This window comes from Duganella qianjiadongensis, from assembly GCF_009857915.1.
GTDB classification, from domain to species: Bacteria; Pseudomonadota; Gammaproteobacteria; order Burkholderiales; family Burkholderiaceae_D; genus Rugamonas; species Rugamonas qianjiadongensis.
Map to the genome: position 1 here is coordinate 345693 of NZ_WWCM01000002.1, position 57671 is coordinate 403363.

Annotated in this window: 39 protein-coding genes (2 of these 39 cut by a window edge); 24 read left to right on the forward strand and 15 right to left on the reverse strand. The window is 62.7% G+C overall.

The features are described from left to right. The 3 genes from GTP27_RS04520 to GTP27_RS04530 form a co-directional block, all read left to right on the forward strand. On the forward strand, positions 1 to 2151 hold the 3' portion of the coding sequence (locus tag GTP27_RS04520) for a methyl-accepting chemotaxis protein (protein WP_161037976.1). The gene continues 180 nt to the left of window position 1, outside the view; 2151 of the gene's 2331 nt are visible here — the last part of the coding sequence; its start codon lies beyond the left edge, outside the window; the stop codon is at positions 2149 to 2151. A 118-nt stretch (positions 2152 to 2269) separates the two neighbouring features. Next, positions 2270 to 5032 (forward strand): alpha-1,6-glucosidase domain-containing protein, encoded by a 2763-nt coding sequence (locus GTP27_RS04525; protein ID WP_161037977.1) that lies wholly within the window; start codon positions 2270 to 2272, stop codon positions 5030 to 5032. 49 nt (positions 5033 to 5081) lie between these two features. Continuing rightward, positions 5082 to 5438, forward strand: a complete 357-nt coding sequence (locus tag GTP27_RS04530; RefSeq protein WP_161037978.1) for a PKD domain-containing protein — start codon at positions 5082 to 5084, stop codon at positions 5436 to 5438. Positions 5439 to 5462: 24 nt separating this feature from the next. Here the strand turns inward: GTP27_RS04530 and GTP27_RS04535 are convergent, their stop codons facing one another. The 3 genes from GTP27_RS04535 to GTP27_RS04545 form a co-directional block, all read right to left on the reverse strand. After that, positions 5463 to 7157, reverse strand: a complete 1695-nt coding sequence (locus GTP27_RS04535) for an alpha-amylase family glycosyl hydrolase (RefSeq protein ID WP_161037979.1) — start codon at positions 7155 to 7157, stop codon at positions 5463 to 5465. A 19-nt stretch (positions 7158 to 7176) separates the two neighbouring features. After that, positions 7177 to 8808 (reverse strand): alpha-D-glucose phosphate-specific phosphoglucomutase, encoded by a 1632-nt coding sequence (locus GTP27_RS04540; protein WP_161037980.1) that lies wholly within the window; start codon positions 8806 to 8808, stop codon positions 7177 to 7179. A 110-nt stretch (positions 8809 to 8918) separates the two neighbouring features. Continuing rightward, positions 8919 to 10247, reverse strand: a complete 1329-nt coding sequence (locus GTP27_RS04545; protein WP_161037981.1) for an MFS transporter — start codon at positions 10245 to 10247, stop codon at positions 8919 to 8921. 175 nt (positions 10248 to 10422) lie between these two features. On the opposite strand from GTP27_RS04545, the gene GTP27_RS04550 reads away from it, so the two are divergent. The 3 genes from GTP27_RS04550 (at position 10423) to GTP27_RS04560 (ending at position 16469) form a co-directional block, all read left to right on the forward strand. After that, positions 10423 to 12873, forward strand: coding sequence for a glycoside hydrolase family 31 protein (locus GTP27_RS04550; protein WP_161037982.1), 2451 nt, complete (start codon positions 10423 to 10425; stop codon positions 12871 to 12873). A gap of 109 nt (positions 12874 to 12982) precedes the next feature. Beyond that, positions 12983 to 14818 (forward strand): M2 family metallopeptidase, encoded by a 1836-nt coding sequence (locus GTP27_RS04555; protein ID WP_161037983.1) that lies wholly within the window; start codon positions 12983 to 12985, stop codon positions 14816 to 14818. Between the two features lie 139 nt (positions 14819 to 14957). Then, on the forward strand, positions 14958 to 16469 hold the full coding sequence (locus tag GTP27_RS04560; RefSeq protein WP_161037984.1) for a tryptophan halogenase family protein: 1512 nt from the start codon (positions 14958 to 14960) through the stop codon (positions 16467 to 16469). A 58-nt stretch (positions 16470 to 16527) separates the two neighbouring features. Here the strand turns inward: GTP27_RS04560 and GTP27_RS04565 are convergent, their stop codons facing one another. Both GTP27_RS04565 and GTP27_RS04570 read right to left on the reverse strand, forming a co-directional pair. Further along, positions 16528 to 18039, reverse strand: a complete 1512-nt coding sequence (locus GTP27_RS04565) for a tryptophan halogenase family protein (protein ID WP_161037985.1) — start codon at positions 18037 to 18039, stop codon at positions 16528 to 16530. Positions 18040 to 18132: 93 nt separating this feature from the next. Beyond that, positions 18133 to 20982, reverse strand: a complete 2850-nt coding sequence (locus GTP27_RS04570) for a TonB-dependent receptor (RefSeq protein WP_161037986.1) — start codon at positions 20980 to 20982, stop codon at positions 18133 to 18135. Between the two features lie 531 nt (positions 20983 to 21513). Here GTP27_RS04570 and GTP27_RS04575 point away from each other — a divergent pair. Together GTP27_RS04575 and GTP27_RS04580 are read left to right on the forward strand one after the other, a co-directional pair. After that, on the forward strand, positions 21514 to 23394 hold the full coding sequence (locus tag GTP27_RS04575) for a glycoside hydrolase family 13 protein (protein ID WP_161037987.1): 1881 nt from the start codon (positions 21514 to 21516) through the stop codon (positions 23392 to 23394). Then, on the forward strand, positions 23391 to 26777 hold the full coding sequence (locus GTP27_RS04580; RefSeq protein WP_229633381.1) for an alpha/beta hydrolase-fold protein: 3387 nt from the start codon (positions 23391 to 23393) through the stop codon (positions 26775 to 26777). Before GTP27_RS04575 ends, GTP27_RS04580 begins: the two co-directional genes overlap by 4 nt. Positions 26778 to 26801: 24 nt before the next feature. On the opposite strand, the gene GTP27_RS04585 is transcribed toward GTP27_RS04580, so the two are convergent. The 4 genes from GTP27_RS04585 to GTP27_RS04600 form a co-directional block, all read right to left on the reverse strand. After that, positions 26802 to 28424, reverse strand: a complete 1623-nt coding sequence (locus tag GTP27_RS04585) for a methyl-accepting chemotaxis protein (RefSeq protein ID WP_161037988.1) — start codon at positions 28422 to 28424, stop codon at positions 26802 to 26804. Between the two features lie 130 nt (positions 28425 to 28554). Beyond that, positions 28555 to 29073, reverse strand: a complete 519-nt coding sequence (locus tag GTP27_RS04590) for a GNAT family N-acetyltransferase (RefSeq protein WP_161037989.1) — start codon at positions 29071 to 29073, stop codon at positions 28555 to 28557. A gap of 144 nt (positions 29074 to 29217) precedes the next feature. Next, complete coding sequence (locus GTP27_RS04595) at positions 29218 to 30504, reverse strand: amidohydrolase family protein (protein WP_161037990.1); 1287 nt, start codon at positions 30502 to 30504, stop codon at positions 29218 to 29220. A gap of 12 nt (positions 30505 to 30516) precedes the next feature. Further along, positions 30517 to 30765, reverse strand: a complete 249-nt coding sequence (locus GTP27_RS04600; protein ID WP_161037991.1) for a DUF2164 domain-containing protein — start codon at positions 30763 to 30765, stop codon at positions 30517 to 30519. A 175-nt stretch (positions 30766 to 30940) separates the two neighbouring features. Between GTP27_RS04600 and GTP27_RS04605 the strand changes: the two genes are divergently transcribed. From GTP27_RS04605 to GTP27_RS04620, 4 genes are all read left to right on the forward strand, one after another. Further along, positions 30941 to 31546, forward strand: a complete 606-nt coding sequence (locus GTP27_RS04605; RefSeq protein ID WP_161037992.1) for a phasin family protein — start codon at positions 30941 to 30943, stop codon at positions 31544 to 31546. A gap of 66 nt (positions 31547 to 31612) precedes the next feature. Next, a complete protein-coding gene (locus tag GTP27_RS04610; RefSeq protein WP_161037993.1) occupies positions 31613 to 33367 on the forward strand; it encodes an ATP-binding cassette domain-containing protein in 1755 nt (584 codons plus the stop codon). After that, a complete protein-coding gene (locus GTP27_RS04615; protein ID WP_161037994.1) occupies positions 33357 to 35159 on the forward strand; it encodes an ABC transporter ATP-binding protein in 1803 nt (600 codons plus the stop codon). The genes GTP27_RS04610 and GTP27_RS04615 overlap by 11 nt, the downstream gene beginning before the upstream one ends. Positions 35160 to 35355: 196 nt before the next feature. Then, entirely contained in the window at positions 35356 to 37485 is a 2130-nt protein-coding gene (locus GTP27_RS04620) for a tetratricopeptide repeat-containing diguanylate cyclase (protein WP_202416541.1), read from the forward strand. Positions 37486 to 37541: 56 nt separating this feature from the next. Here the strand turns inward: GTP27_RS04620 and GTP27_RS04625 are convergent, their stop codons facing one another. Beyond that, positions 37542 to 37994, reverse strand: coding sequence for a hypothetical protein (locus GTP27_RS04625; RefSeq protein ID WP_161037995.1), 453 nt, complete (start codon positions 37992 to 37994; stop codon positions 37542 to 37544). 157 nt (positions 37995 to 38151) lie between these two features. On the opposite strand from GTP27_RS04625, the gene GTP27_RS04630 reads away from it, so the two are divergent. After that, positions 38152 to 39273: a M29 family metallopeptidase gene (locus GTP27_RS04630; protein WP_161037996.1), complete on the forward strand. Its 1122-nt coding sequence runs from the start codon at positions 38152 to 38154 to the stop codon at positions 39271 to 39273. Here the strand turns inward: GTP27_RS04630 and GTP27_RS04635 are convergent. Continuing rightward, positions 39270 to 40220 carry a LysR family transcriptional regulator gene (locus GTP27_RS04635; protein WP_229633382.1) on the reverse strand — a complete coding sequence of 317 codons (951 nt, stop codon included), beginning with the start codon at positions 40218 to 40220 and terminating at the stop codon, positions 39270 to 39272. The genes GTP27_RS04630 and GTP27_RS04635 overlap by 4 nt on opposite strands. A 115-nt stretch (positions 40221 to 40335) precedes the next feature. Here GTP27_RS04635 and GTP27_RS04640 point away from each other — a divergent pair, with 115 nt between their 5' ends. Beyond that, entirely contained in the window at positions 40336 to 41175 is an 840-nt protein-coding gene (locus GTP27_RS04640; RefSeq protein ID WP_161037997.1) for a phytanoyl-CoA dioxygenase family protein, read from the forward strand. Then, positions 41175 to 41990 (forward strand): sugar phosphate isomerase/epimerase family protein, encoded by an 816-nt coding sequence (locus GTP27_RS04645; protein ID WP_161037998.1) that lies wholly within the window; start codon positions 41175 to 41177, stop codon positions 41988 to 41990. Before GTP27_RS04640 ends, GTP27_RS04645 begins: the two co-directional genes overlap by 1 nt. 41 nt (positions 41991 to 42031) lie before the next feature. On the opposite strand, the gene GTP27_RS04650 is transcribed toward GTP27_RS04645, so the two are convergent. Together GTP27_RS04650 and GTP27_RS04655 are read right to left on the reverse strand one after the other, a co-directional pair. Next, positions 42032 to 43948 carry a CHASE domain-containing protein gene (locus GTP27_RS04650; protein ID WP_161037999.1) on the reverse strand — a complete coding sequence of 639 codons (1917 nt, stop codon included), beginning with the start codon at positions 43946 to 43948 and terminating at the stop codon, positions 42032 to 42034. Positions 43949 to 43960: 12 nt separating this feature from the next. Beyond that, entirely contained in the window at positions 43961 to 45076 is a 1116-nt protein-coding gene (locus GTP27_RS04655; RefSeq protein WP_161038000.1) for an HD domain-containing phosphohydrolase, read from the reverse strand. A gap of 161 nt (positions 45077 to 45237) precedes the next feature. Here GTP27_RS04655 and GTP27_RS04660 point away from each other — a divergent pair, with 161 nt between their 5' ends. The 9 genes from GTP27_RS04660 (at position 45238) to GTP27_RS04700 (ending at position 56198) form a co-directional block, all read left to right on the forward strand. Continuing rightward, positions 45238 to 45690 carry a MarR family winged helix-turn-helix transcriptional regulator gene (locus GTP27_RS04660; RefSeq protein ID WP_161038001.1) on the forward strand — a complete coding sequence of 151 codons (453 nt, stop codon included), beginning with the start codon at positions 45238 to 45240 and terminating at the stop codon, positions 45688 to 45690. Between the two features lie 8 nt (positions 45691 to 45698). Further along, positions 45699 to 46436, forward strand: a complete 738-nt coding sequence (locus tag GTP27_RS04665) for a 2OG-Fe dioxygenase family protein (protein ID WP_161038002.1) — start codon at positions 45699 to 45701, stop codon at positions 46434 to 46436. A gap of 370 nt (positions 46437 to 46806) precedes the next feature. Then, positions 46807 to 47478, forward strand: a complete 672-nt coding sequence (locus GTP27_RS04670) for a CerR family C-terminal domain-containing protein (RefSeq protein ID WP_161038003.1) — start codon at positions 46807 to 46809, stop codon at positions 47476 to 47478. A 2-nt stretch (positions 47479 to 47480) separates the two neighbouring features. Then, the gene (locus tag GTP27_RS04675) at positions 47481 to 48923 is read left to right on the forward strand and encodes an efflux transporter outer membrane subunit (protein WP_161038004.1); all 1443 of its coding nucleotides are present in this window, start codon (positions 47481 to 47483) and stop codon (positions 48921 to 48923) included. Positions 48924 to 48935: 12 nt separating this feature from the next. Next, positions 48936 to 50096, forward strand: a complete 1161-nt coding sequence (locus GTP27_RS04680; RefSeq protein ID WP_161038005.1) for an efflux RND transporter periplasmic adaptor subunit — start codon at positions 48936 to 48938, stop codon at positions 50094 to 50096. 9 nt (positions 50097 to 50105) lie between these two features. Continuing rightward, positions 50106 to 53252 (forward strand): efflux RND transporter permease subunit, encoded by a 3147-nt coding sequence (locus tag GTP27_RS04685; RefSeq protein WP_161038006.1) that lies wholly within the window; start codon positions 50106 to 50108, stop codon positions 53250 to 53252. A gap of 40 nt (positions 53253 to 53292) precedes the next feature. After that, positions 53293 to 53748, forward strand: coding sequence for an AraC family transcriptional regulator (locus GTP27_RS04690; RefSeq protein ID WP_161038007.1), 456 nt, complete (start codon positions 53293 to 53295; stop codon positions 53746 to 53748). Positions 53749 to 53838: 90 nt separating this feature from the next. Beyond that, positions 53839 to 54942 (forward strand): glycosyltransferase family 9 protein, encoded by a 1104-nt coding sequence (locus tag GTP27_RS04695; RefSeq protein WP_161038008.1) that lies wholly within the window; start codon positions 53839 to 53841, stop codon positions 54940 to 54942. A gap of 134 nt (positions 54943 to 55076) precedes the next feature. Next, positions 55077 to 56198, forward strand: a complete 1122-nt coding sequence (locus GTP27_RS04700) for a branched-chain amino acid ABC transporter substrate-binding protein (RefSeq protein WP_161038009.1) — start codon at positions 55077 to 55079, stop codon at positions 56196 to 56198. 33 nt (positions 56199 to 56231) lie between these two features. Here GTP27_RS04700 and GTP27_RS04705 read toward each other — a convergent pair whose 3' ends face one another. Both GTP27_RS04705 and GTP27_RS04710 read right to left on the reverse strand, forming a co-directional pair. Continuing rightward, on the reverse strand, positions 56232 to 57338 hold the full coding sequence (locus GTP27_RS04705) for a response regulator (protein WP_161038010.1): 1107 nt from the start codon (positions 57336 to 57338) through the stop codon (positions 56232 to 56234). After that, positions 57335 to 57671 carry the end of a hybrid sensor histidine kinase/response regulator gene (locus GTP27_RS04710; RefSeq protein ID WP_202416543.1) on the reverse strand. The gene runs 3302 nt beyond the window's last position, so only the last 337 of its 3639 coding nucleotides appear in the window; its start codon lies beyond the right edge, outside the window; the stop codon is at positions 57335 to 57337. The genes GTP27_RS04705 and GTP27_RS04710 overlap by 4 nt, the downstream gene beginning before the upstream one ends.

The window sequence follows — 57671 nt, forward strand, 5'->3', positions numbered from 1 at the left end:
AAGGAGAGGACCGGTGTGCGCGTGATGGCGCCACTGCTGCAGGCCCGCGAGGCCGCCATCAGCTGGCGCCTGCTGGCCCGTAACGCCGCCGACGGCGAAGCCGCAGCGGAATTAGCCACAGTGCGCAGCGCTTTCGACAGTGCTTTCCAGAAGCTCGACGGCGTCGAAGCCGAATCGGCCGATGCACTGGGCACCAGGGCTGACATGCTCAACGTGCGCGATGCCTACCGCGCGGCCCAGGGCAATTTCAGCAACGGCGAGGAAGCCGCGCAGAAGTTGCGCGCGCTCGATCTGGCGCTGGTACGGCTGGCCGACGGCACGCTCGATAACTCCGACCTGTCGCTCGATCCGGCACTGGAAAGCTACCACCTGATGAGTGCCGCCCTGCTGCATGCGCCACAAGTCATCGACCGCCTGTCGGAATTGCGCACGCTGGGCCGCAGCAGCCTGAAAGCCGGCAGCATCACGCCCCAGCAGAGCGCGCAGATGCAGCGCCTGCTGGCCATCATCGAACATGAACAGCGTCAGGCCAAACAGGACCGCGCCATCGTGGCGGCCGCAAAACCGCAATATGCCAGTGCCCAGCGCAGCGACAGTGAAGCGGCGCTGAATGCACTGGCCAGCGCCGTGCGCAGCATCTTCCCTTACGGCCAGAATGAAATTTCAGGTGACCGCATTGCCTTCGGTACGCAGGTCAGCAGCGCCATCCGCCTGCAGTTCGAGGATATTGCCGCCAACCTCACCGTGCTCGATACCATGCTGGCCGAGCGCGAAGCCGGCCTGCGCACGTCGCTGTACGCCACCCTGACGCTGTGCCTGATCGCGATTCTGCTGTCGGCCTATCTGTTTGTCGGCTTCTACAACGCGATGCAGAGCGGCTTCAAGAAACTGCGGCGCGAACTGATCGCCATTTCCATGGGCGATCTGCGCTCCGACATCAAACCGACCGGCAGCGATGAACTGGCCGGCATGCTGCGCGAACTGACCAATATGCAGAAGGCGCTGCGCGACACCGTCACCGAAGTGCAGCAGGCCAGCGATATGGTGGTGTCGTCCAGCATCGACATTGCCGAAGGCACGCGCAATCTGTCCAGCCGGACGGAAGCCGCGGCGTCCGCACTGGAAGAATCGTCGGCAGCACTGGAACAGACTATTTCTACCGTACAGATGACGGCCGATTCGGTGCGTCAGGCATCGGCCATTTCGATAGAAAACGCCAGCGCCGCCACGCGTGGCGGTGTGGTGATGCAGAACGTGGTGCAGACCATGGAAGGCATCGAAGCATCGTCGAAAAAAATCAGCGAAATCATCAGCGTGATCGACGGCATCGCCTTCCAGACCAATATTCTGGCCTTGAACGCTGCAGTGGAAGCTGCCCGCGCCGGCGAACAGGGGCGCGGCTTCGCCGTGGTGGCCACCGAAGTGCGGGCACTGGCAGGCCGCAGTGCCGCAGCTGCCCACGAAATCAAGGCGCTGATTACCCAGAGCTCGCAGGAAGTGCGGGCCGGTACCGACGTTGTGCGTCAGGCTGGCCAGACCATTACGGAAATCGTCGCCAATGCGGCACAGATCAAAACCCTGCTCGATGAAGTCGCCAACGGTGCGCGCGAGCAGAGCATGGGCATAGGCCAGATCGGCGAAGCCGTAGCGGAGCTGGACCGCAATACCCAGGCCAACGCCCAGCTGGTGGAAGAAACCGCCGCCTCGGCCGGAGCCCAGCGCGATGTGGCCATCCATCTGGCGGCGCAGGTGGATGAATTCCGCCTGCCCGGCAAGGCTGCCGGCAAGCTGGTGGAAGGCGTCGATGTGGACAGCATCATCGACGCGCACCGCCAGTGGAAAGTCAAACTGCGCGACGCCATCGAAAAAGGCGACCAGATCGACGTCAAGACGCTGGAGCGCGACGACTGCTGCGCGCTGGGCAAATGGATTTATGGCGATGGCCAGCGTTTGAGCGGCCGCCCCAGCTTTGTCGCCCTGATCGACAAGCATGCCCGCTTCCACCGCATTGCCGGTCAGGTGGGCGAACTGATTAACAAGGGCGAATACCTGCGCGCCGAACAGGCGCTCAGCCATGGCACGCCGTTCTCCCAAGCCACCACCGAAGTGGTGGAGGTGCTGTCTGGCGCAAAACGCGTAGGATTCGAGTAAAAAACAGCCATCAAGTATCAAAACTACAGAATTTGGATTACCATAACCGGCAAATCCACCCGTATTGCAGCATTTTTGTAACTGCACTACTAAAAATTCTAACGTTTCGGAGACTAGTATGGCTGCTCATCCCCGTGCCGCGTGGCGTTTCGCGGCTGGCCTCACTCTGGGCGGCGTTATGGCGCTGCCCGGCGTCGCTGCCACCGCCGCCCCTACACTGGCCGCCTGCGACGCGCCGTTCGCCACCACCCTGCAAGCAGCAGCGGCCAGCGATGCGCGCGCCTACTGGCTGGACCGCCAGACCATACAGTGGCCCAACACCGGCGCCAGCGATGGCGTATTCAAACTGTATTACGCCGCCACGCCGGCCATCAGCGCCAGTAGGGGCAGTGCCGTGCGCGGCGCCGAAGCTGCCCTGACGCTGACGCCGTCGACCAATGCGCTGCCCGATGCGCTGGCCCAGCGCTTCCGCTTTGTCGGCAAAGGAGCGCAACTACAGCTGTCGGCTGCCGATAGCGCCCGCCTGCCGCAACTGCTGACAGGCCAGCTGGTGCTGGTACTGGAAGGCACGGACGGCAAGGTGCGCGATGCCACCGGCCTGCAGCTCGCCGGCGCGCTCGACGACCTGTATGCCGCTGCCAGCGATGTCACCGATCTCGGCGTCACCGTCGCAGCGGCCAGCGTAGGCTTCAAACTATGGGCGCCCACGGCCCAGCAGGTCGCCGTCTGTACCTATGCCAGCGGCACGGCAGCCGCCAGCAGCATACAGCCCATGCAGCGCGATAGCGTCAGCGGCGTCTGGTCGCTGCAGTCTACGGCTGCACAGGATGGCCAGTACTATCGCTACGTGGTCGATGTCATCGCCCCGTCGGCGGGGCTGGTGCGCAATCTGGTGACCGATCCCTACTCGGTCAGCCTGACCACGGATTCGCGCCGCAGCTATATCGCCGATCTGAATGCGGCCCGCCTCAAGCCAGCTGGCTGGGAGCGCGAGCACCGGCCCAAGCGCGTCTACTTCCAGCCCGACATGACAGTGTACGAACTGCATGTACGCGATTTTTCCATCAACGATGCCAGCGTCAGCGCCGCCAATCGCGGCAAGTATGCAGCCTTTACGGAAACCGCCAGCAACGGCATGCAGCATCTGGCAGCCCTGAGCAAAGCCGGCATGACCGACATCCACCTGCTGCCCGTGTTCGATATCGGCAGCGTGCCGGAACAGGGTTGCGTCACGCCGCAGATCCCGGCCGGACTGGCGCCCGACAACACGGAAGCGCAGGCCATCATCGCCCGCACCCAGGCCAGCGACTGCTATAACTGGGGCTATGATCCCTACCATTACAACGCACCCGAAGGCAGCTTTGCCAGCGATCCGGCCGATGGCGCTACCCGCATCATCGAGTTCCGCCAGATGGTACAGGCGCTGCACAAGACCGGCCTGCGGGTAGGTATGGACGTGGTGTACAACCATACCTTCATCGCCGGCCAGAACGAAAAATCGGTGCTCGACCGCATCGTACCCGGCTACTACCACCGCCTCAACGGCAACGGCGAAGTGGAACGCTCCACCTGCTGCGACAACACCGCCACCGAGAATCGCATGATGGGCAAGCTGATGATCGATTCGGTTGCCCAGTGGGCGCAGCAGTACCACATCGACTCCTTCCGCTTCGACCTGATGGGCCACCAGCCGCGCGCCGCCATGGAACAGCTGCAGGCCCGCGCCGATAGCGCGGCCGGGCGCCACATCAACCTGATCGGCGAAGGCTGGAATTTCGGCGAAGTAGCCGATGGCGCCCGCTTCGTGCAGGCGTCCCAGCTTTCGCTCAATGGCAGCGGCATCGGCACCTTCAGCGACCGCGCACGCGATGCCGTGCGCGGCGGCGGTGCCGGTGATAGCGGCATGCAGATGATCAGCCAGCAGGGCTATATCAATGGCCTGGTCTACGACAACAATGCGCAGGCGGGCAAGCGCAGCGTGACCGATCTGCTGCAGGCCGCCGACATGGTGCGCGTCGGTCTGGCCGGCTCCATCCGCAGCTACACCATGCGCCGCTACGACGACAGCGTCCAGCCGCTGCAGAACATCGTCTATGGCGGCAGCCAGCCTGCCGGCTACGTAAGCGAGCCGGGCGAGGTGGTGAACTATGTGGAGAACCACGACAACCAGACACTGTACGACATCAACGCCTTCAAGCAGCCTGCCTACACCAGCAGCGCCGAGCGGGCGCGCGTGCAGATGCTGGGCGCAGCCATCAACGCATTCAGTCAGGGTGTGGCCTACTTCCATGCGGGCTTCGATATCCTGCGTTCCAAATCACTGGACCGCAACAGCTTCGAATCGGGCGACTGGTTCAACCGGCTGGACTGGACCTATCAGGATAACTACTACGGCATAGGCGCGCCGCGCGCCGAGGACAACGGCAAGGACTATGATCTGATCCTGCCGCTGCTGCGCAATAGCGCCATCAAGCCCACGCCGCAGGATATCGCCTTTGCGCGCGATGCCTTCCGCGATCTGCTCGCCATCCGCGCCAGCAGCACGCTGTTCCGCCTGCGCAGCGCAGCGGAAATCCGCCAGCGCCTGCGTTTCTACAATACCGGCAGCGGGCAGGTGCCGACGGTACTGGTGGGCCACCTCGAAGGCGCCGGTTATCCGGGCGCCCAGTTCAAGTCCATCACCTACCTGATCAACGTCGATACGCAGGTGCAGAAACTGGTCATCAATGAGGAACAAGGCCGGCGCTACCAGCTGCATCCGGTACACACCAGCATGACCGCAGCGGACAAACGCGTGGCCTCGGAAGCCAAGTTTGATGCTGCCAGCGCTTCCTTTGTAATTCCGCCACGAAGTGCCGTGGTATTCGTAGAAACGTACTAAAAAATCATGCTATCTTTCCGGCTCCCTATGGATCCGGAAAGAGATCGTGATGAGACTCCGCAACGCAGCAGCCCTGCTCCTGTCAGTGTTACTTTGTGCCTGTGGTGGCGGCGACTATGTGCCGCAGGCTAACCACGCGCCGGTGGCCAGTGCCGGCCCAGCGCAGGTGGTCACGGTAGGCACATCGGTAAAACTGAATGGCACGGCGACCGATGCCGATCAGGATCTGCTGTCCTACCTCTGGACGCTGTCCAAGCCCGCCAACAGTAGCGCCTACCTGCTCAACTCCAAAGTCGCCACGCCCACCTTCAATCCCGATGTGCCGGGGGTGTACGTGGCTACCCTGATCGTCAACGACGGCAAGGTCGATAGCCTGCCCTCTACCGTCATGATTACGGCGCAGTAAGCAGGCCTGCACCGTCAGGCGTACTCAGTCCTGCCCGATCAGCACCACGGCATTGCGCGTGCCGAAATTCACCGCGCCGTGACGCACCACCGCCGATTTTCCGCTGTAGTAGTCGCGCACTTTCACACCATCGGCAAACACGCCGTGCAGCGCAATGCTGGTGCTGCGATCAGTCGGCAGATCGAGCGCCACCACCACCTTATCCTGCAGCGCGCCTTTGCTGTAGGTGCGTTTGAAGACGTATGGCTGTGCCTGCAGCTGCTGGTGCACGCCCGCCCCTACCGCAATATGCGCCTGACGGAACAGGCCCAGTTTAGCCCAGTGCGCGCGTACATCCGCCACGCGGTAGCCATCACGCCGGGCGTTCTGTTTCAGCTCGTCCCAGTTCATGAAGGAGCGCAGCTTGGCGTCGCCCACTGCCTCGGCTACATCGAGTTTGCGCGCCGTCTCGTCGCCGTAATAGATCTGCGCGGCGCCGGGCGCCAGCAACAGCTTGTTGGCCGTCACAAAAGGACGCTTGCGGGCCGCATCGAAGGGCCGGTCGAAATCGTGCGAAGCCAGATAGTTGAGCACCGAGTAGCCTTCCAGTGCACCGCCGTGCAGCATGGCGGAATAGCTGCTGAACATGGTCTCGTAGTCGTGTTCGGCATCGAACACGGTGCCGAAATTGATCAGGCTATCGAAACCATTCTGGTAGTAGTTGGCCATCTGTCCGCCGCCCAGATCGTGCAACTGGCCGTCGGCCAGCTTGTAGTTGTAGACTTCGGCCGTCATGTAGAAATGGTCATCGGACAGCTTCTTCGCGGGGTTGGCGCGTTTCCATTGCTCGAACGCCGCATCGGCCACCTTGCGCAATTCTTTCCATACCGGCGCTTCGACATGCTTTACCGTGTCGGCACGGAAGCCATCCACCCCGTATTTGCGCACCCAGTCGCTATGCCATTTCATCAGGTAGTAGCGCGGCGCACGCGGATAGCCGGTGCGGGCAAAGAACTCGTCCAGTTCGCGCTGCTCGCGCTCCAGTCGTCCTTCGCGCTGCCACTTGGCCACCAGTGCTGGCGGCAGTGCTACCGGCGTATCGCTATCGGTACGCACATCGGGCAGATTCTTCACCAGCGTGCAGCTGATGGTGCTGGCCGCATCCTTGTAGGTACAGCCTGGTCCGGTACGCACCCACTCGTCCGGCCAGACCGGATCAAGCTCCGTCACCGGGCCCGTATGGTTCATCACCACATCGAGCAGCACGCGGATACCGCGCTGATGCGCCGCTTCGACCAGCTCGCGGAAATCCTGCTCCGTACCCAGATTGGCGTCGATGGCCGTGAAATCCGCTGCCCAGTAGCCGTGGAAGCCGTAGGATTTACCCGTGCCTTCATCGGTACCGGCATGGATCTGCTCCACCGGCGGCGTCAGCCAGATGGCGTTCACGCCCAGACTGGTGAAATAGCCCTCGCGGATTTTCGCCGTAATACCGGCCAGATCACCGCCCATAAACCCGCGCAGCGGCCCGGCATCGGCGCTACGGCCATAGGCCAGATCGTTGGCCTTACTGGCATTGTTGAAGCGGTCCGTCAGCAGGAAATAGACTGTCGCGTTCTCCCACGAAAATGGCCGGGCGGCCTGCACAGCCTGAGCCTGTGCCGCTTTCGGCGCCGCTGTGGCAGCAGCGTTGCCGCCCAGTGCCAGAGCCAGTGAGATTGCGAGAGTAGTCAGTTTCATGCTGTCGTCCTGTAGTGGTTTAGGTGATAACGCTAGGGCGCGCGCGGCCGGTCCAGCCGCTGATGCCTGCCACCTGTTCGGCGATCAGTATCAATGCGGCTAAGGCCTGCTGCGTGAGCAGATGGTGGTAGGTCGGGTCGGCTTCGTAGCGCTCCAGATAGACGCGCAGCGTGGCTCCTTCCGTGCCCGTGCCGGACAGGCGGAACACGATGCGCGAGCCATCCGTCATGACGATGCGTATGCCCTGCTCCTTCGACACGGAAGCATCGACCGGATCGGTGTAGGCAAAATCGTCGGCATAATCGACCACGTAATTGCCCAGATCTCTGCCCGCCAGTGCGGGCAGCTTGATGCGCAGCGAAGCCATCAGCTCGTTGGCAGCGCGGGCGTCAATGGCCTCGTAATCGTGGCGAGAATAATAGTTGCGGCCAAAGCGGGCCCAGTGTTCGTCCACCAGCTGGCGCACGGTCTTACCTGTCACTGCCAGCAGGTTGAGCCAGAACAGTACGGCCCACAGCCCGTCCTTTTCGCGGATATGGCTGGAACCCGTGCCGTAGCTTTCTTCGCCGCACAGGGTGGCCTTGCCCGCATCGAGCAGGTTGCCGAAGAATTTCCAGCCGGTCGGGGTTTCGAAACAGGGAATGCCCAGCGCTGCGGCCACCCGGTCAGCCGCGCGCGAAGTGGGCATGGAGCGGGCAATGCCGGCCAGTCCCTGCCGGTAGCCCGGCGCCAGCGTGGCATTAGCTGCCAGCACGGCCAGACTGTCGGACGGGGTCAGTTCGAAACGGCGGCCCACGATCATATTGCGGTCGCCATCGCCATCCGAGGCGGCACCGAAATCCGGTGCGTCGTCTGCCGCCATGATGGCGATCAGCTGCGCCGCATTGACGGGATTCGGATCGGGATGGTGGCCGCCAAAATCTTCCAGCGGCACGGCATTGATCACCGTGCCCTCCGGTGCGCCAAGCTGGCCTTCCAGTATGGCTCGGGCATACGGGCCGGAGACAGCATGCATGCCGTCGAAGCACATGCGGAAGCCGCTGGCGAACAGGGCCCGCATGGCGTCGAAATCGAATAACTGCTGCATCAGCTCTGCGTAGTCGGCGACGGGATCGATCACCTGCACCACCATCTGCTCCAGCTGATGGGTAGCAGGTGTACTCAGATCGATCTCTTCCCCGTCGCTGATGCGGTAGCTGCTGATGGTCGTGGTGCGCTGGTAGACCGCCTCGGTCACGCTCTCGGGGGCCGGACCGCCGTTGGCAATGTTGTACTTGATGCCGAAATCGCCATCGGCGCCGCCCGGGTTATGACTGGCTGACAGCACGATGCCGCCCATGGCCGCATATTTGCGGATCACGCAGCTCACTGCGGGGGTAGACAGTATGCCGCCCTGCCCCACCAGTACGCGGGCGTAACCGTGGGCCGCCGCCATGCGCAATATGGTCTGCACGGCCACGCGATTGTAGTAGCGGCCATCGCCGCCCAGCACCAGGGTCTGGCCGGTGCAGTCGCCCAGCGTGTCGAACACGCTCTGGACAAAATTTTCGAGGTAGCCGGGCTGCTGGAAAATAGTGACTTTTTTTCGCAGGCCGGAAGTGCCGGGCCGCTGGCCCGGGAATGGCAGGGTAGTTCTGGTCTGAAGGCTCATGTTCGCTCCGTGCAGTGGGAATGCAGACGACGGACACTCACTGCGCACATGGTGGCCGCCGCTCAGGCCAGACCGCACACGCAGATCGTGATCATACGAACAATATTACCTTACTGGCCGACCGGTTCTGCGTTGTCGCGCACTATCAGGGTCAGCACACCGGCAACGATCATGCACACGCCGCCCAGCATCACCGTCTGCACGGTATGGCCGGCAAAGAAGTGCTTGGTGACGAAACCGAGCAGCAGGCCACTGACGATCTGCGGAATCACGATGAAGAAATTGAACACACCCATGTAGTAGCCCATGCGTTTGGCAGGCAGCGCGCCAGCCAGAATTGCATACGGCATGGTCAGAATACTGGCCCAGGCGATGCCCACGCCTATCATCGGCACATACAGCAGGCTGACGTCGTGGATGGCGTAGAGACTGAACAGGCTCGCGCCGCCGATCACCAGGCAGCTCATGTGGACAAACTTACGGCTGGTGTAGCGCGCAAAGACAGGCAGGATGAATGCCGCCAGAGCCGATACGCCGCTATACACGGCAAACATCACGCCGACGCGGTTACCGGCTTCCTGATAGGCCGCCGACTGCGCATCTACGGTGCCGAACACGTTCTCGCCTATGGCCGAGGTGGTGTAGATCCACATCGCGAACAGCGCTATCCAGGTAAAGAACTGCACGGCAGCCAGCTGCATCATGGTGGCCGGCATACGGGTAAAGCCGCCCATGATTTCACGCACGGCGATCGCCATGCCTTTGGTACGGCGCTGTTCGGCGCGGAACGCTTCCAGATCGTCCGGCGGGGTTTCCTTGGCTGTCAGCACGGTCCACAGCACGGCCAGCATGTAGATGGCGCCGCCGCTGTAGAAGGAGTAGCGCACCGTATCGGGGATGGCACCATTCACCGGCACATTGCTCACGTGCAGATAGTCGGCAAAGATGGTGGGCAGCAGCGAGGCAATCACGGCACCCCAGCCGATGAAGAAAGTCTGCATGGCGAAACCGGCGGTCTGCTGCGAAGGCCCCAGCTTGTCGCCGACGAAGGCGCGGAACGGTTCCATCGAAACATTGATGGCACCATCCATCAGCCACAGCACGGCCACGGCCATCCACAGCGCGCTGGAATTGGGCATCAGGAACAGGGCGATCGACGCCAGCAGAGCGCCCACGAAGAAGAACGGACGGCGGCGGCCCCAGGTCGGGTGCCAGGTATTGTCGCTCAGGTAGCCGATAATCGGCTGCACCAGCAGGCCTGTGACCGGTGCGGCCAGCCAGAATAGCGAGAGGTCGTCGGGATTGGCGCCCAGCGTGGAAAAAATGCGGCTGGTGTTGGCATTTTGCAGCGCAAAGCCGAACTGTATGCCGAAAAAGCCGAAGCTCATATTCCATAACTGCCAGAACGACAGTATGGGCTTACTGGTGGAAGTGTGCATGCGGCGTGTCCCCGACTATTTTGAGATTTGTAGCAAAATAACACGCCGTACTATGTGTGTCAAATGATAGAACCCAAGGTAGAATACAGGAAAAAAGCCGCACGGGCAGCCTATATTCCTGCTTAAATGTAGCCAAACAACATCAATACGGACCATTTCGAGACGACCCGACTACATGAAAAAACCGACTTTGACCCGCCTTGCCGCCCTGCTGCCCCTGACGCTACTGGGCAGCCACAGCGCGCTGGCACAGAATGCCGAGCGCAAATTCGAAAGTGCCAGCCAGCGCGATGGCCTGCTGGAAGTACGCACCAGCGATGGCCGCTACCTGATCAAGCCCTACACGGGCAGTATCGTCGAAACCACCTTCGTGCCGAACGGAGAAGCCGTCTATCCCGTTTCGCACGCAGTGGTACTGGCCCCTGCGGGCGTAAAAACCGCACTGGCCAGCAAAGCCGACCGCCTCGAATACACGGCCGGCGGCATGCAGGTAACGATTACCAAAGCCCCGTTCCAGATCAGCTACGCCTACAAGGGCCGCAAGCTGGTAGCGGAAAAACACGGCTACCTGAAGAAGCAGGATGATCTGGTCAACGGCAGCAAGGATATACACAAGGGCGAGCCGCGCACGCTGGAAGCCATCGAATTCGCGCTCGACAAGGACGAGGCCCTGTATGGCGCAGGCGAGCGCGCCGTCGGCATGAACCGCCGCGGCCAGCGCTTTACTCTGTATAACAAGGCCCACTACGGCTATGGCGAGCAGTCCAGCCAGATGGGCTACGGCATGCCGCTGGCGCTGTCGTCGAAAATGTATGCGCTGCACTTCGACAATCCGCAAACCGGCTATCTGGACTTCGACAGCCGCAAGGACAATAGCCTGAGCTACGAGACCATTGCGGGCCGCAAGACCTATCAGGTAATCGCCGGCGATAGCTGGGAAGACCTGATCGCCAGCTACACCAGCCTGACAGGCAAGCAACCCTTGCCGCCGCGCTGGGCGCTGGGTAACTTCGCCATGCGCTTCGGCTACCGCGACGAGACCATCGCGCGCGCCACCGTCAGCAAATTCATCGCCGACGACATCCCGCTCGACGCCATCGTGTTCGACCTGTTCTGGTTCGGCAAAGAAGTCAAAGGCACCATGGGCAATCTGGCCTGGGACAAGGACAGCTTCCCCAACCCGGCGGGCATGATCAGCGACTTCCGCAACAAGGGCGTGCAGACCGTAGTCATTACCGAACCGTTCATCCTCGATAGCTCGGCCAAGTGGCAGGAAGCCGTGGACAAAAAAATCCTCGGCACCGATGGCAGCGGCGCGCCGCTGGCCTATGACTTCTACTTCGGCCACACGGGCCTGATCGATATCTTCGGCCAGCCCGGCAAGGACTGGTTCTGGAACATCTATAAAGAGCTGCACCAGCAGGGCGTCACGGGCGTGTGGGGCGATCTGGGCGAACCGGAAGTGCATCCGGCCGCCATGCAGCATGCCACCGGCAGCGCCGATGCCGTCCACAACATCTACGGCCACCAGTGGGCCGGGCTGGTGGCGGAAGGCTATCAGCGCGACTATCCGGCCGAACGCCCCTTCATCCTGATGCGGGCCGGCTACTCGGGCACCCAGCGCTACGGCATCATTCCGTGGTCGGGCGATGTGGACCGCAGCTGGGGCGGCCTGCACTCGCAGCCGGAAATCGCCCTGCAGATGGGCATGCAGGGCGCCGCCTACATGCACTCCGATCTGGGCGGCTTCGCCAATCCGGTGCTCGATAACGAACTGTATGCACGCTGGCTGCAATATGGCGTGTTCCAGCCCATCTTCCGTCCGCATGCGCAGGACGACGTCGCGCCGGAGCCGGTGTACCGCGACGACGCCACCAAAGCGCTGGCGCGCGCAGCGATCCGCCTGCGCTACCAGCTGCTGCCGTATAACTACACACTGGCCTTCGACAATCACCAGCAAGGCCTGCCGCTGATGCGCCCCATGCTGTATGAAGAACCGCGCAACGCCAAAGTGTATGCCATGTCGTCCACCTACCTGTGGGGCAAGGACCTGCTGGTAACGCCGGTGCTGAACAAGGGCGCCAGCACGGCCGAAGTCTACTTCCCCGCGCGCAGCGTCTGGTTCGATTTCTACACCGGCGCCAAGCATGCGGGCGGCATGAGCGACAGCGTCAGGCTGGAAGCGGACCACATACCCGTGTATGTGCGTGGCGGCGCTTTCATCCCCATGGCCAAAGTGGTGCAGAGCACGCGCGACTACAATACCCGCCACATCGAACTGCACTACTACCACGATGCCAGCGTCAGCGCCGGCAGCGGCAAGCTGTATGACGACGACGGCCTGACGGCCAACGCCTACGAACAGGGCCAGTACGAACTACTAAGCTTCGCCAGCAAACTGCAGGGGCGCGAACTGAATATCAGCATCAGCTCCGAAACGGGCAAGCAGTACCAGCGTCCCGACCGCAGCATCGCCCTGCAGGTGCACAACGTCGCGCGCGCACCATCCGTGGTGCGGGTGGACGGCAAAGCCGTAATGTTCGTCTGGGACGAGACCGGCAAAGTACTGAGCGTGGCCATGCCGGCTAGCAGCGCCGCCAGCCGCAGCATCAGCATCACCCTTTAATCAGGAGCACACCGGGCGGGCCGTTTTGTCCGCCCGGTTTCCTTCTAGGTGTATCATTGCCGCCCATCGGATGGGTCCATCCGGTGCCATGACAAGATCACCAAGGGAGATGCCTGTGACACCAAAAATTATCAGCACGCTGCTGGCGCTGGGCGCCATGTCAGCCGCCAGCACCACCGTGCTGGCCGCCCCCACCCAGAAGCCCAGCGCCGCCGAAGCGGAACGCTTCCTCAACGCGACCGAAGCCAAACTCAATAAGCTCAATAACGAGCAGGCCCTGGGCGCATGGGTCGGTTCCAACTTCATTACCGACGACACCGAGGCCATCGCTTCCTACTTCGCCGAGCACTACCTGACCGCCTCGGGCGAAGCAGCGATCGCTGCGCGCCGCTTCAATGGTCTGAAACTGCCTGCCGAATCGGCCCGCAAGCTGATGCTGCTGCAGCAGTCGCTGGTGTTCGCCGATCCGAAAGAGCGCGAACAGTATGCCGGCCTGCAGGCCGCCCTGAATGGCGCTTATGGCAAAGCCAAATACTGCCCGAAAAACACCGATGGCAGCGCTGCTGCCTGTATGGCGCTGGGCGAAATGGAAAAAGTGCTGGCCACCAGCCACGACGAAGCCAAGCTGAAAGAAATGTGGGCCGGCTGGCACGCCCAGTCTCCCGCCTACAAGGGCAAATACCTCGACTACATCGCTCTGTCCAACAAGGGCGCCAAACAGATGGGCTTTGCCGATACGGGCGCCATGTGGCGCTCGCAGTACGACATGCCACCGGAAGCCTTTGCCAGCGAGATGGAACGCCTGTGGCAACAGGTTAAGCCGCTGTATGACTCGCTGCACACCTACACCCGCTACAAGCTGCGCGAAACTTACGGTGCCGATGTGGTGCCGCTGGAAGGCCCGATTCCGGCCCACCTGTTCGGCAATATGTGGAGCCAGACCTGGAGCAATCTGTATCCCATCCTGAAACCGGCCACCGGCGCCAGCAGCTTCGACCTGACGAAAGTGCTGGAAGAGCGCAAGACCGACGCCAGGCAGATGACCAAGTACGCGGAAGGCTTCTACACCTCGCTGGGCATGCAGAAACTGCCTGCCTCGTTCTGGGAGCGTTCGCTGTTCACCAAACCGCGCGACCGCGACGTGGTGTGCCACGCCTCGGCCTGGCCGCTGAACGAAAAGGATGATGTACGCATCAAGATGTGCATTACCCCGACAGCGGAAGACTTCACCGTGATCCACCACGAACTGGGCCACGTCTACTACTTCCTCGGCTACACAGGCCAGCCTTACCTGTTCCGCGCCGGTGCCAATGACGGCTTCCACGAGGCGATCGGCGACACCATCGCCCTCTCCATCACCCCCGGCTACCTGCAGAAAATCGGCCTGATGGATCAGGCACCGGACGCCGATGCAGATATAGGTCAATTACTGGAACGCGCGCTGAGCAAAGTCGCCATTCTGCCATTCGCCTATTCGGTCGACAAATGGCGCTGGGATGTCTATGCCGGCAAGACCAAACCGGCCGATTTCGACAAGAGCTGGTGGCAGCTGCGCGAGCAGTATATGGGCATGAAACGTCCGGTGGCAGCCGATGCCGGCGGCGCCGGTTTCGACGCTGGCGCCAAGTACCATGTGGCGGCCGACGTGCCATACGCCCGCTACTTCCTGGCCGATATGCTGCAGTTCCAGTTCCACCGCGCGCTGTGCCGCGAGGCAGGCTACACGGGGCCTCTGCATCGTTGCTCGATCTATGGCAACGCCAAGGCCGGCGCCAAACTGCAACAGATGCTGGCCATGGGCACCAGCAAACCGTGGCCGGAAGAGCTGAAAGCCATTTCGGGTGAAGAGCGTATCGACGGTGCCGCACTGCTCGATTATTTCGCACCTTTGAAAACCTGGCTGGACGCGCAAAACGCTGCCTACGCAGCCGCTGCAAAGAAGTAAAAAAGGCAAGTGACAGCGCTGCTGCGCGGCGCTGTTTTTAAGCGACAGTCCGAGACTCCGCGCAGCCCAGCGTGTATGATGAAGCACCCCGAGCTACGGGTGCTTCATCAGCTAACACACTGGAATTAACGGAGTAAAAATGAGTCTGGGACTGGTCAAAAAAGTCGTCATCGTCGGTGGCGGCACATCGGGCTGGATGACCGCCGCCGCGATGTCCACATTAATCTCCAACGGTTGCCAAATCCGCCTGATCGAATCCGATGAAATCTCCACCATCGGCGTGGGCGAAGCCACCATTCCTGTCATCCGCGGGTTCAATGACCTGATCGGCATCGACGAAAACGAATTCCTGCGCAACACGCAAGGCACTTTCAAACTCGGCATCGAGTTCGTCAACTGGGGCAAGCAGGGCGACTCCTATCTGCACGGTTTCGGCGTTATCGGCCGCGACCAGATGCTGGCCCGCTTCTACCACTACTGGCTGAAGATGTACCAGGAAGGCAAAGCGCCGAATATCGAAGACTATTCGATCAATACCGCCGCAGCGCGTCAGTTCAAGTTCATGCGCGCCGACCGCGAAAGCGGCGATTCGCCGCTGGCCGACGTTTCCCACGCCTTCCACTTCGACGCTTCGCTGTATGCCAAATACCTGCGCCGCGTGAGCGAAAGCCGTGGCGCCATCCGCACCGAAGGGCGCATCGTCAAGGTCGAACAGCGCGCCAGCGACGGCTATGTGGAAGCGGTGGTACTGCACAGCGGCGAGCGTGTCGAAGGCGATCTGTTTATCGACTGTTCGGGCTTCCGCGGCCTGCTGATCGAAGAAACCCTGAAAACCGGCTTCGAGGACTGGTCGCACTACCTGCCTTGCGACCGCGCCATCGCTGTGCCATGTGCCTCGGTCAGCCCGCTGCTGCCCTACACCCGCTCCACCGCCCACAAGGCGGGCTGGCAGTGGCGCATTCCGCTGCAGCACCGCATCGGCAATGGCCACGTGTACTGCAGCCAGTTCATGGAAGAAGCCGAGGCCGAAGACATCCTGATGAATAATCTCGATGGCAAGGCGCTGGCCCACCCGCGTCACCTGCGCTTCAAGGCGGGCAAGCGCAAGCTGGCGTGGAACCGCAACGTGGTGTCCATCGGTCTGGCCGGCGGCTTCATGGAGCCGCTGGAATCAACCAGCATCCATCTGGTGCAGACCGGCATTACCCGCCTGCTGATGATGTTCCCCCACATGGGCTTCGAGCAGGCCGATATCGACGCCTTCAACCGCGCCAATGATGACGAGTACATCGGCATCCGCGACTTCCTGATCCTGCACTACAAGCTCAATCAGCGCGTCGGTGATCCGTTCTGGGACTATTGCCGCAATATGCCGATTCCCGATTCATTGCAGCGCCGGATCGATCTGTATCAGAGCAATGGCCGCCTGCTGCTATCGCGCGACGAACTGTTTACGGAAACCAGCTGGATACAGGTGATGCATGGTCAGGGCCTGCGCAGCAAGGGCTACCACCCGCTGGTGGACCAGCGCACGCCGGAAGAAATCGAAGGCTTCCTCAACAACGTCAAGGATGTGGTGCAGCGCTGTGTCGAGCACATGCCGACGCACGAGGAATACATTGCAGCGCAGTGCGCCGCAGAGAAGATGTAAAGCTGTAAGCGAGGCCGAGGCAGCGAACGCTTTCGCCTGCCTCGGCCCCATTCTCTCGTTACTTCGCCGGTGCAGCGCAATGCTGCGCGATATAGTCGGCGTGGGTCGGCATATGCTGCACGCACTGGGCGATCACCTCGCGTATACTCTCCAGATACTTCTCCGCCTCCTCTAGCGGCAGCAGATCGGCCAGCGGATCATAGCCTCGCGGTGTCAGATTCTGGCCATGCATCACCTGCAGCCAGCCCGTCTCGGCAAACAGCTCGTTATCGAAGCGCACCACGCGGCCACGCGCCTGGAACAGATCTATCTTGTGCTGCAGCGAATCCGGCACCGCCATGGCGGCGCACTGCTTCCAGAACTCGGAATCATCACGCTGGTTGGCCTTGTAGTGCAGGATCACGAAGTCGCGGATACGCTCGTATTCGAAGCGGCTCTGGCGGTTGTATTCGGCCACTTCCAGCGGATTGAAGCCGCTGTCGGGGAAGAACTGCAGCAGGCGCGCTATCGATGACTGGATCAGGTGTATGCTGGTCGATTCCAGCGGCTCGAGGAATCCGCTCGAAAGACCGATGGCCACCACATTGCGGTTCCAGCCCTGCTTGCGCATGCCGGTTGTAAACTTGATCTGGCGCGGGTCAGCCAGCACATCGCCATCCAGATTTTTCAGCAGGATGTCCTGCGCCTGCGCGTCGTCCATAAAGGCGCTGCAATACACGTGGCCGTTGCCGGTGCGGTGCTGCAGCGGAATGCGCCATTGCCAGCCAGCCGTGTGGGCGGTGGAACGGGTGTAAGGCGTCAGCACGGAGGCGGATTTGCAGGGCACCGCCAGCGCACGGTCGCAAGGCAGCCAGTGCGACCAGTCCTCGTAACCGGTTTTCAGCGCCTCCTCGATCAGCAGGCCGCGGAAGCCCGAGCAGTCGATGAACAGATCGCCTTCGATCCGCTCGCCCGATTCCAGCACCACCGCTTCGACAAAGCCGTTATCGGACCGCAGCGCCACGCTGGCAATCTTGCCTTCGGTGCGGCGCACGCCGCGCTGCTCGCACACGCCGCGCAGATAGCGCGCATACAGGCTGGCGTCGAAGTGATAGGCATAGGCGATATCGGCCAGCGGCGAATTGGGAAGATCGGGCCGCGCCGGCATGAATTTATTGTGGCGGGCTGCCATGCGGGTAATCGAATATTCATCCAGCTCGCGCGCCTTGCCCAGTGCGCGCAGACGCTGCCAGTACTGGTCAAAGCGTACGGTCCACAGGTCCTGCCCCAGTATGCCGAAGCCATGGATGTAGCGGTCACCGAGCTTGCCCCAGTTGACGAATTCGATGCCCAGCTTGTAGCTGCCCTGCGTCGCTTTCATGAACTCCGCTTCGTCGATACCGGCCACCTGATTGAAGCGCTGGATCATCGGAATAGTGGCTTCGCCCACGCCGACGATGCCGATTTCGTCCGACTCCACCAGCCGGATGTTGTACTGCCCGCGCAGGATGGTGGCCAGCGCCGTGGCGCTCATCCAGCCTGCCGTACCGCCACCGACGATCACGATATTTTTAATCGCAGTCTGCTGCATCCAACTCACTCCTCGAAAAACCTGCTCCAGAAACGAAACAACCCCGGCGAACCGGGGTTGATGTTAGCACTAACTACCGACTAACTACGGGAGTTAGAACTTGTAGGTCAGACCGAACTGGTAGGTACGGCCGAACACAGTTTTGTACGAGATGGCGTTGGAATCAACACCGTTGTACTCCTGGTAAGGCGTATTGTTCCAGTTGTTAGCCTGTACGTAGACCGACAGACCTTTCAGGAACGACTGCTGGAATTCATACGAAGCCTGCAGGTCGATGATGGTCTCGCCTTTTACGAAGGTCAGCTGTGCGTTGTCCTGATAGTCGCTGATCTGGCCCAGAAAGTCGGAACGGCGGCGGGCAGCCCATGCAACCTGGAAGCCGTTTTTCTCGTAGTACAGACGCAGGTTGGTCACGCGCTTCGACAGGCCAGGCAAAGGAATCTTCACGCTACCTACGCCCTGGGTGGCGAAACCGACCGCAGGCAGTTCGATGCCGCTTTCGGTATTCGAGAAGTTAGCCGATGCACCGAAGCCGTCCAGATAGGTCGTAGCCAGCGAGAACGGTACGTTGACTGCGAACTCGTAACCGTGCAGATTGCCGCCGTCGCCGTTGGTCGGGATGGTCAACAGGCCGAGCGTCGAACCAGCGTATGGGCCGGTGGTTGGCAGCGGGGTCGCAGCCGTAACCTGACCTTTGAAGTCGAACGCACGTGGTGCACGCAGGATGTAGGTATCGAGCTTTTTGTAGAAGGCAGCAGCGCTGAAGTAGCCCTTGTTGCCGAAGTACTTCTCGTACGATACGTCCACTGCTTTAGCACGGAACGGTTCCAGCTTGGCGTTACCGCCGCTACCGGTCAGGATAGGCACGTTGTTGTTCTTGCTCACGCCGAAGGCCGAGCTGGCGCGCATATCGTCGAGGTTAGCACGGGCCAGCACTTTAGCCAGACCGAAACGTACCTGCTGTTCACGACCCAGATCGAACGACACGTTAGCGCTCGGCAGGAAGTCGTTATACGAAGTGCCGTCAGCGATAACCGCCGATGGGCAGGTTTCGGCAGTGATGCCGGTGCAGGTTGCCAGATCCACTTTGTTACCGGTGGTGGACTGGCTGGTGTGCACGAACTGCGCACCGAAGTTACCGCGGTAGTTCAGGCCAGCCAGCGTACCGTCCAGATCACCCATGGCGTAAGCGGTGGTGACTTTCTCCGATACCGACCAGTCTTTCGCCAGCACGCTGGCATCTACCCACTTGGCCAGGGTGTAGATCGAACCCAGCGTACCGGTAGGGTCGAACGAAACGATAGGAATGCCGGTGGTACCTGCAGTGGCGACATCGCTGCCCGGTACGGTGGCGGTAGCGTAGCCGCCGTTACCTTTGACAACCAGACGACCTTCTTCGCCGTAACGTACTTTGCTACGCTTGGTGTAGTTCATACCGAACTGCACGGCGGCCACTGGGCCCCATTCCACTTGCTGACGGCCCGACAGACGGATCGCGTCGATCTTGTCGTCCACGTTAGGCAGTGCTACATAACCGGCCTGCGGCGAGTTAGGGCCACCGCCCCAGCCGTCGGTATCGGTCAGGAATACTTGCGAGCGGTTCGAGTAGTCGAAGCTCGAGGTCAGTTTCATGGCCGACAGGTTGGAACCGTCGAAGCCGGTCCACGACAGGGAACCGATCTGCGAAGCGGGTACGTTACCAGCCTGACCGGAAGTGGTTTCGTAACGCGAGGCGTTTTTGGTAGCTTTCGAGTGCGACAGGTCGCTGGTCATGGTCCAGTCGGCCATCTTCCACTGGGTGTTCCAGCCGATAGCGGTCAGCTTGTCATCAGCCGATTCTTTGTGGTTACGTACGTCGCCCTTGAAGTTGCTGAAGGTACCGGCAGTGGCCACGCCATTCTGGATGGTGGCGTTGCTCAGCGTACCAACCGGGTCATAACCACCCCACGAACCGCCGATCGAACCTTCCAGACCGGTTTTCTTCAGGCTGTTGCTACCAGCCGAATAGAACAGATCGACCGAAGTCTTGAAGTCTTTGTTAGGACGGTATTGCAGCATGGCGGAAACGCCATCGCGGTTGTCTTTGGAGGTTTCGGTGTCAGCTTTGAAACCGGCTGGCACGATCACTTTCTGGCCGTTGTACATCACGGTGTCGGTGCCGCCGCCTTCGAATTTCTGCTGGCCGCCGCCGTTTTCTTTGTAGCTGGTGACACCCAGTGCCACACCGATGGTACGGTTGGCGAACTGGTCAACGTAGCTGAAGGTGTAGCGCTTGCCGTCGCCCTCTGGCGAACCGGAACGCACGCCGGTGCGCTCGTTACGGGCGCCGGCAGCCAGCACGCGGCCCGGGAAGTCCAGCGGCTGCACAGTGCGCAGGTCGATGGTCGATGCCAGACCCTGACCGATCACGGTCGCGTCCGGGGTCTTGTAGATCATGGCGCTGCCGATCAGTTCAGCCGGGAACAGATCGAATTCAGGGCTACGGGCATTGCCGGTCGAAGCCATTTCGCGGCCATTGACCAGCGTACCGTTGAAGCTAGGCGCCAGACCGCGCACGCTGATGTCGGCAGCTTTGCCCGAACCGCGGTTACGCTGGGCGGTCACGCCTGGCAGGCGGGCGATCGATTCGGCCACGCTGGAATCAGGCAGCTTGCCGATGTCTTCCGCGGAGATGGCTTCAACGATGGAGGTGGAATTCTTCTTGATCGAGATCGCTGCTTCGATACCGCGACGGATACCGGATACGACCACGGTCTGTACGTCCGCCGATTTGGCGTCGGCTGGAGCGGCCGTTACGTCTGCGGCCTGGGCAGCTTCGCCTTGCGCAGCTTCTTGCGCGTAGACGTTGCTCGCCATCATAGACAGGAATACAGCGCAGCCAGCTGCCACCGGATTCAGTTGGAACGCAGCGCTTTGACGGCGCTTATTCGCGAAAATACTCATTTAATGTCCCCTCAACACACGACACAAAAGTTAATTCCCGCAAACATCAGCCGCACCGCAAGCCGGGGCGTCTCAAACTACACGGGATCCAAGGAAAAACAACGTTCTTAAGACGTTCTGGAAAGAATTTTGTACTAAAACTAGATTCTGTGTCAAACAAAAGCACGGGCAACTACGCTTGACAACACGCTTACAAGCGGGTTTCCCCAGCGAACAAGGGTGACTCGTTGTATTTCGGCTACAGGAACAGTACAAAGATCATGTAGTGGAACTACAGATTTCCAACCAAGACCACTTTTTTCTGCAAGAATTTTTCAAGTCCCGTCCGCGGAATTTGCACTAAACATCTGGCGCCGGGATGGCATGAAGACAAAAAACGTGCAAACTTTGTATTTTGACTAAAATTGCTTTTCTATTCGCCCACGATCAGCGCACTTTTTTGACGTAATCTATTGGCTAAACAAGCAAAATGGTTAAAAAGCAATAAAAATAACGCCTGTAGTACGACTACTCACCTGTAACGGAGACACCATGAACAAGCGCCTGCTGCTGGCCGCCCTCGCAAGCCTGACGCTGGGCAGCGCCAGCGCCGCCCCCGCCGACTACCGCATCGATCATCTGGAACCGCCCAGCTGGTGGACCGGCATGCATGAGCGCACCCTGCAGCTACTGGTGCACGGCCCGCAGATCGGCGAGCTGACGCCCACCCTGCATTACCCCGGCGTGACGATTACCTCGGTGGAGCGGGTGGCCAACCCCAACTACCTGTTCATCAACCTGCGCATCGGCGCCGGGGCCCGGGCCGGCCAGCTCGATCTGAACTTTGTGGCGCGCAGTGCGCAGGCTAGCCGTGCGGCGACCGTGCTGCACTACCGCTATCCGCTACAGGCGCGCGCTGCGGGCTCGGCCCAGCGGCAGGGCTTTAACCGCGCCGATGCCATCTATCAGCTCATGCCCGACCGCTTTGCCAATGGCGATCCGGCCAACGACAACACGCCCGACATGCGCGAACAGGCCCAGCGTACTGCCCCCGGCGGACGCCACGGCGGCGACCTGCGCGGCATCAGCCAGCATCTCGACTACATCGCCGCCATGGGTTACACCCAGCTCTGGCCCACGCCGCTGCTAGAATCGAATATGCCGGCCTATTCCTACCACGGCTATGCAGCAACCCATCACTACCGCATCGACCCGCGCTACGGCAGCAACGAGGACTACCGCGCCATGGTGGCACTGGCCCGCAGCAAAGGGCTGGGCGTGATACAGGATGTAGTGCTCAACCACATCGGCAGCGGGCACTGGTGGATGCAGGATATGCCGGAGCCGGACTGGCTGAGCTATCAGGGCCGCTTCGTTCCCACCGAGCATCACCGCGTGGCCGTGCAGGACCCTTATGCCTCGCAGCAGGACAAGCGCAACTTCACCGAAGGCTGGTTTGTCGAAAGCATGCCGGATCTGAACCAGGCCAATCCTCATGTGGCGCGCTACCTGATCCAGAACACACTCTGGTGGATAGAGTACGCCGGCCTGTCCGGCCTGCGGGTCGATACCTACAGCTATTCCAACACGGATTTCCTGAGCCGCTGGTCGGGCGCCGTGATGGCCGAATACCCGCGCCTGAATCTGGTGGGCGAAGAATGGAGCACGCACATACCCGTGGTGGCGCACTGGCAGCGCGGCAAACGCAACGCCAATGGCTATGTCTCGCACATGCCGAGCATGATGGACTTCCCGCTGGCCGACGTGCTGCGCCGTGCGCTCGCCGCCCCGGACGGCAGCGACTACAGCCTGACCAGCCTGTACGAAGCGCTGTCGCAAGACCATCTGTATGCCGATGCCGGTAATCTGGTGCTATTCGAAGGCAACCACGATATGTCGCGCCTGTTCAGCGAACTCGGTGAAGACGATGCGCTTTACCGCATGGCGCTGGCCTTCGTCGCAACGGCGCCGCGCATACCGCAGTTCTATGCTGGCACGGAAATCCAGCTGCCCAGCTCCACCGGAAACCGCGACGATGCGTCCTACCGGCGTGATTTTCCCGGCGGCTGGGAGGGCGATGCGATCAACGCCTACAGCGGTGCCGGCCTGACGCCGCAGCAACGGGCCGCACAGGACTACCTGAAAAAACTGCTCAACTGGCGCAAGCATGCCACCGTCATCCACCACGGCCGTACCATGCACTTCGGTCCCGAGCAGAATACCTATGTCTATTTCCGCTACGACGAGCAGCATAAAGTGATGGTGGTACTCAACAAAAACCGCAAAGACACCGTGCTGAACACCGCACGCTTTCAGGAAATGCTGCAAGGTGCGCACAGCGGTACCGACGTCATCAGCGGTCAGCGCATAGCATTAGGCGAACAGATAACCCTGCCGGCCCGTTCGGCACTCATACTGGAGATAGCACCTTGAAGACCACCCCGCACGTACTCTCCGCCAGCGTACTGGCCGCCATGGGCCTGCTGGCGCTTGCCCCAGTACCGGCAATATCCGCCCAGGCAAGCGCCGTCAGCGCAGACGCCAGCCCGCTCAGCGTCAGCTATCCGGTAGCGGCGGGTGCCCCCTACACGGTACAGTACAGCGTCACCCAGCTAGAACATGGCCTGCGCCGCTACACCCAGCGCAGCAGCATGCCGGTGCGCGTGGGCGAACAGGAAATCAGCTACAGCGAAGTCATGGGCCAGCCGGTAGTGCGCAGCGGCAACAGCGGCTTTGATGCGCTGTTCACGCTGGCCGGTCTGGAAATGGGACAGAATTCCGTCAGCCAGATCCGCGACGGCAGCTATAACGGCGGCCAGCCTATCAGCTGCAACTGCTTCGAAACGGGCGAGTACTGGCACTATGTCTGGACCCGCGACCTGTCGTATGCGGCTGCGCTGGGACTGGGCATGCTGGATCCGCGCCGCGTGCGCAACTCGCTCGAATTCAAACTGTCCGGCTACCGCAGCGGCGTCACCCCCGGCAGCCACGTGGCCGGCAGCAGCGATGGTCTGCAGATTATTCAGGATACCGGCAGCGGCGGCAGCTGGCCGGTCAGCACAGACCGCGTCAGCTGGGCCTTCGGTGCGGACGAAGCCCTCAAGACGCTGGCGCCGGACGAGCGCCGCGCCTTTGCTGCCACCGCTTTGCGCGCCCTCTCCAACACGCTGGAGAACGACCGTCTGGCCGCCTACGACAGCAGCGACGGCCTGTACACGGGCGAACAGTCCTTCCTCGACTGGCGCGAACAGAGCTATGCAGCATGGATCACCAGCGATCTGTCCAGCATGGCCAGCAGCAAAGCCCTGTCCACCAATGCCGCCCACTACAAGGCGCTGACGCTGGCGGCACAGCTGGCGCGCGAACAGCAGCAGCCGGAACTGGCGCAGCGCTATGCCGGCTGGGCCGAAGATCTGAAGCGTGCCATCAACCAGCATCTGTGGCAGGCCGATCGCGGCATGTACAGCAGCCTGAGCGCCGGCCATTTCGATGGCGCTCCGCTCTACAAATACGACTGGCTGGGCCAGTCGCTGGCCATCATCACCGGCATTGCCGATGCCCGCCAGGCAGCCAGCATACTGGCGCACTATCCGCACGGCCCCATGGGCGCGCCCGTGATCTATCCGCAGCAGCCGGATACGGCGATCTATCACAACCGCGCCATCTGGCCTTTCGTCACCGCCTTCGGTCTGAAAGCTGCCGCCATGGCAGGCAATACGGCGGTGGCCGATGCCGCCTACCAGACCCTGATGCGGGGCGCCGCCACCAATCTGTCGAATATGGAAAACATGGAGTGGCTGAGCGGCCTGCCCATGCTCAAGGACCAGCGCGGCAGCCGCGATCTGAGCGGGCCGGTGATCAATTCGCGCCGCCAGCTATGGTCGGTGGGCGCCTATCTGGGCATGGTGGTTGGCAGCGTGTTCGGCGTGCAGACCACCGAGCAGGGCATCGCCCTGCAGCCCTTCATCACGGCGCGCCTGCGCCGCGAGAACTTTGCCGGCAGCGACAGCATCACGCTGCAACACCTGAACCTGCGCGGCAAGCAGCTGCAGGTCACCTTGCGCCTGCCGGCGGCCAGCCAGAGCGAAGGCTATTACAGCATTGCCAGCATCCGCCTGAACGGCCAGCCGGCCAGCGCCAGCATAGACTGGGCGGCGCTGGGCACCGATAACCAGATCGTCATCACGCTGGGCGCCCTGCAGCCGGGCCAGCAGCAGATACAGCGCGTCAGTGCGGCGCCACTGGCGCAGGACAGCAGCGTCACGGCACCTGCCGAACCGCAGCAGCCGGCGCTAGCGAAGGGCAGTTTCGGTTTCCCTACGCTGACCTTCAGCGCACCGCCCGCGGGCCTGCGCTACAACGTCTACCGCAATGGCCGGCTGGCCGTGCAGGGCCTCACCAGCAGCAGCTGGGCCGACCGCCGCGCCCCGCTGCTCGGTAAAGGCAGCGCCGACAATCTGTGCTACAGCATGGAAGCCGTACATCAGGCCAGCGGCCACCGCAGCCACCACACGGCGCCGGTGTGCCTGAACCCGGGGCTGGAAATCGCTGCCGACGATGCGCGTGTCCAGTCCAGCATCGTCGCGCAGCAGGGCCGCATCGCCGGCTGGGGCGCCAGCAGCGATACCCTGAGCGTCAGCCAGTTGCGCGTCGAACGGGCCGGCCGCTACGCCGTGCAGCTCAAATACCGCAACGCTGCACACGAAATCAATCTGGGCATCAGCGGCGGCGTCAAATGGATGACGCTGAGCGACGAGGCCGGCCACATCGTCGCGCAAGGCGTGGTGCAGCTGCCGCATAACGCCACCGTGGGCTGGTCAACGCCGCTGGTGGCGCAGCTGCAGGCCGGCAGCTACCGTATGCAGCTGGCCGATTTCTACAACATGAGCTACCTGCAAAGTAACAGCAGCTACGGTGATGCCGGCGGCCTCAAAGGCCCGTCCAACCGTTTCGATCTGTATGGCCTGCGTCTGCTGCCACTGGCCGCCGCAGTTGCGGACCAGCGGGCCAGCAGGGCGCCCGCCGCCGCAACGGCGCCGGGCGCATTACCGCCGTTGCCGCCACAGGGCAGCGTGCAGATCACTGCGCCGCTGGCCTCGCCCCAGCTGGGCAACCAGCGCCAGCTGCGCATCTATCTGCCACCCGGCTACGAGCGCGATACGGCACAGCGCTACCCCGTGCTGTACATGCACGATGGCCAGAACCTGTTCGATCCGGCCAGCGCCGCCTATGGCGCAGCGTGGGAAATGGCCAGCGTAGCCGACCGCCTGATCGCCAGCGGCGCGATTACTCCCGTAATCATCGTCGGCATCGACAATACGCCGGACCGCATCGCCGAATACACGCCCTGCTGCGATCCGCAGTATGGCGGCGGCAAGCTCGACGCCTATCTGGCTTTCGTCACCGATACCGTCAAGCCATGGGTGGACGCTCACCTGCGCAGCCGCCCCGAACGCGAGCACACGGCCATCATGGGTTCGTCGCTGGGCGGGATTGCCTCGGTGTATATGGCGCAGCGGCGCCCCGACGTGTTTGCAATGGCTGCCAGCCTTTCCGGCTCGTTCTGGTGGAATCAGCAGGCGCTGATCCGCCAGCTGCCTGCCCGCGTGCCGGTGCGATTCTATCTGGATGCCGGCACCTCCGGCGACGGACTGGAACAGACCGAAAAAATGCGCGACGCCTTGCTGGCACAGGGCTATCGCGCCAATACGGAGCTCGAGTTCTATGCCGCCGATGCAGCCATTCACAACGAGCGCTCGTGGGCGGCGCGGGTGGAGCGGCCTATGCGCTGGCTGTTCGCCGCACCGCAGCAGTAAGCCTGCCGCGCCGGCCTGATGGACTCAGGCCGGTGCCGCCAGCAATTGCCGCTGAGGCGCAGCCGCCAGTCTGGCGCCGCCCTGCAGCTTGAAGACACTGACCGCATCCGTCAGCCTTGCCGCCTGCTGCTCCAGCGCCTCCGCTGCTGCCGCCGATTCTTCCACCAGCGCCGAGTTCTGCTGGGTCACGCTATCCATCTGGCTGATGGCGATGCTGATCTGCTCTATGCCATCGCGCTGCTCGGCACTGGCCACGCTGATTTCACTGATGATGGCGGTAACCCGCTGTACGCTGGCCACCACTTCATCCATGGTCGCCCCAGCCTCGCCCACCAGCCGGCTGCCTGCTTCCACCCGCTCGACCGAATCGCCTATCAGTTCCTTGATCTCCTTGGCCGCCGCTGCCGAACGCTGGGCCAGATTGCGCACCTCGGATGCCACCACCGCGAAGCCACGCCCCTGCTCACCAGCCCGCGCCGCTTCGACTGCCGCGTTCAGCGCCAGTATATTGGTCTGGAAGGCGATACCGTCGATCACCGAAATGATGTCGACTATCTTGCGCGATGATTCGTTGATCGAGCCCATGGTGCGCACCATCTGCTCCACCGCATTCCCGCCTTTGGCGGCGACGCTTGATGCGGCATCGGCCAGCCGGCAGGCTTCCGTGGCATTGGCATTATTCTGCTGCACGGTAGTGGTCAGTTGCACCATGGCCGCAGCGGTTTCTTCCAGCGAACTGGCCTGCTCTTCGGTGCGCCCCGACAGATCGAGATTGCCCTGGGCGATTTCCGACGAGGCCAGATGGATGCTGTCCGTACCGTCGCGCACCTTGCCGACGATGTCGCTCAGATTGTTCTGCATCTGCTTGAGTGCGCCCAGCAACTCGCCTATCTCATCGCTGCTGTTCACCTGCACTTCGGTGCGCAGATCACCGGCGGCCACCGTCTGCGCCATATCGACGGCTTCGCTGAGCGGACGGGTGATGCTGCGGATCAGCGCCACCACGGTTACCCAGCCCACCACCAGCGTCACGGCCAGCGTGATGCCCATGGCCAGCACGGCCTTGTCGTGCGCGGCCTTGTTGGCCACGGCCATTTCTTCCGTGAGGCGCTGTGATTCCTTGCCGATGTAGGCGACGATATCGTCGATCTTCTTGGTCGGCTCGCGGTCCATGCCTTTCACCAGCCCGTCCACGATATGCACGCTGTCCGGATTGGCGCCGTCGTACTGCTTGAGTGCGTTCAGATATTTGCTCACCAGCTCATTCTGGGTGCGGAGGGCCTCTTCCACCAGCGGCGTACCGAGTTCCAGCTTTTTCAGCAGCTCATCGAGCTGCTTGAGCTTGGCACGGGTCTGCTCCCCGCCTTTGACAAAAGCTTCGCTGTATTTCTGCAGGGCGGCAGGGTCATTGCCACGGATCAGAATGTTCTTCCATTCCTGCACCTGTATCTTGAATTCCACCTGCGCGGCACGGGCCGCGTCGATGGCCTGACTCAGCGCAACGGAGCGTGCCATGGCCTGTGCACTGATCTCGTTGGTGTCGTGGAGGGCACGCCAGCCCCCCGTCGCCACGATCGATAAAGCGATAAAAAAGAATACCCCGAGTAAGCGCAGCCTGATACCTATCTTCAGATTCGACAAATTCATGACTTCCCCCTTGGCAACAATCCGGAACCATCATGCCCGCCTTGCATGGAAATACCAACACAATCAGCGGGAAATTTAACAAACTGAGTTTTCTTGCAACACTTTTAATTTGATAGTTATCTATCCCGGTCTATGCAGACGCGAAGGCGATCCGGTATTTATTGGTGGCGACCGTATTCGGCGGGAATAATTCGCTGCCGATGTAGCGCAGGCCCAGCTTTTCCAGCAGACGGATGGAATTAACATTGCTGGGTTTCGTAATGCCCATCAGCGCAGGCAGTTGCAGCTGTTCGCGGGCATAGGCCAGCACTGCAGCCGCCGCTTCATAGGTATAACCCTGACCGAAATAGGCGGGCCGGATGGCATAGCCGATATCCACTTCCGGCAGCGTATCGCGCTTGATCAGGCCGCACAAACCGAGCGGCTGACCATCGCTCCGGCGCTCCATCACATACAGCGAATGGCCGTGCTGGGCCTGCATGGCCATGGGCCCTTCCAGGATGGCGCTGCGCGCACCTTCCACGCTGCGCACCCCCTTGTCGCCGATATTTTCCAGCCAGGTCGGATCGTTGACCAGTTCGAAATAGAACGCGGCGTCGTCCGGATTCATGGTGCGCAGGTGCAAACGTTCAGTGCTCAGTATCTTCATACCAGAAACTAACCTCAGAAAAAACAGGACTATGCGCAGCAGTGCAGACTAGCAGGGCACTTTGCCAGAGCGCAACAGAAAGGACATCCTGATTGTCGGGGATTTCATACGGCAAGTCCAGCGAGCCTTGCCGTACTGTGGCTTCTAGCGCTGCAAGCGGAAATCTACCTGTCCGGGGCGGCCAGCAAGATGCAAGCGACTCACGGCCCGCGGTGCCTCGGCCACCACTTTACCGCGCCGCATCACCATGCGGCGCGCGGCGCGCAGACGGATGGCGGCTACCGGATCGGGCGCATCGAGCAGCACCAGATCGGCATGGTGTCCGACTGCCACGCCATAGCCCTGCAGGCCGAGGATGCGGGCCGGATTGCTGGTCACCGCCTGATAGCAGGCACGCATGGCGTCCTGTCCCGTCATCTGCGCCACATGCAGGCCCATGTGCGCCACTTCCAGCATATCGCCCGAGCCCAGGCTGTACCACGGATCCTGCACGCAGTCGTGGCCGAACGCCACCTCCACGCCAGCGGCCAGCAGTTCCGGCACGCGCGTCATGCCGCGCCGTTTCGGGTAGCTGTCGTGCCGCCCCTGCAGGGTGATGTTGATGAGCGGATTGGCGATCGCCGCCACACCGGCTTCGCGTATCAGCGGCAGCAGCTTGCTGACGTAATAGTTGTCCATCGAATGCATGGAGGTCAGATGCGAGCCGGCCACCCTGCCCTGCAAGCCGAGGCGCTGGGTTTCGTAGGCCAGCGTTTCGATGTGGCGCGACAGCGGATCATCCGATTCGTCGCAGTGCATATCCACCATCAGGCCCCGCTCGGCGGCCAGTTCGCACAGCAGTTTGACCGAAGCGGCGCCATCGGCCATGGTGCGTTCGAAGTGCGGAATGCCGCCCACCACCTCCACCCCCATAGCGAGCGCGCGGCGCAGATTGGCCAGCGCCGTCGGACTGCGCAGCACGCCGTCCTGGGGGAAGGCCACCAGTTGCAGATCGAGATAGGGCGCCACCTGTCTGCGCACTTCCAGTAGCGCTTCCACCGCCAGCAGGCGGTCGTCGCATATATCGACGTGGGAACGGATGGCCAGCAGGCCGCGCGCCACGGCCCAGTCGCAATACTGCAGGGCGCGCTCGATCAGCGCCTGCTGGGTCAGTTGCGGCTTGAGCTCGGCCCACAGCGCGATGCCTTCCAGCAGCATGCCGGACGCATTTACCCGGGGCAGGCCGTAGCTGAGCGTGGCGTCCATATGGAAGTGGGCATCGACAAACGGCGCGCTCAGCAGATCGCCCTGCGCATCGATTTCCTGTGCCCCGCGCAGCGCCAGGGCGGGGCCTAGCGCCGTAATGCGTCCGCCCGCAATGGCCACATCCACCCCGCGCTGGCCATCGGCCAGACTGGCATTGCGGATTACTGTATCGACCGTCACATCCATGTGCGCTCCCGCCTATTTCTTCCAGTAAGAGAATTCCGTCTCGTAGCACTCGGTCTGCAGTTCGGCTATCCGCTCCTGCATGGCGGCCTGCGCATCGACGATGGCCTGATTGTAGACAGAGGGACCGATTTCGCGCAAACAGAAGTCCAGCAGCAGACGCGCTTTCAGATCGCCCACTTCTTCATCCAGATGCTCGGCGCAATAGCGCTGGATAGAGCCGATCAGGCGCTGCTCCACATCCTTGTCCAGCTTGATCGCCATGTTGGCGTCCTTTCATCTAAACATAAAAATTATTGCGCCGCAGTAATTCATCGACGATGTCATACGAAAATGCTTTTCAAGCCTAATATTCAAGGCTAGAATCAAATTATTGCATCGCACCAAATGTATCGGCCAGACGCAACCATGCCGACATTCTAATCGTCCAGGAGAAACCATGTCTTCGATCACCGAACAGTTTTCCGCAGCCACCCGCAGCCAGCTTGAAAACCAGATCGTCCTGCTCAATACACTGGCCAGCAGCGCGGTCGCCAGTGCCGAAAAATTGTTTGCGCTCAACCTCAACACCACCCGCGCCAGCGTCGTACAAGGCTCGGCTGCGGCCAAAAAGCTGCTGGAAGCACGCGGCCCGCAGGAACTGTTCCAGCTCAATCAGGCCGACACGGCGAATTTCGACCAGCTGTTCGACTATGGCCGCGCACTGTACGGTATCGCTGCCAGCGCCCAGACCGAACTGCTGCAAAGCGCCAAAGACACCCTGCAGAAACTGACGCCATTCAGTGCCGCAGTTGCACCGCAAGTAGCGCCGGCAACAATCGCCGCAGCAAAACTGGCTGCCGTCGCCAAGCCGGCTGTGGCTAAAGCCCCCGCCAAAGCCGCCGAACCGGCACCGGTCGTCGAAGTGGCTGCCGTGGCGGTGGAAATCGTCAGCCCCGCACCAGCACAGGCCCAGCTGATCGAAGCGGAAGTGGTGGAAGTGAAGGAGCTGCCCGCTGCCAAAGCCGCCCCGAAAGCCAAGCCAGCCAGCAAAGCCAAAAAATAACGCCTGCCGGGAGGTGATGCAGGCATTGGTGTATCCTAGCGGGCTGTAAGGTTTCCGCTGGGTTTTATGGCAACACTCTCTCGACTGATAGGCGGCTTCGTGCGCCAGCACAGCCGCGCCTACGCGCTCTCGGCCATCATGCTGGCCGGAGTGGCCACGCTAACCATCTGGGTGCCGCGCAAAGTGGGCGCCATGATAGATGGACTGGCTAGCCACACGCTGGGCGGCAGCGACCTGCTGCGCGAAATCTCCTACCTGCTGCTGATAGGCGCAGGCATCTATTTCCTGCGGGTGGGCTGGCGCCAGATACTATATGGCGCGGCCTACCAGCTCGGCGTCTCGCTGCGCACCCGCCTGTACACCCGCCTGACGCTGCAGGGCCCGGCCTTCTACCAGCAGCAGCGCACGGGCGACCTGATGGCACTGGCCACCAACGATATCGACGCCATCGAAATGGCCGCCGGCGAAGCCATGCTGGCCGGCTTCGACGGCGCGCTCACGCTGGCCATGGTACTGGGCGTGATGCTGCTGGGCGTAGACTGGCGGCTGGCCTGCATCGCCCTGCTGCCCTTCCCGCTGATGGCATGGTCGTTCTGGTTCATTTCGGGCCATATCCACACGGCTGCCACGGAAACCCTCAAGCATTTCAGCGCCCTCAACGACCATGTGCAGGAAACCCTGTCCGGCGTGCGCCCCCTGCGCGCGCTGGGGCTGGAACAGCGCAGCGCCCGGCATTTCGCCACGCTGGCCCGGCACGCCTCCGACGCCAGCCTGCGCGCACAGGTGTGGGAAGCGGCCTACGAACCGGCCGTGGGCCTGACACTGACGGCAGCGGGCGGCCTGACGCTGGGGCTGGGCGGCTATCTGGTCTGGCAGCAGCAGCTGACCATCGGTGCGCTGACCAGCTTTTCCATGTATCTGGGCCAGCTGATCTGGCCCATGTTTGCTGCCGGCTGGGTGCTGGCGCTGATCGAACGGGGACGCGCCGCGTGGCAGCGCCTGCAACCCCTGCTCGATGCGCCGCTGGTGATCGACGACCACGGCACGCTGGCGCAGGTGGCGAGCGGCCCGCTGGCGCTGCAGAACGTGACCTACCATTATCCGCAGCAGAGCGCTGCCGCGCTGGAAAATATCACGCTGACGCTGGCCGCCGGCCAGACGCTGGGGCTGGTGGGCCCTACCGGCAGCGGTAAAAGCACGCTGCTGCGCGTGCTGCTGCGCCAGCTCACGCCGCAGTCGGGCAGCGTGAGCTGGGCCGGCCAGCCGCTGGCCAGCTACCAGTTGCAGGCGCTGCGCGCGGCAATCAGCTGGGTGCCGCAGGAATCCTTCCTGTTCTCGGCCTCGATTGCGGAAAACATTGCACTGGCCCGGCCTGAGGCGAGCCGCGCCGAAATCGAACAGGCGGCCCGGCTGGCCGATATCCACCACGATATCCTGCGCTTCCCGCAGGGCTATGCCACGCCGGTAGGCGAGAAAGGCATCACCTTGTCGGGCGGCCAGCGCCAGCGCGTTGCCATCGCCCGTGCCCTGCTGGCCGATAACGATCTGCTGCTGCTCGACGATGCCCTGTCGGCCGTCGATACCGGCACGGAAACCCGCATCCTCCAGCATCTGGAACAGCTGCGCCAGCAGCGCAAAGGCCGCAGCGCCATCATCGCCAGCCACCGCCTGAGCGCCGTGGTCAACGCCGACCTGATCGTTGTGCTGCGCGCTGGCCGCATCTGCGAAACCGGCAGCCACGCACAGCTGCTGGCCGCCGACGGCTGGTATGCCAGCCAGTGGCGCTATCAACAACTGGAAGCGAGCCTCGATGCAGCCTGAATCGTCTAGCAAAACTGCCGCCACACAGGCTTTCCGTCCGGCGCTGGCGCTGCTGCAGCGCGCCGCCCATCCCGATCTGCACCATCTGTGGCGCGCCATCGTCTGGCTGGTGCTGGCCGCCCTGCTGGAAGTGCTGGGCCCCATCATGGGCAAGGCGCTGATCGACCAGCATCTGCTGCCGCACCATCTGGACTGGCCGCGCATGGCAGCCCTGCTGGCCGGCGTGGTGCTGACCGGCTGGATCGCCAGCGGCCTGCGCTACCTGCAGCTGGTGCGCCTGTCCGGTCTGGCCATGCGCTCGGTGATGCGGCTGCGCGAAATGGTGTACAGCCATGTGCTGCAGCTGCCCATGGCCTACTTCGATCGCGCCATTACGGGCCAGCTGGTGTCGCGCGTAACGAACGATACCGAGGCCGTGAAGACCCTGTACATACAGGTGCTGTTCGTGATGCTGGACAGTTCCATCGTGCTGATCGGCACCGTGGCGGCGATGGCCTGGCTGGACTGGCACCTGATGCTGATCGTGCTGGCCCTGCTGCCCATGGTGCTGCTGATCGTCTGGCTATACCAGCGCTGGAGCGCGCCCGCCGTGACGCGCGCGCGCGCCCTGCGCAGCGACATCAACGCGCAGATGGCCGAGTCGATAGCGGGCATGAGCGTGCTCCAGGCCAGCAATGCCGAACGCCGTTTCGGCCAGCGCTTCGCCCGCACCAATACCGATCACTACCACGCCCGTCTGGCCGAACTGCGCGCCAATGCGTGGCTGCTGCGCCCGGCGCTGGACCTGTTCAACATCATCCTGCTGGCAGCCGTGATTTTCCTGTTCGGCCAGCGCGCCATGACAGCGGCCGAAGTAGGCGTGCTGTATGCCTTCATCAGCTATCTGGCCCGCGTCATCGAGCCGCTGATCCAGATCACCATGCAGTTCAGCCAGCTGCAGCAGTCCGTCGTGGCCAGTGCCCGCGTCGCCACCCTGCTGGACGAAGCGCGCGCCGACGAACACTGCGACGGTAGCCGTGCATCTGCCGCCGCCGCTGCCGTGCCGACCGGGACGGGCGGCAGCGCCGCCGTCAGCATCGAACAGGTGGATTTTGCCTACCATCCCGGCACGCCTGTGCTGCACGACCTGTCGCTGCAGATAGCCAGCGGCAGCTACATCGGCATCGTCGGCCATACCGGCAGCGGCAAATCCACCCTGCTGGCACTGCTGCTGCGCTACTACACGGCGCAGCAGGGCAGCATCCGCCTGTACGGCACGCCGCTGGCCAGCATCGCCAATGACCGCTTCCGCGCCGAAGTGGGGCTGGTGCCGCAAGATCCCTTCCTGCTGGCTGCCTCGGCGCGCGAAAACATCGACATGGGACGCGGCCTGTCCGACGCCAATATCGTCGCAGCAGCACGCGCAGCCCACGCCCATGATTTCATCTGCGCGCTCGATCAGGGCTATGACAGCCCGCTGGGCGAAGGCGGCTCGCGCCTGTCGGTAGGCCAGAAACAGCTACTGGCAATTGCCCGCGCGCTGGCCGGCAAGCCGCGCATCCTGCTGCTGGACGAAGCGACTTCGCACATCGACTCGCAGACCGAGCAGATCGTGCAGAGCGCACTCGATGCCCTGCGCGGCAGCGTCACCGTGATCGCCATCGCACACCGCCTGTCCACCATCCGCGACGCCGACCGTATCATCGTGCTCAGTCACGGCCGCATCGCGGAACAGGGAGCGCATGAGCAACTGATGCAGATACGCGACGGTATCTACCAGCGCTTATACCTGCTGCAGCAATTGGCTGCTTGAAACTCGAGCGGGCAAGCATTAATATTTTTTAAAATTGAACAGCAAACAGGTGCAGCAATCCAACAGTAGGCCATGCCGCAGCGGCCAAAACTGTGGCGTTTTAGCCAAAATAGCGGATGCGCGGGATTTCCGATCAGCAACAAGAATATAATCAGCTACACACTCGAACCGCGCCATCATCCGAGGAGACCGATCGTTGGCAGCACGGCACCTACACCCACGGCAGCAGTCTAGCGCTTTTGCGCTGGCCGCTGCATTGCTGTTGCCGCCGCTACTGGCTTCGGCCCAGGCCGAGGCGAGCAGCGTGTATCAGCACATTCTCGATATCCGCGAGCAGAGCCGCTTCGTCCCCGAAAAAGCCCTGACCCAGCTGCAGGCCCTGCAGACCAGAGCAGAACACGAAACACCTGCCACCCGCGCCGAACTGCTTAACCAGCTCAGCATCGCCCACCTGCGCACGGGCCAGCTCGATGCCGCCATCGCCGATGCCGAGCAGCTGATCAGCTTTGGCCGCAGCCAGCGCGACGATGCCATGCTGGCCAAGGGTTTGCTGGCCAAGAGCTATGCGCTGTTCGAAAAAGCCGAAGCCGGCGCCGCCTACCAGCTGGCCTTCGAGGCAGAAAAGCTGGCCGCCAAATCCAGCGATCTGCTGCTGCGCTCCCAGACCCAGATCACGGCGGGCCAGGCTTATGCCGAACAGGGCGACTTCCCCAACGCACTGGCCAAGATGCAGCTGGGGCTGGATACCGCGCGGCAGGCCACCAGCGATCCCGTGATGCTGTTCGGCGCGCTCAATGCCATCGTCCAGCTGTACACCCAGATGAAGGAGTACGACAAAGCCGAAAGTGCCCTGCAGGAGCTGCTGGCGCTGGCCGAGCAGCTGCATTTGCCGGGGCGCATGGCCATGGCCAAGACCACCGAATACGGTCTGGCCATCGACATGGAGCAGTACAAGCGGGCCATACAGGCGCAGCAGACGGCGCTGGACCTGATGCGCAAGCTGGGATCGGAACGCATGATCGGTCTGGCGCTGGGCAATCTGGCCGACGCCTACCTGAAACTGCACGACTACCCGCGCGCAGCCCAGTATGCCAGCGAATCGCTGCGTTCGACCCAGAAGACGGGCGACCGCGGCATGGAATCCACCGCACGCGGCAATCTCGCCCAGGCCTATCTGGGCATGGGCCGCATCGTCGAAGGCAAGCGCCAGTACGAACAGGCGCTGGCCCGCTACGAACAGGAAAATAACAAGCCGCAGCTGCAGGCCGCGCTGCGCGAATACGGCGAAGCGCTGGAGCGGGTGGGCGACACGGCCGGTGCCATTTCGGCCTATCACCGCGAGCGCACCATCTCCGACCAACTGTTCGAACGGCGCCGCCAGCAGGCCATGCTGGAACTGCAGGAAAAATACGAAACCGAAAAAAAGCAGCGCCAGATCGAACTGCTCAGCCGCGACAACCAGCTCAAAGGCACCGAGCTCGATAACAAGCGTTTGCAGCAGCGCGTGTGGTGGCTGCTGGCGCTGGTGACGGCGCTGGGCGCCCTGATCGTGGGCATGCTGTATCGCCGCGTGCGCCATGCCAACGCCCAGCTGGAAGTCAAGAATCTGGAGCTCAAGGCGCAGTCGGTGCGCGATCCCCTGACGGCGCTGTACAACCGGCGCCATTTCCAGGACTTCATGCGCGCCCTGCCCCACACCGAAACCCAGCCGCCGCGCGAGGCCGATGTGGTGGGCGCGCTGTTCCTGCTCGATGTTGACCACTTCAAGCACATCAACGACAGCTACGGCCACGCCGCCGGCGACGCCGTGCTGAAAATGCTGGCCGAGCACCTGCGCGTAGCGCTGCGCGAAACCGATATGATCGTACGCTGGGGCGGCGAGGAATTCCTCGCCTATCTGCCCGCCGTTGCCCGCCAGGGCATCGACGATGTGGCACGGCGCATCCTGCGCAGCATCGCCGCCCAGACGGTGGAATATCAGGGCCACAGCATTACCGTACAGGTCTCGGTCGGCTATGCGCCCTTCCCGCTGGCGCCCGATGGGTCGCCGCTGCCATGGGAGCGGGTGGTCAATCTGGTGGATATGGCGCTGTATCTGGCCAAGGCCCATGGCCGCCACCGCGCCTACGGCCTGCGCGGCTTCGCCAACTTCGAACACACTTCGCTGGAAGCCATAGAACAGGATCTGGAACGGGCCTGGCGCGCCGGTTTTGTCGATCTGTCGGTGGTGCTGGGCGATGCGCCGGACGCCATCCCGCCCAGTCCCAACGAACTCAATAACGTGGTACACATCAAGCACGCCCAGAAAAATAGCCACGCTACCTGAAGCGGTATGATGGCTATTTCTTCCCGCAGGACGCGCTGGCGGCGCCCTCGCGCTGATTATTCGGCGTTGATTTTCTTCGGTGCCGCGGGCGGTGCGAAGGCGATGTTTTCCGTCTCCGGCGCGCCATCAATGGCGTCCGATTGTTCCAGCCAGCTGCGCAGCTTTTCCATCCGGCGTATTAGTATGCCCTTGTTGCTGATGTAGCCCACCTGCTCGAAATTCTCGGCCTTGACGGTCATCTTGGAAACCGTCGGCAGATTGTCCACCAGCCGCTCGAAGGCCTTGCGCGCCTTGTGTTCCCACTTCTGCAGATTGGGCTCGTTAAAGCGGTTGCTCTCGTAATAGATCGTCAGCGTACGGTCATGATTACCGAAACCGACGATAGCCGCACCCATGCGTACTGTTTCCAGCACATCAGGCTTGATGTTCGGGGTCGGCACAAACAGCGCCGCGCGGCCTGTTGCATCCGGCCGCTCGTACGGCAAATCCTGTCCCATTAATACGCTCATCACGCTTCCTGTTGTTATGTTGCTGCTAGGCTATATTTCGATTCTATCCTGCGATTTTGCACATTACAAGGAGAAAGCGCAGGAACGTGGCATTGCAGATAATCACCTGAGCGCAAGCCGTATAATGCCGGCTGTCATCAAATAACCGCCCGCTACCATGAGCTTCCCTCCCCCTGCCAGCGCCACTCCAGCCAGCCCTTACGGCGTAATTCCCGCCTCCGCGGTAGAGACGGCGGCCATCAATATCGGCAACACGGTGCGCATCGCCATCGGCCTGACGGAACAGCAGGCCGCACTGATCGTGCACGACCAGCGCACCGACCTGAACCGGGCGCTGACGGCAGGCTACCGGCGCAGCCTGCCGCAGGCCGAGTTCATCGACTTCGACAGCGTCACGCCGGAGCAGGTACTGGCCGCCTTCGAGCGTTACAAGGCCGGCGATCTGGTGGTGCTGATCCAGTCCACCAGCTTCCGGCTAGAAGCCTTCCGCGTGCGCATCGAACTGTTCAAGCGCGGCCTGAAAGTGATCGAGCACGTGCACCTGTCGCGCATGCCCGATACGGCGCAGGGCCTGCTCTACATCGACGCGCTGGCCTACGATCCGGTTTATTACCGCGGCGTGGGCCATGCGCTCAAGGCCCGCATCGATCAGGCGCCCCATGGCATGGTCGATAGCGGCAACGGCGAGAAGCTGGTATTCGGCGCGCCGTTCGAAACAGCCAAGCTCAATATCGGCGACTACAGCGCCATGCAGAACGTAGGCGGCCAGTATCCGCTGGGCGAAGTGTTCACCGAGGCGCAGGATCTGGAAGCCGTCAACGGGCGCGTGCGCATCTATGTATTCGGCGACACCAGCTTCCGCGTCAACCATCCGGCCACGCCCATCACCCTGATCGTGGTAAAAGGCCGCGTCACCGGCACCGAAAACAGCACGCCGGAATTCGATACGGTGCTGGAGCTGATCCGCGCCCATGAAGGCGAAGTCTGGCTGCGCGAACTGGGCTTCGGCATGAACCGGGCCTTCTCGCGCGAACGCATGGTCAGCGACATCGGTACCTACGAGCGCATGTGCGGCATCCACCTGTCGCTGGGCGCCAAACATGGCCAGTATGCCAAGCCGCAGTTCCGCCGCGCCGACACGCGCTACCACATCGACGTTTTCGCCATTACCGAGGGCGTGTATCTGGGCGAGGAATGCGTCTACCGCGACGGCGCATGGCAGGTCAGCCCCACCGCCGACTACAGCGATAGCCGCTACGTGCCTGCCGCCAGCCTCTAACTGGCCAGCAGCCCCGCTGCCATCAGCTCGCGGTCCCACGGCGGCGCAGGCTGGTATTCCGCCAGCAGAAAATCGATCAGTGCGCGTACTTTGGCGGACGGCTGGCGGCTAGCCGGATACAGCGCACTCAGATGGTTGAGCGGCAGCGTCCAGTCCTGCAGCACGGGCACCAGCGTGCCGGCCAGCAGCGCGCGCCACGCCAGGAAGGTGGTGTTATACACGATGCCCAGTCCGCGCTGCGCCGCCTGTTGCAGCACCACCCCGTTATTCGCCGTGAAGCTGGCCGCCACCCGCACCGACTGGCGCTCATCGCCTCTTGCAAACTGCCACAGCGTGCCATCCGTCAGGTGGCTGAAATGCAGGCAGCGGTGCTGCTGCAGCTCCTGCGGGTGGCGCGGTACGCCATAACGCTGCAGATAATCGGGCGAGGCACACAGAATGGCGCGGCACGGCGCCAGCGGGCGCATGGCCAGCGCATGCACATCCGGTATGCCGCCCACCCTGATGGTCAGATCAAATCCGTGCGCGATCGGGTCGAGCAAGGCGTCGTCCACGTACAACATCGGCGTCAGCTGCGGGTGCAGCGCGCTGAAACGCGCCACCGCGTCGGCCAGCCACTCGCTGCCGAAACTGGACGGCGCCTGGATGCGCAAAGGCCCCGCCAGTCCCGCTCCCGCCGTGGCCTGACTCACCTGATGCAGCGTGCGAGTGGCTTCCTGCGCCTGCGCCAGCGTGGCCTGACACGGCGCCAGATAGGCTAGCCCGGCATCGGTCAGACTCACTTCGCGCGTGGATCGGTGCAGCAGCCGGGCCTGCAGCCGCTGTTCCAGCTGAAGTATGTGCTTACTGACCATGGCCCGCGTCAGGCCCAGCCGGCGCCCCGCCTCGCTAAAACTGCGCCAGCGTGCCACCTCGACAAAGATTTCCATCGCCCGTAACTGATCCATGCCGCCATTGTCTCGATTCTGGCGACAATGTGTCAACCATCGCCCCATTGTGGATGGCTGTTTGTCGCCCTAAACTGCCAAGCGCTATGTATTCGCCCTCGAAAACGGAAAAACCATGCTGACAGACATCCAGAAACAGCAATACCAGCGCGACGGTTACATCGTCCTGCCCAACTTCAAATCGGCCGAGCAGATCGCCGCCCTGCGCGCGCGCGCCGAACAGATCGTGGAAGCCTTCGATCCCAGCGAGCGCTCCGGCATCTTCAGCACCATCGAACAGGAAAAGACCAACGACGCCTACTTCCTCGGCTCCGATAACACCATCCGCTGCTTCTTCGAGGAAGAGGCCTTCGCTCCGGACGGCCAGCTGAAACAGGCCAAGGCCCTGTCGATCAACAAGATCGGCCACGCCATGCACGACCTCGACCCGGTTTTCCGCAGCTTCTCCACCGATATGCGGCTGGCCGAGCTGGCGCGCGATCTGGGACTGGCTCAGGCGCAGGTGTGGCAATCGATGTATATCTTCAAGCAGCCCGGCATAGGCGGCGAGGTGCGCTGGCATCAGGACGCCACCTACTTCGACACCAACCCGATCAGCGTCACCACCTTCTGGTTTGCGCTGGAAGACGCCACCCTGCAGAACGGCTGCCTGTGGGCAGAACCGGGCGGCCACAAAGGCCCGATGCGCGAACGCTTCCTGCGCAGCGGCGACGAGCTGCGCATGGAAACTCTGAGCACCCAGCCATGGCCCGACGACAGCACCGCCGTGCCGCTCGAATGCAAGGCCGGCAGCCTGGTGTGCTTCCACGGCCTGCTGCCGCACTACAGCGCGCCTAACCGCTCGCCGGTTTCGCGCCACGCCTACACCCTGCACGTCACCGATGGCGCCACCGAATACTCGCCCAACAACTGGATACAGCGCGACGCCGCTTTCCCGGTGCGGGGCTTCATCTGATGAAAATCGAAATATTTGCCGCCCACTGGGGCAATAACGAACTGCCTGCCGACGTCTTCATCGAGCGCGTCAAGCAGGCCGGTTTCGACGGCATCGAAATGTCGCTGCCGCTCGATGTGGCGCAGCGCGAGGAATGGACCGCGCGCATCGCCGAAGCCGGTCTGGGCCTGATCGTGGCACAGTGGGAAACCGTATTCCACAGCGACTTCGCCGCCCACCGCGCCGCGCTGGAACAGCTGCTGCACAATGCCTGCGCGGCCCGTCCGCTGCATGTCAATTCGCACACGGGCAAGGACTACTACACGCGCGAGCAGAACCTGCAGTTGCTGGAACTGGCAGCCGACATCTCGCGCCAGCACGGCGTGCCCATCGTGCACGAAATCCACCGCAGCCGTTTCAGCGGCCACCCCATGCTGTTGCTGCCGTATCTGCAGCAGCTGCCGCAACTGCAGCTGACGGCCGATCTGTCGCACTGGTGCTGCGCCTGCGAGTCGCTGCTGGAAGACCAGCCGCAGACGCTGGCCGCTACGCTGCCGCAGGTACGCCACATCCACGCCCGCGTCGGTCATCCGCAAGGTCCGCAAGTGGCCGACTTCCGTGCGCCAGAAGCCCAGGCGGCGCTGCAGGCGCATCTGGGCTGGTGGGACGAGATCATCCGCCTGCGCCGCGCTGCCGGTGCCAGCCGCATGACGCTGACGCCGGAATTCGGCCCCGTGCCCTACACCCAGACCCTGCCCTATACGCAGAAAGAAGTGTCGAATGCGTGGGAACTCAATGTAGCCATGCTGGAGCTGCTGCGCCAGCGCTATGCCTGAACGGGCCAGTCTGAACTGCGCGCCCGGACGGCAAGCGCCGTTCAGGCTGCAGGCAGCGGCTGTTCTTCGGGCGGCAGCTGCAAAGGCAGCACCAGCGTGACGGTGGTGCCCTGGCCCGCCAGCGACTCCACCTGTATGGTCCCGCGCAGCACGCCGGTGACGATGTTGTAGACGATGTTCATGCCGAGACCGGAGCCGCCCTGACCCAGCTTGGTGGTAAAGAAGGGATCGAAGATCTTGCGCAGCGTGCCCGGCGACATGCCCACGCCGTCATCGGTAAACCGCAGCGTGACGGCATCGGCGCTATCCTGCCAGCCTTCGATGCTGATGCCGCCGCAATCGCGCCCGTCAAAGCCATGCAGCAGCGCATTGCCGATCAGATTACTCAGCACCTGACTCAGGCTGCCGGGGTAGGAATCGAACTCCACCCCGGCCGGCAGATCGACTCTGACGTTGCAGGCGCTACGGCGCAGCTGCGCCGCATAGGTGGCCAGCGTGTCGTGCACCACCTCGTCGAGCTTGAAGCGGCGGCGCTGGCCGCTGGCCTGATCCACCGCCACCTGCTTGAAGGAGGTAATCAGATCGGCGGCGCGGGTTAGCGAGCTATTCATGATATCGCAGGCCTTGCGGGCATCCTGCATATGCGCTTCCAGCGCCGAGCGTTTCAGGCCGCCATCGGTCGCCAGTTTGTGTTCCAGCTCGCGCACCATATCGCTCAGCGCACTGGCCGTCAGCAGGCTGTTGCCGATAGGCGTATTCAGTTCGTGCGCCACGCCCGCCACCAGTGCGCCCAGCGAGGCCATTTTTTCCGACGTCAGCAGATTGGTCTGGGCCTGCTTCAGGGTTTCCGTCAGTGCGGCCAGATCGGCGCGCGCCTGCTCCACCTTGTGCTTCTGCCGCTCCAGTTCGGCCAGACTGTATTCCAGCCCATGCCGCGCCACGGTCATGCGCCGGGTCGACACCAGCAGGGCGGCGATCAGCGCACTGATAATCACGCCGGCAATGCCGATCAGGACCACCGGCCACGGCGCACGCGTATAGCGGCTGCCGGCATAGCCTTCCAGCGCCACCTGCCACTGGCGCATGCCGACCGATAGCGGCATCTGTACTGCCAGTTCTTCCAGCACCGGTGCGCCGGCAGCGGCCAGCGAAGACTGGCTGCGGCTGTCGTACATCAGGGTGCGCTCGCTGGCCGCCAGCGGTGCCGCGTCCTGCCGGTAGCCACGGTCGTGGATGCGTACATGCAGATGTGCCAGCATGGCGGGATCGATCACTTCGCGCATCAGCGTATTGACCTTGAAGACTATCGCGACAAAGCCCACCAGCGCGGCTTCGCGCTGGGCTGGCGTTTTCAGTTCCGCGCCGTTACGGTACACCGGCGCGCGCGCCACGAAGCCCGGTTCGCCGCTGCTGTCCTGCACCAGCGTAATGCGCTCGGTGGCCACGATCTCGCCGCTATCGCGCCCCAGTTCCAGCGCATGCAGATGCTGTGGCAATGCGGCCAGATCCAGCCCGAACGCCGCTTCATTGCCTTTCAGCGGTTCGCTATACTCGATCACATAATGGGGCTGCTGGCTGCTGGCCGGATGCACGGTAAAGGCCGGGTAGCCTTCCTTGCGCACATTAGCGCTGAATTCCTGCAGGCGCTGGTCCGGCACACGCCGTACGAACTGTATCGCCTGAAAGCCGGGATAGCGCTGGTCCAGCTGTAGCTGGTTCACGAAGCGCTGGAAGCGCTGGCGGTCCATGCTGTCATCGAGCGCATACACGCCCTTGAGCGCCAGCAGCATATCGAAATAAGTCTGCAGCCGGTTCTCCGTATCGCGCACCACTTTTTCGGCATCGCGTTCGAAGTTACTGCGGATCTGGTGCTGCTGCGCTGTCAGCACGATCTGGCAGGTTGCTGCGGTCAGACATAAGCCCACGATAAATGCCAGATAACCGCGCGATTTAAGCATGAGACGCTACACCTATTCCAGCGCAGCAGGCGCAGTAGCGGGAGCCTGGTCCTCGTCGCGGTAGCGGGCAGCGATTTCCATGAATTCTTCTTCGATGGTGAGCATAGCGTCCGCTACATCGGGATCGAAATGTTCGCCGCTGCCCTGACGTATCATCTCCATCGCCGTCTCGTGGCTGAAGGCAGGCTTGTACACCCGCTTGGAAATCAGCGCATCGTACACATCGGCCACCGCCATCAGACGCGCCGAAACGGGAATGGCATCACCGGCCAGCCCTTGCGGGTAACCGCTGCCATCATATTTTTCCTGATGCGAGTAGGTGATTTCGCGGGCGAAGCGCAAGAAAGTATTCGAGTAACCGAGCTGGTTTTCCACTGCCACGATGGCGTCGCGACCATATACCGTGTGCAGCTTGATGACGGCGAATTCCGCCTCGGTCAGACGGTCCGGCTTGAGCAATATCGCGTCGGGAATCGAGACCTTGCCGATATCGTGCAGCGGCGCAGCCTTGAATAGCGCCTTGATATTGGCCTCGCTCAGTTCATCGGCAAAGCGGGGGTTATTGCGCAACTGGCGGCCCAGCGCCGCCACATAGTGCTGCACGCGGCGCAGGTGGTTGGCGGTTTCGTACTCGCGCGTTTCGGCCAGCGAAGCCAGCGCCCAGATCATGGCATCCAGCATCTGGCTCAGTTCCACCGTCAGCTCTTCGACCACATGTTCGAGCAGGTTGCGTTGCTGTTTCAGCAGTTCGCGCGAGTGGCGCAGCTCCACATGGGCCGCCACGCGGGCGCGCAGTACATCGGCAATCACCGGCTTGTGCACGACATCGACGCCACCCTCGAGCAGAGCGCGCGCTTCGTCAGGCTGCTGCTGCAGGAAGATGACGGGAATTTCGGCCGTATCGGGACTGGACTTGAGCTGCTGGCAGACGCTGTAGCCATCCATGTCGGGCAGCGCCGTATCGAGCAGCACCAGATCCGGCCGCGGTACCTGCTGCATCAGCTGCAGCACGCTGGCGCCCTGATTCGCCAGCAGCACATCATAGTGCTCCTGCAGCATCCCGTTGATCGAGATCAGCTTGTCCGCTGCTGCATCGGCAATCAGCACGATGGCCTTTTTGGTGTTCATCCGCTGCCACTCCAAAGGTTGTTCCCTACCGTTATATTACCTGACAGTAGTGCCAGCCAGACATTTTTCTCCGCTGAATGTCGCCCCTGCGATAAACCGCCAGCCTGCCCGGTCTTGCCCCATTGCTTGCAATTGGATAGCGCACTATCTATACTGGACGCATGAGCAATCCAACTATCCCCCCCGCCGTCCCCCAGCTGGACCAGCAACTGTGCTTCGCGCTGTATTCCACCTCGCTGGCCATGAGCAAACTGTACCGCAAGCTGCTGCGCGGGCTAGGCCTGACCTATTCGCAATATCTGGTCATGATGGTGCTATGGGAACGCAATGAACTGACCGTGTCGGAAGTGGGCGAACGCCTGTTTCTGGATTCCGCCACCCTGACGCCGCTGCTCAAACGCATGGAGCAGGCCGGCCTGCTCACGCGCGCCCGCGCCGCCAGCGACGAGCGCCAGGTCATCATCAGCCTGACGCCGCACGGCGACGCGCTGCGCCACGAAGCGGCCAAGCTGCCGCCCTCCATCCTGCAGGCCACCCATTGCAGCGTCGATCAGGTGGCCGGCATGAAAACCCAGCTGGATGCCCTGCGCGCCAGCCTGATGTCCGCCAGTTAAAGCACACCATGACCAGTCCCGCACCGTTTTACACCCACCCCTCGCAAATGGCCGAAGCACTGCGCAAGGACGGCTACGCCATCCTGCCACCGCAGGATGTGGCCGCACTGGCCGGCGTGCCGCTGGCCACCCTGAACCAGCTGATTCCCAGCTGGGACGCGCTGGAACCGGATCTGTACATGAAAGACGGCGGCCGCTACCGCCGCCGGCGCCATTCCTGCTTTATCCAGCATGGCGGCGAACTGCAGCAGACCGCCCACCGCGCCCACTGGCAGCCGCTCGAATACAACGCTCTGCATGGCGGCATGAACCGTCTGTTCGAACCCATGCTGGCCGAAACGGTGGCGCTGCCGGCGTGGCCGGCGCTGCTGCAGGGACTGGGCCAGCTATGCAGCGCAGCGCGCCGCACCAGCACGCCGTGGTATGTGGAAGCGCACCAGTTCCGCATCGACACCACCGACGGCATAGGCCGCCCCACGCCGGAAGGCGCGCACCGCGACGGCGTGGACTTCGTCGCCGTCATCCTGATCAGCCGCAAGGACATCAAGGGCGGCGAATCGCGCCTGTTCGAAGCGGACGGCCCGAACGGCAAGCGTTTCACCCTGACCGAACCATGGACCCTGCTGCTGCTCGACGATGCCGCCGTGATCCACGAATCCACCCCTATCCAGCCGCTGCAGCAATACGGCCACCGCGATACGCTGGTGCTGACCTGGCGCAGCAAGGGTTTCCAGGGCCAGCCCTGAAGCCCGGCTGCAGTGCAACAGCAGATTTGATTTTTTGCTAATCTGGCGAGATCGACAGCGTAGTTCTACGGTATTGCACTGCAACATAAATAGGTCTATAGTGGAACTGTCTCCTCCGATTGTCGCCTGACATTGGAACTGTGCCCGCCCTTCTGGTAGCGGGCATTTTTTTGTCCATTGCAGTCCGCCTCCCTCCGTCGTCAGATTTTTTTATTCCTCCTACAATATTTTTCCGCGCCAGACGACTGCACAGCATCAGTTGTGGAAATTGGCAAGGGAACGGCCGCGTTTCCGTGCCCTGTTGCGCACTTTAAATTAAACAACTGATTTAGTTATATCAATTGTTTAATTTATGTGATGTAATCGCTCCATGAACGCAAAAGCACTCCACGACGACAGCCGCAAGCCCCGCTCCGATGGCGAGCAGTCGCGCATCCGCCTGCTGCAGGCGGCCACACGCCTGTTCGGCAATCAGGGCTATAGCCGCACTTCGACCCGCGAAATCGCCCAGGCCGCAGGCGCCAACGTGGCCGCCATCAGCTACTACTTCGGCGACAAAGCCGGCCTGTATCAGGCCTGTTTTGCCGCCATGTGCGAGCCGGCGCCTGACAACATCGCCCAGTTCGACCAGCCGCATTACTCGCTGCGCCAGTCGCTCGACGGCTATTACCGCCAGCTACTGGCACCGCTGCTGGCGGGTGAGGATGCGCAGCAGCTGGTGCGCCTGTTCTACCGCGAAATGCTGGAACCGACCGGACTGTGGGAACGCGAAATCCGCAACAACATCAAACCCGAACATCTGGCACTGGCCGGTGTGCTGAGCCGCCATCTGGGACTGGCCCAGCCGGACGATAGAGTGCACCGGCTGGCCTATGCGCTGGTGGGCATGGCGATCCAGCTGCTGGTCGGGCGCGACATCATCCACACCATCACGCCCCACCTGCTGGGCACAGCGGAAGCCATCGCCGAGTGGCTGCAGTATCTGGGCGACTACGCCGAGGCGCTGGTGCTGGCCGAGAAAAACAAACTTCAACAAGGATAAGCATGAAGCTACTTCAACGCGCGGGGGCACTGGCCGCCGTCGCTACGCTGAGCGCCTGCGCCACGCAGACGCCCGCGCCCCATGTGACGGCAGATCTGCCGCAGCAATGGCAGGCGCCTCTGCCCCATCAGGGCAATCAGACCGAGCTGGCCAACTGGTGGCGTGCCCAGAGCGATACCCTGCTGGTGCAGCTGATCGAGGCGGCGCAGACGGCCAGCCCGGATATCGCCGCAGCGGCCAGCCGCATCGCCCAGTCGCGCGCCGAGCGGGTGGCTGCCGGTGCTGCGCTGGCGCCCACGCTCGACGCGGCCAGCAGCATCAGCCGCGCCAACCAGCAATCGACTCTGCCCATGGGCACGGTATCGCAGGCCGCGCTGCAGGCCAGCTGGGAAATCGACCTGTTCGGCGCCAACCGCGCAGCGCGCAATGCGGCGCAGGACCGCTACGACAGCGCGCGCGCCGGCTGGCACGATGCGCGCGTTTCGGTGGCCGCCGAAGTGGCCAACCAGTACTACGGCCTGCGCGCCTGCGAGCAGCTGCTCACGGTGGCGCAGCAGGATGCGGCATCGCGCGCCGATACGGCACGCCTGACGGAACTCAGTGCGCAGGCCGGCTTCCAGTCGCCCGCCAGTCTGGCACTGGCACGCGCCAGCGCCGCCGATGGCAGCAGCCGTGCCATTGCCCAGCGGGCCGCCTGCGATGTCGACGTCAAAGTACTGGCCGCGCTCACCGCCATCGCCGAACCGGAACTGCGCCGCCAGCTGGCGGCTGGTAGCGCCAGCAGCAGTGCTACGGCCAGTGCCAGTGTAGTTGCAGCTGCGCCGTCTATGGCTATCGCCGCACTGCCAGCGAGCACACTGAGCCAGCGCCCCGATGTCTTCAGCGCCGAACGCGCCGTCAGTGCCGCCAGTGCCGATGTGGGCACGGCGCAGGCGGCGCGCTATCCGCGCCTGACCCTGTCCGGCTCGGTCGGGGTGGCCAACTTCCGCGCCGGCGGCGACAACACCAAAACCGATACCTGGACCATAGGCCCGCTGGCCATGACCCTGCCCATCTTCGATAGCGGCCGGCGCAGCGCCAATGTGGAGGCAGCGCAGGCCCGCTATGACAGTGCCGTGAGCAGCTACCGCGCCACCGTGCGGCAAGCCGTGAGCGAAGTGGAACAGGCGCTGGTCAACCTCGACGCCAGCGCAGCCCGCAGCAGCGATGCGCAGAGCGCGCTGCAAGGCTACCGTATCAATTTCGGCGCAGTGGAACAGCGCTACCAGAACGGGCTGGCCAGCCTGTTCGAACTGGAAGACGCACGCCGCACCCGCCTCGCAGCGGAACAGAGCGTCATCAGTCTGCAACGCGAACGCAGCGCGGCATGGGTGGCGCTGTACCGCGCCGCCGGTGGCGGCTGGACCGCTCCGACCAACCGCCCGGCCACCGCCAGCACTCACTAATTCCCCTACGCTATGAAAACTCTGAATACCTCCTACCAGCCTGTCGCCCTTGCCCTGCTGGCGATCTTCACCGCCGGCGCAGTCGGCATTGCTGTATTTGCGCCCGCGTCGCACGCCGCCAGCGACGCCAAACCTGCCGCCGCCAAACCGGCGCTCACCGTCACCACCGCAAAACCGGTGGCGGCCCGCCTGCCTATCAAACTGGCGGCCAACGGCAATGTGGCCGCATGGCAGGAAGCCAGTGTCAGCAGCCAGTCCACCGGCTTGCGTCTGGCCGAAGTGCGCGTCAACGTCGGCGATGTGGTCAAGGCAGGCGATGTGCTGGCCGTGTTTGCCGCCGAAACGGTGGAAGCCGATCTGGCCCAGGCTAAAGCTGCGCTGCAGGAGGCCGAAGCCAATGCCGCCGAAGCCGTGGCCAACGCAGCGCGCGCACGCAGCCTGCAGAACACGGGCGCCCTGAGCGCCCAGCAGATCAGCCAGTACAGCACGGCCGAGCAGAGCGCCAACGCGCGCATCGCCTCGGCCAAAGCGGCACTGGCCAGCCAGCAGCTGCGCATGAAATACACCCGCGTCATCGCGCCGGACAACGGCGTGATCACGGCCCGCAGCGCCACCGTGGGCGCCGTATCGGGTACCGGTACGGAACTGTTCCGCATGATCCTGCAAAGCCGGCTGGAATGGCGCGCCGAAGTGGTGGCGGCCGATCTGCGCCAGCTCAAACCCGGCACCACGGCCACCGTCAAGGCGGCCAACGGCAGCGAAGCCAGCGGCAAAATCCGCATGATCGCGCCTACCGTGGACGCCCAGACCCGTTCGGCGCTGGTGTACGTCGACCTGCCGGCCAGCGCATCGGCCGGCAAGGATGCGCCGTTCAAGGCCGGCATGTTTGCCAGCGGCCAGTTCGATCTGGGCACCTCCGATGCCATCACCGTGCCGCAGCAGGCCATCGTGGTACGCGACGGCTTCAGCTTCGTGTTCCGCCTCAATGCCGACCAGCATGTCAGCCAGATCCGCGTCCAGCCGGGCCGCCGGCTGGGCGAGCGCATCGAAGTGCTGAGCGGCCTGAATGCCGATACGCAGGTGGTGGTGCGCGGTGCCGGTTTCCTCAATGACGGCGATCTGGTGCAAAACGTGGCCGATAGCGCCGCACCAGCCAAACTGGCCGCCAAATAAGGAATTCCGATGAACTTCTCTTCACTCTCCATCAAGAATCCGATACCGGCGATCATGCTGTTTGCCCTGCTGTCGCTGGCGGGTCTGATGGCCTACAAAGCCAATCCGGTGCAGGACTTCCCTGACATCGAACTGCCTATCGTCACCATCACCGCCTCGCTGGACGGCAGCGCGCCGGCCCAGCTGGAAACCGAAGTGGCACGCAAGATCGAAGATTCGGTGGCCACTCTGCAAGGGGTGAAAAACATCTATACCACGGTGCTCGATGGCGTTGCCACCACCACGGTGGAATTCATCCTCGAAAAGCAGATCGCCGACGCCGTTAACGACGTGCGCGATGCCGTGGCGCGGGTCAAAGCCGATATGCCGGCCGAACTGCGCGACCCTACCGTGACCAAGGCCTCCACCGCAGGCCGCGTGGTGCTGACCTTCACCGCAGCCGCCGCGCAGGCGCCGGGAGAAAAACTCGACACGCAGGAGCTGAGCTGGTTCGTCGATAACACCGTCTCCAAGCGTCTGCTGGCCGTGCCGGGCGTGGGTGCCATCAAGCGCGTGGGCGGCGTCAAACGCGAAATCCGCGTGGAACTCGACGATGCCCGCATGGCGGCCTTGCGGGTTTCCGCCATCGACGTCTCGCGCCAGCTGCGGCTGGTGCAGAAGGAGGCCCCGGGCGGCCGTGGCGATGTAAGCGGCGCCGAACAGGCCGTGCGTACCATTGCCACCGTCAAGAGCGCGGCCGAGCTGAGCGCCATGGAACTGCCGCTGGCCGATGGCCGCCGCGTGCGCCTCGATCAGGTGGCCACGGTAACCGATACCGTGGCCGAACCGCGCGCCGTGGCTCTGCAGGATGGCGTGCCGGTGATCGGCTTCGAAATCTTCCGCACCAAGGGCGCCAGCGAACTGGCCGTGGCCCGAGGTGCGCGTGCCGCCATCGCCGAACTGGCGCAGGCCAACCCGCGGGTAGAACTCAAGCAGGTAATCGACAATGCCTTCCCGGTCGAAGAAAACTTCGGCGGATCGATGGAGCTGCTGTACGAAGGCGCGATACTGGCCGTGCTGGTAGTGTGGTGGTTCCTGCGCGACTGGCGCGCCACGCTGGTGGCTGCCGCAGCGCTGCCGCTGTCGGTGCTGCCGGCTTTCCTCGGCATCTACCTGCTCGGCTATACGCTCAACACCGTCACCCTGCTGTCGCTGGCGCTGGTGGTGGGCGTGCTGGTGGACGATGCCATCGTCGAAATCGAAAACATCGAGCGCCACCTGCGCATGGGTAAAACGCCGATGGAAGCGGCCATGGAAGCGGCTGACGAAATCGGCATGGCGGTCATCGCCACCACCTTTGCGCTGGTGGCCGTGTTCCTGCCGACCGCCTTCATGGGCGGCATACCGGGCCTGTTCTTCAAGCAGTTCGGCTGGACGGCAGTGGTAGCCGTGCTGGCGTCGCTGGTGGTAGCACGTCTGCTGACGCCGATGATGGCGGCCTATCTGCTCAAGCCTGCCGCCCACACCCAGCAGGTCGATGGCTGGCTGATGACCCGCTATATGAAAGTAATGCGCTGGTGTCTGCAGCACCGTCTGGTGACGGCCAGCGCCTCGATGGCCTTCTTCGTCGGCTCCATCATGCTGGTAGGTTTGCTGCCGACCGGCTTCGTGCCGGCTGCCGACCGTTCGCAGACCCAGATCAATCTGGAACTGCCGCCCGGTTCCACGCTGGCCGAAACCCGTGTGGTGGCCGAACGTGCCCGCACCATGGCAATGGAAGTCAAAGGCATCAAATCCGTATTCAGTTCCATCGGCGGCGGCTCCAGCGGCGACTCCTTCGCGCCCGGCGCGGCGGCCGAAGTACGCAGCGCCGTGCTGACCCTGACCACCGTGCACCGTAGCGAGCGCAAAGCTTCGATGGCCGATCTGGAAGGCGAAATCCGCGACAAGCTCAATGCCATACCCGGCGCCCGCTTCAAAGTGGGCCCGCCCGACAACGGCGTGAAAATGCAGCTCGTGCTGCGCAGCGAAGACCCGGTAGCACTGGCCGATGCAGCACAAAAAGCCGTGCGCGAACTGCGTACGCTGAAAGGCGTGGGCAACGTGCGTTCCAGCGCTGCGCTGGTGCGTCCTGAAATCATCGTCACGCCGGACTTTGCCAAAGCGGCCGATCTGGGCGTCACGGCGGCCGCCATAGGCCAGACCGTGCGCGTGGCCACGGCGGGCGATTACGATACCGACCTGACCAAGATGAACCTGCCGGAGCGTCAGGTGCCTATCCGCGTCAAGCTGCCGGATGCCGTGCGCGCCGACCTCGACGCGATTGGCCGCCTGACCGTGCCGGGCAAGAACGGCCCTGTGCTGCTGGCTACAGTCGCCAGCCTGGCAGTGGAAAGCGGTCCGGCCCAGATCAACCGTCTGAACCGCAGCCGCAACGTCACGCTGGAGGTGGAGCTGGGCAAGCGCGCGCTGGGTGAAGTCAATCAAGAAGCGCGCGCCCTGCCATCGCTGAAAAATCTGCCGCCGTCGGTAAAGATCGCCGAACTGGGCGACACCCAGGAAATGGCCGCCCTGTTCGCCAGCTTCGGCATCGCCATGCTGATCGGCGTGCTGTGCATCTACTGCGTGCTGGTACTGCTGTTCAAGGACTTCATGCAGCCGGTGACGATTCTGGCCGCCCTGCCGCTGTCCATAGGCGGCGCCTTTGTAGCCCTGCTGATTACCGGCCGCGCCCTGTCCATGCCGTCCATGATAGGCCTGATCATGCTGATGGGGATCGTTACGAAAAACTCTATCTTGCTAGTTGATTATGCTATTCTGGCGCGTCAGGAAGGCATGAGCCGTTTCGAAGCACTGGTAGACGCCTGTCACAAACGTAGCCGCCCTATCCTGATGACCACCATCGCGATGGGAGCAGGCATGATGCCGCTGGCGCTGGGGCTGGGAGCCGATCCGAGTTTCCGTTCGCCGATGGCGATTACGGTAATCGGCGGTCTGATTACCTCGACCCTGCTTAGCCTGCTGGTAGTTCCGGCCGTGTTCACCTACATCGACGATCTGGAACATCTGCTGAAACGGCTGATGGGCAAGCTGCGCCGCCGCCCGGCACAGCATGACGACGTCCAGCATGGCCCCAGCGCAGCACCACTGCGTCAGGTTGCCGGAGGTGGCCACTAGAACGGACACTTAACAATCAAGCTAAATAAAGGGGCAGGACATGGAATACGACATCAGGCAGCTGGCACCAGTTCGGGTAGTCTATCTGCGCTACAAAGGGCCGTTCGGTCCTGCCCTCGGCGAATTCTGGCAGGAAGTTTTCACTCCGTGGCAGAAAGCCATGGGCCTGATGAACAAGGTCACCTACGGTGTGGCGCTGGACGATCCGGCTACCACCGCCGCAGCCGAATGCCGCTACGACGCCTGCGTCGAAGTCTCGGCCGAATATCCCGTGCGCGAACCGGCGCGCGCAGCGGAACTGGCAGGCGGCAGCTACGCGGTAACCAGCTTCCATGGCACGGCAGCCCAGATAGGCGCTGCCTGGGGCGCCTTCTTCGGCCAGTTGCAGGCCGAGGGCAAACATCCGGCCGGCCCCTGCTTCGAGCGCTACGCCGCCGATTACGCCATGGACCCCGCCACCGGCGCCTTCAGCGCAGAACTGTGCATACCGCTGTAACCGCGCTGTAAAGAAACTGATACAAATCGGCCCGCAGAGTGCGCCCTGAATATGCGATACTCCGAGCCAGTACAGGGACTTTTTCAGAACATGGCGTTTTTCCGCAAGCTGCAGCCTATACCCGCAACGGCACTGGCACCCGGCCAGCGCATCATGCTGGCCAAAACCACGCAACTGGGCGATCTGGTCATCAGTCTGCCCATGGCTGCGGCACTCAAGCGGCACGATCCGCACTGCACCGTCATTCTGCTGACCAACCGCCGCACGGCCGACATCGCGCGCCACTGCCCCGATGTGGACGAAGTCTATGCGGCGCCGGAAAATCCGGCCGAACTGACTGCGCTGCTGGCCGCCATCCGGCCCGACATCTTCATACAGGTCAATCCCTGCCGCCGGCTGGCGCAATGCGCCTACGATGCCGCCCTGCCTATCCGCATAGGCTCGCTGTTCCGCCTGTATAACTGGCGGCGCTGCACCCATCTGGTGCCGATTTCTTCGCCCAGTTCGGGCCTGAACAAGCGCCTGCTCGACCTGCAGTATCTGCGCCCGCTCGGCATCGTCATCAACGACGCTGCCGAGATACCGGCGCTGTACCACCTCGCTCCGCCGCAGGCTCGCGCAGACGGCAAAGCGCCTGCCGCAGCCCTGCACCCTGCGCAGTTTGCGCAGGGCCGCCGCAGCGTGATACTCAGTCCGGCACTGGTCACGGCGCGCTCGCACCAGTGGCCGCTGGAGTTCTATGCGGAGCTGATCGAGCGCATCGATCCGCGCGAGGTGCACTGGTTCATCTGCGGCACCGCCGACGACCGCGCCAGCCTGCAAGCGCTGCTGCAGCGCCATGCCAGCGCCGCCAATGTCACGGATCTGGTGGGCCGCTTGTCGCTCACCGAGTTCATGGCCTTTATCAGCCAGTGCGACGGTCTGGTGGCCGGCAGTACCGGTCCCTTACATCTGGCGGCCGCACTGGGTATCCACACACTAGGTCTGTTCCAGTCGCGCCAGAGCGATGTGCGGCGCTGGCGTCCGCTGGGCCCCATGGCCAGCGTGCTGCATAGCCATGTGCGCTGCCGCGGCGAGCGCCGTCTGCAGCATGGCGGCAGCGTGATCCCCTGCCCGTGCATGACGGCGATCGCCCCGGCCACCGTGGCCGAACATGTGCGTGGCTGGTTCGGCCCGCGCAGCCAGCCGAACTAAATTCGGCTGCAAACGTGTTCCTTCGGATGAAGGGAACAAAATAGCGGCTCGGCGCCACTAAGTCACACGATAATATTTTCCGTTTTTAGGGATAATCCTGCTATCGTTTTACCACACCAATATTCGGAGATCACATGAAATTGAAGCACATCGCAATGGCCGCAGCCCTGCTGGCCGCCACTCAGGTTCAGGCACAGGACACCGTGGTGAAGATCGGCCATAGCGGTCCGCTGTCTGGCGCGCAGGCATTCTCCGGCAAGGACAATGAAAGCGGTGCGCGGCTGGCGGTGGAAGAGCTGAACTCTAAACCCATCACCGTGGCAGGCAAGAAGCTGCGCTTCGAGCTGCAATCGGAAGATGATCAGGGCGATCCGAAAGCCGGTGTGGCAGCCGCCCAGAAGCTGATCGATCAGGGCGTGAAATTCGTGGTAGGCCCGTACAACTCGGGCGTAGCAATTCCCGCTTCGCGGGCTTATAACGATGCCGGTGTGCTGATTGCGACTGTGGCCACCAATCCGAAACTGACCCAGCAAGGCTACAAAGGCATCTACCGCGTCAATGCCAGCGACACCCAGCTGGGCGGAAAAATGGCGCTATATGCGGCCAATGAAATGAAGCTCAAGAACGTGGCCGTGATCGACGACCGCACGGCCTTTGGCCAGGGTCTGGCGGAGGAATTCAAGAAGCAGGCCAAGGCAGCCGGCATGACGGTGGCAGGCCACGAGTTCACCACCGATAAATCGTTCGACTTCACTTCCATCCTGACCAAACTGAAAACCAAAAAGGTGGAAGCGATCTTCTTCGGCGGCTATGCACCGCAGGCCGCACCGATGGCACGCCAGATGAAGCAGCTGGGCATCACCGCCAAGCTGCTGGGCGGCGACACCATCTGCACGGTAGAAATGGGCAAGCTCGGTGGCGATGCCGTGGGCGAGAACGTACTGTGTTCGCAAGGCGGCACGTTGCTCGATAAGGCGGCCACCGGCCCCGCCTTCAAGACCAAATTCAAGGCCCGCTTCAAGCAGGACGCCGACGTATATGCAGCCACCTACTACGACGCCACCATGATGTACGCGCAGGCCATGCAGAAGGCTAACTCGCTCGACCCGGCGAAAGTCGGCGCGGTGATCAGCGCGGGCGAATACAAGGGCGTAGCCGGCAGCTACAGCTTCGATGCGCACGGCGACATGAAGCAGTCGCCTGTCACCATCTTCAACTTCAAGGGCGGCCAGCCTAGCGCCATCACCGGCTACTGATAGTCAGCCCTCAGCCAGCGGGGGCACGCCAGCCTAGGCGGCGTGCTCCTCGTCGGCATAGCGTGCCGCAATGGCACGGAACTCGTTCTGCAAGGTGATGAAGGCGTCGAGTATATCGGCGTCGAAATGGCTGCCCCGCCCTTCGCGCATGATGGCCAGCGCCTCCTCGTGGGTCTTGGGCGCCTTGTAGGCACGGCGCGAAATCAGTGCATCGTACACGTCAGCCACCGCCATCAGCCGTGCCGAGAGCGGAATCGCGTCGCCCTTCAATCCCTCCGGATAACCGCTGCCATCCCATTTCTCCTGATGCGAATAGCAGATCTCCTTGGCCGTCTGCAGGAAAGGCACGCTCACGCCCAGTCCCTGCTCCGCATGCACGATGGCGTTGCGGCCCAGCGTAGTGTGGGTCTTCATGATTTCGAATTCGTCGGCATCGAGCTTGCCCGGCTTGAGCAGTATCCGGTCGGGAATGCCCACCTTGCCGATATCGTGCAGCGGCGCCGATTTGAATAGCTGGGTGATGTAGCGCGGCGTCAGCGTGGCGGCAAAGCGCGGATGCGGTGCCAGATATTCGGCCAGCAGCTTGACGTAATGCTGGGTGCGCAGAATGTGGTTGCCGGTCTCGTTGTCGCGGGTTTCAGCCAGCGACGCCATGATCAGTATGGTGACATCCTGCAGCGCCTGCACTTCGTCCGTGCGGCGCTGCACTTCACGCTCAAGGTAGGCGTTCTGGTCGCGCAGGAAATCGGCCGAAGCTTTCAGCGTCAGATGGGTCTGCACCCGCGCCAGCACGATGGGCGGACTGACCGGTTTGGTGATGTAGTCCACCGCGCCCAGATCGAAGCCCATCTGCTCGTCTTCGCGCTCGGTTTTCGCCGTCAGGAAGATCACGGGAATTTCCGCCGATACGGGATCGGCCTTGAGCCGGCGGCACACTTCGTAGCCATCCATGTCGGGCATCATCACGTCGAGCAGGATCAGGTCGGGCGCCTTGTCGCTCTGGGCGATTTTCAGTGCGCGTGCGCCGTTGGGCGCCACTTTCACCGTGTATTGTTCGGACAGCAGATCGCTCATCAGAGTCAGCTTGTCGGGGGTGTCGTCCACTACCAGAATGACGGGTTTGCGCGCGGTGATGCTCATGCATTTTCCTTATTGGCTGTAGTCTCGGCGGCACTGTCCAGCAGTTCCAGCGCCCGCTCCATATCGAATTCGCGTATCGCCTGTTCCAGCGCAGCAAACTGCTGCGGGAACTCGGCGGCAAACAGGGTTTTATGTTCATCCAGCAGATGGGCGCTGCGCGCATCATCATCGGCCAGCAGGGTTTTCAGTTCGCTCACCAGCTGCTTGCGGCGCGCCGGGGTGTACTGCACGGCGGCGCTGGCCGCTTCCGCCGGCAAAGCCGATTCGATCGCGCGGATCTGGCCTGCCAGCACCTGCGCCAGTTGCGCCAGCTGCGGTTCCAGCTGCTGCGCC

Excerpts from the sequence above, each read along its gene's own strand:
- GTP27_RS04570 (WP_161037986.1), bottom strand. The coding sequence starts at position 20,982 with ATGAGTATTTTCGCGAATAAGCGCCGTCAAAGCGCTGCGTTCCAACTG.
- GTP27_RS04615 (WP_161037994.1), top strand. The coding sequence starts at position 33,357 with ATGCAGCCTGAATCGTCTAGCAAAACTGCCGCCACACAGGCTTTCCGT.
- GTP27_RS04685 (WP_161038006.1), top strand. The coding sequence starts at position 50,106 with ATGAACTTCTCTTCACTCTCCATCAAGAATCCGATACCGGCGATCATG.
- GTP27_RS04600 (WP_161037991.1), bottom strand. The coding sequence starts at position 30,765 with ATGGCGATCAAGCTGGACAAGGATGTGGAGCAGCGCCTGATCGGCTCT.
- GTP27_RS04680 (WP_161038005.1), top strand. The coding sequence starts at position 48,936 with ATGAAAACTCTGAATACCTCCTACCAGCCTGTCGCCCTTGCCCTGCTG.
- GTP27_RS04670 (WP_161038003.1), top strand. The coding sequence starts at position 46,807 with ATGAACGCAAAAGCACTCCACGACGACAGCCGCAAGCCCCGCTCCGAT.
- GTP27_RS04590 (WP_161037989.1), bottom strand. The coding sequence starts at position 29,073 with ATGAAGATACTGAGCACTGAACGTTTGCACCTGCGCACCATGAATCCG.
- GTP27_RS04635 (WP_229633382.1), bottom strand. The coding sequence starts at position 40,220 with ATGGATCAGTTACGGGCGATGGAAATCTTTGTCGAGGTGGCACGCTGG.
- GTP27_RS04660 (WP_161038001.1), top strand. The coding sequence starts at position 45,238 with ATGAGCAATCCAACTATCCCCCCCGCCGTCCCCCAGCTGGACCAGCAA.
- GTP27_RS04650 (WP_161037999.1), bottom strand. The coding sequence starts at position 43,948 with ATGCTTAAATCGCGCGGTTATCTGGCATTTATCGTGGGCTTATGTCTG.
- GTP27_RS04705 (WP_161038010.1), bottom strand. The coding sequence starts at position 57,338 with ATGAGCATCACCGCGCGCAAACCCGTCATTCTGGTAGTGGACGACACC.
- GTP27_RS04550 (WP_161037982.1), top strand. The coding sequence starts at position 10,423 with ATGAAAAAACCGACTTTGACCCGCCTTGCCGCCCTGCTGCCCCTGACG.
- GTP27_RS04640 (WP_161037997.1), top strand. The coding sequence starts at position 40,336 with ATGCTGACAGACATCCAGAAACAGCAATACCAGCGCGACGGTTACATC.
- GTP27_RS04525 (WP_161037977.1), top strand. The coding sequence starts at position 2,270 with ATGGCTGCTCATCCCCGTGCCGCGTGGCGTTTCGCGGCTGGCCTCACT.
- GTP27_RS04655 (WP_161038000.1), bottom strand. The coding sequence starts at position 45,076 with ATGAACACCAAAAAGGCCATCGTGCTGATTGCCGATGCAGCAGCGGAC.
- GTP27_RS04630 (WP_161037996.1), top strand. The coding sequence starts at position 38,152 with ATGAGCTTCCCTCCCCCTGCCAGCGCCACTCCAGCCAGCCCTTACGGC.
- GTP27_RS04585 (WP_161037988.1), bottom strand. The coding sequence starts at position 28,424 with ATGAATTTGTCGAATCTGAAGATAGGTATCAGGCTGCGCTTACTCGGG.
- GTP27_RS04695 (WP_161038008.1), top strand. The coding sequence starts at position 53,839 with ATGGCGTTTTTCCGCAAGCTGCAGCCTATACCCGCAACGGCACTGGCA.
- GTP27_RS04545 (WP_161037981.1), bottom strand. The coding sequence starts at position 10,247 with ATGCACACTTCCACCAGTAAGCCCATACTGTCGTTCTGGCAGTTATGG.
- GTP27_RS04575 (WP_161037987.1), top strand. The coding sequence starts at position 21,514 with ATGAACAAGCGCCTGCTGCTGGCCGCCCTCGCAAGCCTGACGCTGGGC.
- GTP27_RS04675 (WP_161038004.1), top strand. The coding sequence starts at position 47,481 with ATGAAGCTACTTCAACGCGCGGGGGCACTGGCCGCCGTCGCTACGCTG.
- GTP27_RS04535 (WP_161037979.1), bottom strand. The coding sequence starts at position 7,157 with ATGAAACTGACTACTCTCGCAATCTCACTGGCTCTGGCACTGGGCGGC.
- GTP27_RS04625 (WP_161037995.1), bottom strand. The coding sequence starts at position 37,994 with ATGAGCGTATTAATGGGACAGGATTTGCCGTACGAGCGGCCGGATGCA.
- GTP27_RS04690 (WP_161038007.1), top strand. The coding sequence starts at position 53,293 with ATGGAATACGACATCAGGCAGCTGGCACCAGTTCGGGTAGTCTATCTG.
- GTP27_RS04565 (WP_161037985.1), bottom strand. The coding sequence starts at position 18,039 with ATGCAGCAGACTGCGATTAAAAATATCGTGATCGTCGGTGGCGGTACG.
- GTP27_RS04645 (WP_161037998.1), top strand. The coding sequence starts at position 41,175 with ATGAAAATCGAAATATTTGCCGCCCACTGGGGCAATAACGAACTGCCT.
- GTP27_RS04560 (WP_161037984.1), top strand. The coding sequence starts at position 14,958 with ATGAGTCTGGGACTGGTCAAAAAAGTCGTCATCGTCGGTGGCGGCACA.
- GTP27_RS04540 (WP_161037980.1), bottom strand. The coding sequence starts at position 8,808 with ATGAGCCTTCAGACCAGAACTACCCTGCCATTCCCGGGCCAGCGGCCC.
- GTP27_RS04555 (WP_161037983.1), top strand. The coding sequence starts at position 12,983 with ATGCCTGTGACACCAAAAATTATCAGCACGCTGCTGGCGCTGGGCGCC.
- GTP27_RS04595 (WP_161037990.1), bottom strand. The coding sequence starts at position 30,504 with ATGGATGTGACGGTCGATACAGTAATCCGCAATGCCAGTCTGGCCGAT.
- GTP27_RS04610 (WP_161037993.1), top strand. The coding sequence starts at position 31,613 with ATGGCAACACTCTCTCGACTGATAGGCGGCTTCGTGCGCCAGCACAGC.
- GTP27_RS04605 (WP_161037992.1), top strand. The coding sequence starts at position 30,941 with ATGTCTTCGATCACCGAACAGTTTTCCGCAGCCACCCGCAGCCAGCTT.
- GTP27_RS04665 (WP_161038002.1), top strand. The coding sequence starts at position 45,699 with ATGACCAGTCCCGCACCGTTTTACACCCACCCCTCGCAAATGGCCGAA.
- GTP27_RS04530 (WP_161037978.1), top strand. The coding sequence starts at position 5,082 with ATGAGACTCCGCAACGCAGCAGCCCTGCTCCTGTCAGTGTTACTTTGT.
- GTP27_RS04700 (WP_161038009.1), top strand. The coding sequence starts at position 55,077 with ATGAAATTGAAGCACATCGCAATGGCCGCAGCCCTGCTGGCCGCCACT.